Source organism: Bacillus sp. YC2 (genome assembly GCF_019891195.1).
GTDB lineage: Bacteria > Bacillota > Bacilli > Bacillales > Bacillaceae > Bacillus.
In genome coordinates this window covers 1-57671 of the sequence record NZ_JAHXDO010000001.1, presented here as the reverse complement: position 1 = coordinate 57671, position 57671 = coordinate 1, and the positions used below count along the sequence as shown (strand labels likewise).

Genomic DNA, 57671 nt, shown 5'->3' with positions numbered 1-57671 from the left:
GCACGTCTTGGGCGGCGCGCTGTTTATCAATTCTGCCGAGCTTTTTCGGTTCTTTGCCGAGAATAATATTTTCAGAGACGGTAAAGGTGTCAACAAGCATAAAATGCTGATGCACCATGCCGATGCCAAGGTCATTGGCTTTGTTCGGGCTGTTAATGTGAACGCGTTCGCCCCGTACGCGGATCTCGCCCTTTTCAGGCTGATACAGGCCGAACAGGACATTCATGAGAGTGGATTTACCCGCGCCGTTTTCGCCAAGCAGGGCGTGAATTTCGCCTTTTTTCACTTGGAGAGTAATGTTATCGTTGGCGACGATACCGGGAAATTCTTTGCGTATATTGAGCATTTCAATTATATATTCCACCGATTTGACCGCTCCTTTATAGAGATGCTTTGTGAGAAAGAGTCTGGCAAAAGAAAAGCTGCAAGAGCTGCAGCTTTTCCTTCACCGCTCTTTTAAGAAAGAGGGGGCAAGCCCCCCTGATCCTTACTCAGCTTTGAAGGTTTTTAATTCTTTATCAGTTGAAGGGATGTTAAGCCCGTCTGTAATTTTTTTCTTCCAATCATTCACTGCCTTGATGACATCGTCAGACAGATTTTCCTTGTGGTCGGAGATGCCGACAGCATCTTGATCCAAACCGTATGTTAACGTTTTTCCGCCAGGGAATTTGCCGCTGCTTGCTTTTTTCGTCAAGTCTTCAACGGCCGTGTCCACCTTTTTAACCATTGATGTCAGAGTGACGTTGTCTTTTGTTCCTTCGACTTGGCCTTCCGCGTACTGGTCTTTATCAACTCCGATGACCCACACGCTCCGTTTAGGGTCTTCTTTTTTAAGGTTTTTCGCTTCAGTGAAGACGCCTGTTCCCGTTGCGCCGGCCGCGTGATAAATCACGTCAACGCCTGATTTGTACATGCTTTCAGCCGTAGCCTTACCGACGTCTGCTTTGTCAAATCCTCCCGCGTATTTCACTTCGACTGTCGCTTTCGGCTTTGCAGCTTGTACACCCGCGCGGAAGCCGATTTCAAATTTTTTGATTAATTCAGACTCCATTCCGCCTACAAAGCCGACTTTTCCCGTTTTGCTCGATAAAGCGGCCGCCACTCCGACGAGGAATGAACCTTCCTGCTCTTTAAAGGTAAGGCTCGCTACGTTGTCTTTTTTGACAACGGCGTCAATGATCGCAAAATTCGTGTCTTTGCGCTGATCAGCAATTTCGCCGATTGAATCTTGCATTAAGTAGCCGACGCCGTAAATCAGGTCAAAGTGCTCGCGCGCTAATTTATTTAAGTTCGTTGTATAATCTGCATCTGATTTTGATTGAAGGTAGTCATAACCGCTTTTGCCTTTTTCAAGTCCGTTGTCTTTTCCGAACGCCTGAATGCCTTCCCAAGCCGACTGGTTAAATGATTTGTCATCGACGCCGCCGATGTCAGTAACCATCCCGACGGTAAATGTTTTGTCACCGCCTGAGCCGTTTGCTTTGTCGCTTGAGCCGCATGCGCTTAATATGGTTCCGGCTGCCGCAATGACCGCCATCGCCATTCCGATTTTGCGTTTTTTCAAAGATATAACCCCCCTGTAAAATATGGCTGATGCTGAGTCTGCCCGCCCTATGCCTCCGAACCGGGATGCAGAATCGAAAAAACTTTCTGATAATAATGATGAGACTTTTCTCTTTTTCCCGCTGCCGCGAGTGCTCTCATTAAGGTTCGGGACTTATGGCTTATCCGAAAAGATCAGCTAACCAATCATAATTTATCATTTTACCCGCCATAAATAAATAGAAATTTGCTTATTTTTAAAAAAATATCAATTTTATGAACCGCCTTCCTCAGCTGGATAAAAAATAGGCGATGAAGATCAGTCATTATTCTTATATAGCATATAAAAGGGGAATCTCAAGCCTTTTGTCACGCGATATGACAGTAAAAAAGCACTGTTCCTATTTGAACAGTGCTTTGGATATTAAAAATATTGCTTTATGCTGCTGACATTGCCGGTATTGATATTGTATTGAAAAACGGGTCTGCCGATCGTGCCGTAGGCCATTTCTACGTTCAGCACTTGAATATCCTCGAGAAACTTCAGGTACTTTCGGATGGACACTTGGGATATCTCTGTATGTTTGGCGAGATCCTCAGTGGTAAAGGAGCTGTCGCCGAATGATTCTATGCTTGCCCAAATGAGTTTCAGCGTGCTCTTTGTCAATCCCTTCGGAAGATGAACTTTTTCTGCCGCTTCTTTCTTTTGGAACAGCTCTGCATCCAATTCCTTCTGTGTCATGCTTCTGTGTGACTGATACACCTTTTGCTTCCGTCTGTAGTCGGAAAGAGCGGTCTGGAAGCGGTCAAATTCAAACGGCTTGATTAAATAATCGACGGCGCCGTACCGAAGGGTCTTTTTGATGACATCAAGCTCGCTTGCCGCCGAAATGACGATGACATCAACCGATTCGTTCTGCTTGCGGATTTCAGTCAAAAGCTCCAGTCCGTTTTTTCCCGGCATGTAAATGTCAAGAAGTATCAGATCGATATGATGCTCGCCTAAAACATGCAGCGCGCTTTGAAAGGATGAGGCGATGCCTTTCAGCTGGAAGCCTTCGATTTGGCTGAGATAGCGTTTATTTAATTCACCCACCATAGGGTCGTCTTCAACTATGAGTACATTAATCATCATTTTCCTCCTTCGGTTCATACGGAATGCGAAGACTGAAAGTAGTTCCTTCATTCTTTTCACTTGTCACAATCATATGGCCTTTTAAATTTTCTGCGCTTTGCTGGGTAAAATAAAGACCGAATCCCCGGTTTATTCCTTTTGTGGAATAACCTTGTTCGAAAATGCGGGTTTGATCCTCAGCAGACATTCCGGCACCCGTATCCGTAATGTCAATATCAAGCTGACGTTCTTGGAACCGCATTGAAAACGTGATGTTTTTCTTCGGCATTTGCGCCACTGCGTCAAGGGCGTTGTTTAAAAGATTTCCGATAATCGTAATGAGCTCGTGAATGACGGCGGGATCTGCCGCATTCGGTATAATACCGTTCAGCTGAATGTCCAGATCGGCGCCCTGTTCGCGTATGTAGCTTTGTTTTCCTAAGAGAAACCCTGCAAGAACCGGACTTTTGACGTCATTTATAATTTCGCTTGTTTCTGTCTTCTGCTGAATCGCGATGTCTTTAATATAAGTACCGAGATCGTCATATTCTTTTAACTGCACGAGGCCTAAAATGACATGAAGCTTATTCATGAATTCGTGTGACTGGGCCCTTAAGGCGTTTGCATACATTTTAACACCCGAAAGCTGTTCTGCTAAATGCTTGACCTCCGTTTTGTCTCTGAAGGTGGCGATCGCTCCGACAGTTTGTCCTTTAAGATGGATGGGAACCTCATTAAAGACCAGCTCAAGCCCGTTAATGCGGATATCCCTGTCCTGAAGCGGTTTTTTCGTTTCAATGACCTGCTTCAGCCGGCTTTTCGGCAAAATATCGTTCACATCTTGATCGACCGGATTAGTCGGAATACCCATTTTAATAAACAAACGTTTTGCTTCGGCATTGGCAAGCTTAATTTTTCCATGTGCGTCAACCGCCAGGATGCCTTCTTTTGTCGATTCGAGCATAGCGCTCCGTTCCTCAAGCAGGGTGGCGATTTCATAAGGCTCCAGCCCGTACATAATGTTTTTGACGGTGCGTGCGACAATAACGGCTCCCAGGATGCCGACAAAAATACTGACGCAGATAATGAAGTAGAGCGGTCTTAAACTCTGACTGACAACTTCTTGTATTTTATTCAGAGAAATACCGACGGAAACGACCCCGACCTGCTTTTTATCTTTCCCGTAAACCGGAACGAACGCTCTCATTGATTTGCCGAGAGTTCCTGCCGCTGTGCTTGTATGGACATGTCCGCGGATCGCGGGCTCTTCATCTCCGCCCGTGAATTTTTTTCCGATTTTATTCGGATTGGGGTGGGTGAGACGAATGCGATTCATATCCATCACGACAACAAATTCGGTTCCTGTCGTATGCTGGACGTCTAATGTGAAATTCTTCAGTTCTTTAAGCCCTTTTTTTGTCTCTAATGATCGTGCGACGCTGGGTGTTTCAGCAACCAATTGCGCGGTTCTTAAAGCGGTCGTTCGTTCTTCTTCCTTCACGCGGTTTGCGGTCTGGACGCTGATGGTGAAAAAAGTGATACAAAGTGCAATGAGGACGACAATGCAGACGAATATCGTTAATCTGGTTTGCAGTTTTAAAGTTTTTTTCATAACAGCCTTCCTTACGTTTATCATTCCCGCGTTCTACTTTACTCCGAAAAAGCCGGTTTGTGAAGATCGTGCGCTTATTTCGTAAAAGTGAGGAAAAATGGAATATTTTATCTTGTCAATGTGTTTTAAGTCCTCCATAATAAGTGAGGTAGATTACAGAAAGGGACTTTTTATATGAAAAATACTTATTGGACGGGGTATTTTCCTCTCGTCGCGATTCTGCTTTTTAGTTCGTCATTATCCATTTCTACTTCGCTTTATGCCATGAAGCTGCTTCAAACGCTGGGCATGTATCAGGGAATGCTTGATTATTTCTCTGAGAAAGGGATCAGACTGGCGCTTTTCGCAGCGTTCGCCCTTGTGTATTTTATGGTTTTTTCCGCTTTAAAGCTGATTGCAAACACTGTGACAGAGCTGTCTCTTTTGTTTTTCACAAATGACCCTGAAGGGGATAATTTGAAAAAAATCAGATTAGGCTCTTTAATTTATGTAGGCGGAGGAATTCTTTCCTTTGCGCTTGTACAAAATGTTTTTTGGATTGCGGCGCTTTTTGCAGCCGTCACTCTTGTGTATTTGATTTTTATGGTATATAGAATCTATGCAACACTCTCCGTCGTCTCTTTAATCGGATTTATCTTGCTGGAGATCTTGTTTTGGTTTACCTTTGTTATCGGTATTTTGTACATCTTTATCAAGCTTTATAATAGCATAATGGCTAGCTTACCTGTGTAAGCTAGCCATTTTTGCGTTAAGACAGAAATCTGTTTTTGATGTCAGGGGAGGGGAGCATGCATGCTTCCCTTTTTCCGAACCATTTGTAACGGCTGCGGGCAATGATAGAATACACCATATCCCTGAGGGGACGGGGCACTGCGAAAAAAACCGCTGACAGCCGCCAGGCCCCGCGCAAATGGCGGGAGACTTTTAATACGGCTGCTGATTTCCTGTAGATTTGCCCGTTTTCTATAAAGACCATGCTGTCAAAATGCTCTGTTGGAAGTCCGTGTGATGCCAGAAGCTCCTGAGCGGTATCTGATTGCAGTGAAGCAAATGAGATCAGACCGTCCGGATCGCGTTTAATAATGAATTGAACGGCGCCATTGCATAGGTTGCAGACGCCGTCAAACAAAAGCACGCGGTTCGGAAGATGAGCTGGTTTCAAGGCAGATCCCCTCCGTTTTTTTAATAGGCTGCTTGCAGCGTGTTTTTCCAGATGGAAAGCTGCGGGCTGGCGTCATGAAGATATTCAACGCTTGACGGCGTATCCTTGCCGACCCATACCCCCATCGTATATGAATCCGTCAGACCGACGAACCACATATCGTGATAATCATTTGATGTACCTGATTTTCCGCCGACATACGGGGCTTTAAAGTTCGCTTTTTTCCCTGTTCCGCTTTTGACGACGGCGGACATCATTTTCTTGATCTGCATGTTGGTGCGCACGCTGAAAATTTGCGTTGGCCGGTCTTTCCATTTCAAAATCGTTTTTCCTTTTAAATCGGTCACTTTAGTAATCGCGTGACTCGGCGTATAGCTGCCGTTGCTGCCGAATGTCGTGTACGCATTTGTCATTTCGAGCGGCGTCATGCCGTTCGTAAATCCGCCGAGCGCTGCCGGCAGACGGTAATCCGCGCTGACAAGCTTAGCGAAATGAAACGGTTCAAGATAGCTGAAAGCCTTATTGACGCCCACGCGGTCCATGATTCTGATGGCCGGTGTGTTATACGAGTATTTAAACGCCGTTTCTAAGCTTACCGTGCCGTACGTGCGGTTGTTGTAGTTTTGCGGGCAATAATCTTTGCTGCAGAACTTGCTCGCGTCAATCGTGCTGCCCGCCGTGGCGCCTGTTTGTTCAATGTAAGGCCCGTAATCAAGGAGCGGCTTAATCGATGAACCCGGCTGTCTGTAGGCCTGATAAGCGCGGTTGAAATCATATTTGTGATAATCTTTACCGCCGGAGAGGGCGATGATTTGGTGCGTTTGGTGATTAATCACGGCCGCTCCGCCCTGTACGCCTGCATATGGAAGATTTTGATTCATTTGCGCAACGACTTGATTTTGCATGTACGGATTAAGCGCCGTATAAATCTTCACTCCGTCTTTTAACAGCGTGCTGACTCTTGCAGAAAGCTCATTCTGTATTTTTTGTTTGGCTTTTCCGGAAGCTTTCGCCAGCCGTTTATCATAGCCTTCAGATGAAGAGACGAGCTGTGTGAATTCATCATTTACATAGGAAACATAGTCCGGATATTTATTTGTTTTTTCGTTAATATCGAGTGTAATGTGTTCATTTTTGGCTTTTTTCAGCTGTTTGCCGGAAATAACCCCTGCATGTTTTAACCCGTTAAGCAAGCGGACTTGTCGTTTTTTCGTGTAGTCAAAATGCTTGAGAGGATCATATAATGTAGGGTTATTAGGGATTGCGCAAATAAAAGCCATTTCTCCCAGAGTGAGAGATTTCAGCGGCTTGCTGAAATAAAATTGGGCCGCCGAGCCGACGCCGTATACTCCGTTATTAAAATAAATCGTATTTAAGTAGCCTTCTAAAATCTCATCTTTGCTATACTTCTTCTCCAGCTGATAGGAATAGGCAAGCTCCGTCAGTTTGCGGCTGAAGGTGCGCTCATGGCTCAAATACACATTCCTTGCCAGCTGCTGGGTGATGGTGCTGGCGCCCTGGTCAATTTTGTGATCCTTGAAATTGGACGCGGCAGCCCTGACCATTCCCATAAAGTCAAACCCTTTGTGCTCATAGAAATGGCGGTCTTCAGAGGTTAAAAACAGCTGTTTTACCTCATTTGGGATGTTTCGAAAGGGCACGATGACGCGGTTCTCGTGATCACTGACAATTTCAGAAACAAGACTTCCGTCTCTGTCATACATGTAACTGTTTTGAACCAGGCTGATATCTTTTAAATCAATATGTTTATCAAGCACCTGATCCAAAGGCTTGATTTCTTTTACCTCTTTGCCGGAAGCAATAACTGTAAATGCAAACAACGGGATAATGCCAAGCAGCAAAATCCATCCGATTATTTTACGTACCATGGTCACTCTCTTTTCTCCTAATTTCTAGCCATATCGTATCATTCTTTTGAGTGTACGAGAAGGTTAAATTTAGAAGATTCCTCAATTACGAAGAGATCAGCCTGCATTTGCCGCTGACTCCTTTTGCATTCGCTCCGTCAGCCATAAAAGGCCGGCACCCGCTAAAAAGAGAAACGCCGTGACGTAAAAGGCGGCCGATATGGAGAAACTGCTGGAAACGACGCCGCCAAGCAGAGGGCCGAGCACGTTTCCGAGAAAACGAAAGCTCACATTGTAGCCGAGAACCTCTCCTTGAATGCTGCCGGGGGCCTGAACGCGGATGGCTGCCGTAATACAAGGAAGCATGCCGCCCATCATCATGCCGAAGAGAAACCTGAACACAAGAAGCATGGAAAGGGAGGAGGCAAGCGCCTGCGGAATGAAAAACACGGCCGCGGCCGTCAAAAGCACAATTAAAATACGGCGGTGGCCGAAGCGGTCACCCAAGTCTCCCCATTTTCGCGCCAGCAATAAACTTCCAAGACCGGTGGCTGAAAACGCCATGCCGGAGTAAAAGGCTAAATTCACAGGTCCGTGCAGCTCATTTACATATAAAGCGAGCAGCGGCTGGATGCTGAAATTGCCGGTTTGCACGAGCATGGTCAGCACCATCATCACCAAAAGCGCGGGCTGGTGAAAAATGTAGGAAAGCACCTGCTTTCGTGAATATGTTTTCTGCTTATCCTTTTTCTCGCCGAGCGGCTGTTCGTTTACCTTGAATAAGACGAGAAGCACGGATGAAAAAATCACAAATGACGTAATAAAAAAAGTATACGTAAAGCCGAAGCTGTCAGCGAGCAATCCGCCCAAAAGCGGCCCGAATAAAGTTCCCGATACCTGCCCCATCTGCAGGGTGCCGAGTGTTTTCCCTGCAGTCTGTTTCGGTGTCTGCGCGGAAATCATAGCAAGCGAGGTCGGAATAAACCCGGTCACTAGGCCCATGAGCATTCGAAGGAAAAACAGCTGATAAACCGAGGTCACAAACCCCATCAGTAAAATGCTGACTGCAATTCCGGTGCCGGTAATCAGGAGGATTTTTTTGTAGCCGCGTTTATCGCCGAACCGCCCCCAAAACGGGGAAACGATAAATGCCATTAAAAACGTGACGCCGAACACATAACCGCTCCATCTCTGCACATACCCGCCGGAGTGGGGGCTGATTGTTTCAATATATAAAGAAAGAAACGGAACAATCATCGTCGTGCTGGCGGAAACAAAAAAGTTCGCGAGCCAAATGATGACGAAGTTTTTCTTACGGATAGAAATAACATCACCTTCTTTACTTTTCGTGTGTCTAATAATAAGTATATAGAAAAGAATGCGGTATTTGTATTTTCGATGTTAATATAGGAAAATTCATTATTTTTAGAAAATGAAGAAAGTTTCAGAAGAGAAATTGATATACTATCATAAAATATCATTTTTGATCGGAGGAAAGGCAGGTGTAAAAAGTGGATCAGCGCAGTTTACTTATTATTGATTTCGAATTTACAATGCCGGACGGCAAATACAGCCCGCAAAATTTCTTCCCGGAAATTATTGAGGCGGGTATTGTCAAAACGGTAAATGATGAAGTGGCTGAAACGTTTTCAAGTTATATTAAACCGAAAAAATTTCCAAAGCTGACGAAACGATGCAAAACCTTTTTAAACATCAGCCAAAAGGAAGTCGACAGCGGGATTACATTTGAGGAATTCATCCGCAAATTGAATGAGCTTGATCCTGAGAAAAATTGTACCATTGTGACCTGGGGCAATATGGATATGAAAGTACTGAAGCAAAACTGCATGTTTAACCATATTCCCTTTCCGTTTAAAGGCGAACTTCGGGATTTGTCCCTTGAATATAAAAACTTTTTCGGCGACAGGACGCTGACGGGCCTGTGGAAAGCAGCCGAGGAGTATGGCGATAAGGGAACGGGCACGCATCATAAAGCGCTGGACGACGCTCGGACCACATACAAGTTATTTAAGCTTGTCGAACGGGATAAAAAATACCTTGAAAAGCCGAAGCCTCCGACAATCGGCGATCGTGTTGATTTGACTGAGCTGTTTCGCCGGGCCACATAAAAAAACCCAATCAGGCTGACTGGGTTACGGTCTTTTGAAATATTCATTCTCCAGTGCGGCCAGATTGGCAAGCGAACGCTTCGCCCACTCCGAATCGTCTTTTGTCAGCTGATCTTTCAGCCGGGCAGCCGCTTCCTTCAATGATACGGTATAATCCGGCACCTCGCCGTCAAACGGTTTGACCATCTGATGCGGTATGTTTGTCTGCTCACCGAATGCGAGCGCTCTTCTTTCATGGAAAAAAGGAACGTCCGCCTGCTTCGGATGATGGAGATCTCCTTGAGCAGGATGCGTCAGTACAGCTTTGATTTTCACTAAATAGTGATTAGGCCTGACGTCTGTCACTTCTCCTATGTATGCTCCTGTTTTGTAAAATCCTTTTACGATTGTGCCGATTTCAAACGAATGCATAGCCCTCACCTCTCTATTATTCTATAAAAGATCAATGCAAATGGCTAGTGAGGAGAAGCTGCCGGGAGCTGAACAGAGGCCGTTGTGCCGGAACGCTTGCCGCTTGTGAATAACACGGAGCCTTCATGATGTTCAATGATGGAGAATGTCACAGTGAGCCCGAGCCCCGTTCCGTTCGTTTTCAGGGTGTAATACGGCTTGCCGATTTGTTGCAGCTCCTCATCGGACATGCCGATTCCGTTATCTGTTATCTGGATGTGGATCATCTGCTGGTGTTTTTGGGCGGAGACCTCAATTCTGCCGTTTTCAGCCGGCACGGCTTCAATGCTGTTTTTTATCAGGTTAATCAGGGCTTGTTTCAGTTTTTTTACATCTCCTTGCACATATAAGTCCGGCTCGCTGTGAACATTGACTGTCACCGATTTAAAATTCGCGTAAGACTCCATCAGTGAACCGGTCTCCTTTACCAGCAGTGACATATCAAAAATTTGTTTTTCATAATCATCCTGCTTCGCCATATCAAGATAATTTGTAATAATCGTCTGGGCGCGATCCAGTTCAGACAGAACGAGCTTTTGATAACCGGCGCTTGATTTGTCTTGAATGTGTTCGCCGCTGAAAAGAAGCTGAATAAAACCCCTGACGACCGTGAGCGGATTGCGGACTTCATGGGCCACGCTTGCGGCAAGCTCGCTGACGACGGCCATTTTTTCTGAGTGTATCAGCCTCGTCTGCATCGACGTATTCTCATTAATGCTCTCAATCAAATAAATGCACAGCAAAAGCGCACTGATTTGGAAAAACACTGATATCGCCGCCTCATAATAAACTGTATACGGATTTTGAAAATTGAGAATATTGGTTGCGGAATAAGTGAAGACAGATGCGGTTGATAAGGTGATTTCCCAGCAGCCGATGAGAAGCGCGAGAAGCAGTTTCTTCTGTTTTGAGAGAAAGGGCCATTTTGTTTGGAGCCGTATAGAGATCATCATGAGAAAAGGAAGCACTGATAAGAAAAAAAGGGCAGAAGGTTCGAAAAATATAAGCTGAAAACAAACGGATGCTGCACCTGCGGCAAGTCCTGCGGCTGTGCCGGCATAAAGCAGACAAACCACAATGGGAATGAGCTGCAGACCGTATCGGACGGCATGCAATTCCTGAATCGGATACACTATACATAATAAAGAAGAAGAGGCTGCAAATGCGGCAACCAGCAGACGGTTTGCTCTCGGCACATGTAAAGAAGGTTTACTGAGCCAGATGACTTGATAAAGAAAAATAGGGAATAAAATAAAAGAGAAATGAAGCAAGTAATCTTTTACAATTTCCATTTGTGCGAAATCCTTTCATGTAAAAATATGAATCTATTATAACATCTTTGGAATCAAAAAAAGATATAAATTCTCTAAAACGAACGCCCTTATCTCTATTGATAAGGGCGTTCTCCATCTGTATTACGCTAAAGCGGCTTTGATTCTTGAAAGGCCCTCTTTTACAGCGGCTGCCGAACAGCCGACATTCAGCCTCATAAAACCTTCGCCGCCCGGGCCGTATTTTGTTCCCGGCTCTAAAATGATTTTCCCTTTTTTCAGCATTCTTTCTTTGAGCTCCGCGTCTGACAGTTCGCATCCGCTGAAATCCATCCATATTAAATAAGAAGCATCGGGCTTCATCATACGGACCTGCGGCAATTCGTCCCGTAAAAAGGTCTGAACCATATCGATATTCCGCTCAAGATAAGGCAGCAGCGCGTCAAGCCAAGGGCCGCCCTTTGTATAAGCCGCTTCAATCGCTGCAACGGCAAACGCGTTGAGGTCGGAAATTCCGTTCCGATGCATAACGCTGGAAAATTTCGCGCGTTTATACCGGTCCGGAATGATGATCGCCGATGCCTGGATGCCGGCAATATTAAACGTCTTGCTTGGCGCGGCACAAGTGATGGAAATCCGCGCAAATTCCTCAGAAAGAGAAGCAAAAGGCGTATGCTTCCTGCCGTACAGCATCAAGTCGGAATGAATTTCATCAGAAACAACGGTGACGTCATGAGCGGCGCACAGCGTACCGAGCTGGAGAAGCTCGTCCCGGCTCCATGATCTGCCTGATGGGTTGTGTGGGTTGCAGAGAATCATCAGCTTGACCCCAGGATCGCTCAGTTTTTTCTCAAGATCCTCAAAGTCCATATGATAGATCCCGTTTTCCTCCCGTAAAGGATTATGTAAAACCTGCCGTTCATTTTCCTTTGTCATTTGATAAAAAGGCGTATAGACCGGTGATTGGATCAAAACCGGATCGCCCGGTTCAGTAAAGGCTTGAATGGCCATGCTGATCGCCGTTACAACCCCGGGGCTGAACGTAATGCTTGCGGGATCGGGCCGGAAGCCGTGCCGTGTTTCAAACCATGAAGCGACGGCTTCTTTCGTATTTATGTCAGGAGATGTGTAACCGAATATGCCGTGGTCAAGGCGTTCTTTTAAAGCCTCGGTTATCGCTTCGGGAGCGCGAAAATCCATATCGGCCACCCACATCGGCAGAGCGTCGGATACGCCGAATAACGCCTCCGCCTTGTCCCATTTCACCGATTTTGTGCCAAGGCGGTTTTCTCGAAGGTCAAAGTTCATGTATGTCACTCCTGTAGTATGATTATTTTTCAGAGCGTATCTATGATAAAATAGACTTGCAAACTTTATTATAAGCGGTGATGAATATGGAAGAAAGCCAAGCGGTCATGGAAATGATAAAAATCATTGCCAAGTGGGACCCGTTTCAATATGGAGAAGAATTTTATGAGACAGAAGCCGTCGATGTTGTGCAGGCCGTCTATGATAAAGACCGTGCCGATGAACTGGCTGAAGCCATTCAGGATATCTTCGAGGCTTCTTTTGAACAAAAGCTTCCGATTGCAAGCTGTCTTCAGACGGCTGAAAAGCTTTTGCTCGTAAAAGAAAGCAGCTCCTGCACCCCTTAAAAACCGGCATAGCGCCGGTTTTTTTAATCAATAAATTCCAAAATGCGTTCGGAGACGAACTCCGGCCGTTCTTCAGGCACAAGATGCCCGGTTTCCTTAAGAGAATACAGGATCGAATCCGGCAGATCGCGATGAAGCCGTTTCCCCACTGAGAACGGAACGACGCGGTCTTCTTCTCCCCATATTAACAATGCGGGCTTTTCTATCCTTCTCAATTCGTCAGGCTGCAAGTCGCCCTCCCTGTGCCTGATGAACCTTGTCATGGCTTTAAAAATGCGGCTGTCTGTAAATGGTTTTTCATATCCGTCAATCATTTCCTGGTCGATAAGATTCTGATCGTGCACCACATTCAGCAGGTTTTTCAGCACACCTTCTTTTGAAAGCCAATACTTAATATAAAGATGAAAGCAAGGAAGGTGCGTTCCGAAAATGATCGACGGATGCGAGCGTTTTAAATATCCGGAGCTGCATAGCAGAACGACTTTGGAAAAAAGCGCGGGCTTTAACAGAGCAGCCGATAAGCAAATCTGACCTCCCATTGAATGACCGATGAGTGCCGCTTTGCTGATGTTCAGCTTTTCCAAAAGGCCGATCAAGAGCTTAGCAAGATTCGTGTACGTATATATGAATGTACGCGATTTTTCCGATTGGCCGAAAGGAGGCAAATCGACTGCGATAATCTCGTATTGCTTCCGAAGCATTGGTATCAGCTTTCTGAAGCTGAAGGCGGAAGATAAAAAGCCGTGGACGCAGACGAGCGTTTGTTTGCCGGGATTTTCATAGTGCTCGTAATATAATTCAACTCCGTGAATTGCGAGCCGTTTGATTGGTGAAACAGCTTCCATGAGGGTTTTCGCCATCCTTTCTGTCAGTCACAGCCGTGCTTTTATGATTGTCATATTTTAGCTTAGGTTTTCTCCGTGTTTTTCTTAGCATTTGTCGAAAATCGTGATATAATGTCATGAAGATTTTTGATAATGCAAAGGTGTGAAACATATGAAGCTGACCGAAAAAGAAACAGAAATATTAGAAATTTTAGACGAAAACAGCCGCGTTGATGCGGAAACGATTTCAAAAATGGCGGACATCCCGGCCGATGAAGTAAAAAGTATTATTGATAAGCTTGAAAAGGAAAAAGTCATCATTGATTATGCGGCTATGATCGACTGGCGCAAAGTCGACGGCCTTGAGGGCGTGACGGCTATGATTGATGTAAAGGTGACGCCGAAACGAAATGTCGGTTTTGACGAGGTGGCCGAACGGATTTACCGGTTCCAGGAAGTCGAATCCGTTTACCTGATGTCAGGGGTGTACGATCTCTCTGTCGTCATTCGCGGCAACACCATGTCAGACGTGGCACGTTTCGTATCGGAAAAGCTGTCTGCGCTTGATTCCGTCGTCTCTACGACAACCCACTTTATCCTGAAAAAATACAAGCATGACGGCAAGGTCTTCGAAACAGGAGACGATGACAAAAGAATCGTGGTGTCTCCGTAAATGGAAACGAAGACTTCTTATTTATCTGATTATGTGCAGCAAATTAAACCGTCAGGCATCCGCAAGTTTTTTGATTTGGCGGCTACGAGGGAAGGCGTCATCTCTTTAGGCGTGGGAGAGCCTGATTTTGTAACGGCTTGGAACGTCAGGGAAGCGAGCATTCTTTCTTTGGAACAGGGCTACACGGCTTATACGGCCAATGCGGGACTGTATGAATTAAGGGAAGAAATCAGCCGTTATTTGGAGCAGCGGTTCGGCCTTTATTATTCTCCGGATCATGAACTGATTGTTACCGTAGGGGCCAGCCAGGCGCTTGATCTCGCCATTCGCGCCATTATGAATCCGGGAGAGGAAATATTAATTCCTGAACCGTGTTTTGTGGCTTATGAATCACTCGTAACGCTGACGGGAGGAATACCGGTACCGATTCATACAACGGCCGATAAAGGCTTTAAAGCGTCCGCTCAGGATTTCAAAGCGGCATTAACAGAAAAAACAAAGGCTGTGCTGCTTTGCTCGCCGTCTAATCCGACGGGTTCTGTCTATACGAAAGAAGAGCTTGAATCCATTGCAGCTTTTGCTAAAAAACACGACATTATTGTGATTGCCGATGAAATCTATGCCGAGTTGACGTATGATGAACAATTTACGAGTATGGGGGCTCTTGCGGATATGAAGGAACGGACGATCCTTATTTCCGGGTTCTCCAAAGCATTTGCGATGACTGGATGGAGGCTCGGTTTTACAGCGGCGCCGCCGGTTATCAGGGACGCGATGCTGAAAATTCATCAGCACGCTATGATGTGCGCGCCGTCGATGGCGCAATACGCTGCGCTTGAAGGGCTGAAAAACGGCCAAGAAGATGTCGAAAGAATGAAAAAAAGCTACCGGAGACGGCGCAATTTGATTGTGGAAACGTTAAATGAAGTCGGTCTCAGCTGCCATCATCCGGGCGGCGCATTTTATGCGTTTCCTTCAATTCAATCTACGGGAATGAGCTCAGAGCAATTCGCAGAAGAGCTTCTTATTGAGGAAAAGGTAGCCGTCGTTCCGGGAAACGTGTTTGGCCCGAGCGGTGAGGGATATATCAGATGTTCGTATGCGACTTCAATTGAACAGATCCAGGAAGCGCTTGTCAGAATCAAACGGTTTGTCGATAAAAGAGCATAAAAAAAGATACGAACTCAGTTCGCATCCAAATAAAGGGGGGGAATACTAGAAAGCCTTCGGTAAATATAGTATACCCTCTTTTTTTGCGGCTAAACCTGCATTTTTAAAAAAGTTCTCTTTGCGAAAATGAAACTTGTATGATATAATTTTAAATTGCGTATAAACTGTATTTAATTTAACTTAGGAGTTGTTATGAATGGCAGCAAAATTTGAAGTGGGCAGTGTTTACACTGGTAAGGTAACAGGATTACAAGCGTATGGTGCGTTTGTTGCATTAGATGAAGAAACTCAAGGACTTGTGCACATTTCTGAAGTCACTCACGGTTTCGTAAAAGACATTAACGAGCACCTTTCAATCGGTGACGAAGTACAAGTAAAAGTACTTGCAGTTGACGAAGAAAAAGGAAAAATCAGCCTTTCTATCCGTGCGACTCAAGCGGCGCCAGAAAGAAAAGAAAGCAAACCAAGAAAACCGAAAGCGGCTCATGTTTCTGAAGAAGCTTCTGCTCCGCAAGGTTTCAACACATTAAAAGATAAGCTTGAAGAGTGGATTGAACAGTCAAACCGCAAAGATCTTATCAAAAAATAAACACGAAAAAAGCACCGGATATGTATGTTCGGTGCTTTTTTATGTCTATCTCATTTCAGGCTTCGTTGCTTCCTCGCGTGACGTTTCCTCGTTCGGTTTAAACAGCAGGCCGAGATTGATTAATCCGGCGATGCCCACCAGACCGTAAATAATCCGCGACAGAGCTGACCCTTGGCCGCCGAAGATGGCTGCCACTAAATCAAATTGAAAAAAACCGATCAGTCCCCAGTTGATAGCGCCGATAATCGTTAAAACGAGACAGATTCTCTGAATAGCACTCATGTAAACAACCTCCTCTATGAATTCGTGAAACAGTTATAGATTGTGACAAACTGGAGAAACTATGCATGCAAAAAGCTGATTACTTTACAGTAAAAAGCGACATCCTGCATAATGTAGACCAAGGAGGAGATATCATGCAGAACTTTACATATTGGAATCCGACAAAGCTGATTTTCGGAAAGGGAGAAGTTGAAAAGCTCCCTGAAGAAATCAAGCCATACGGAAAAAACGTACTGCTCGTGTACGGCGGGGGAAGCATTAAGCGAAGCGGCCTTTACGATCAGGTGACAGAGCTTCTGAAAAAAGCAGACGTTAACGTTCATGAGCTTGCCGGGGTTGAACCGAATCCGCGCGTTGCAACAGTTAATAAAGGTGCCGCTATCTGTAAGGAACAAAATATTGATTTCCTTCTGGCTGTCGGCGGAGGAAGTGTCATTGACTGTACGAAAGCCATTGCAGCAGGCGCAAAATATGACGGCGACGCTTGGGATATCGTCACCAAAAAACATCAGCCAGCTGAAGCTCTTCCGTTTGGAACGGTCTTGACATTAGCGGCAACGGGTTCAGAGATGAATGCCGGCTCCGTTATTACAAACTGGGAAACGAATGAAAAATACGGATGGGGCAGCCCCCTTGTTTATCCGAAATTTTCTATTCTTGATCCCGTCAATACGTTTACGGTTCCGAAAGACCATACGATCTACGGCATGGTTGATATGATGAGCCACGTGTTTGAACAATATTTCCATCACACATCAAATACCCCGTATCAGGACCGGATGTGTGAATCTCTTCTGCGCACAGTCATTGAAACAGCGCCTAAGCTGATCAATGATCTGGAAAACTATGAATTGCGTGAGACCATTTTATATACAGGCACCATTGCCTTAAACGGCATGCTCTCAATGGGCGCAAGAGGCGACTGGGCGACTCATAATATCGAGCATGCGGTGTCAGCGGTTTATGATATTCCGCACGCGGGGGGTCTTGCGATTCTGTTCCCGAATTGGATGAGACACGTGCTGAAAGAAAATCCTGCCCGCTTTAAGCAGCTTGCCGTCCGTGTCTTCGATATTGACGAAGCAGGAAAAACAGACGAGGAAATCGCGCGTGAAGGAATTGACAAGCTTTCGGCGTTCTGGACGAGCCTCGGCGCTCCGAACAAACTCGCTGATTATGACATTTCTGATGAAAAGCTGGATACGATTGCTGATAAAGCGATGGCTAACGGCGTTTTCGGCCAGTTCAAATCATTGCAAAAAGAAGATGTGCTTGCGATCTTAAAAGCATCATTGTAATAAAAAAGGGGGGCGCCAAGTTGGCAGCTCCTTTTTTTCTATGTTATAGTAATCCCCTTACGTTTTTTTGGAGGTCATCAAAAATGGAGAATTTTACGTACTACAACCCGACAAAGCTGATTTTCGGCAAAGGGCAAATCGAACAATTAAAGAAAGAGCTGAAGCAATACGGAAAAAACGTCCTGCTTGTATACGGCGGCGGCAGTATTAAACGAAACGGCCTGTTTGATCAAGTAACGGGCATATTAAAAGAAGAGGGCGCTAATGTCTATGAGCTTGCAGGAGTAGAACCGAACCCTCGTCTGGCAACGGTTAACAAAGGAATTGAACTGTGCAGACAGCATGAGATCGATTTTCTTCTTGCCGTTGGCGGGGGAAGCGTTATTGATTGTACAAAAGCGATTGCAGCCGGAGCGAAATATGACGGCGATGCATGGGATATCTACAGCAAAAAAGTGACAGCGAAAGACGCACTGCCGTTCGGCACGGTGCTGACGCTCGCGGCAACCGGCTCAGAAATGAACCCGGATTCCGTGATCACCAATTGGGAAACAAACGAAAAATTCGTATGGGGCAGCGATGTCACTCATCCCCGTTTTTCTATTTTAGATCCGGAGAATACGTTCAGCGTTCCCGAAAATCAAACGGTATACGGCATGGTGGACATGATGAGCCACGTATTTGAACAGTATTTCCACAATGTTGAAAACACGCCGCTGCAAGACAGAATGTGTTTTGCTGTACTCCAGACGGTCATCGAAACAGCTCCGAAGCTGCTTGAAGACCTGGAGAACTACAAACACCGTGAAACGATTTTATACGCTGGAACAATCGCTTTAAACGGCACCCTGCAAATGGGCTACTTCGGCGACTGGGCATCTCATACGATGGAACACGCCGTGTCAGCGGTTTATGATATCCCGCACGCAGGCGGCCTGGCGATTCTCTTCCCGAACTGGATGAGATACACCATTGACCAAAATGTCGGCCGTTTCAAAGCGCTCATGCTGAACATGTTTGACATTGAAACAGAAGGCAAAACCGATAAAGAAATCGTGCTGGAGGGTATCGACAAACTGTCCGCATTCTGGACAAGCCTTGGCGCACCGTCCCGTCTTGCGGATTATGACATCGGCGAAGAAAAACTTGAACTGATTGCAGATATTGCCGCAAAAGAAATGGAACACGGCGGCTTCGGCAACTTCAGAAAGCTGAATAAAGATGACGTCCTTGCGATTTTGAAGGCGTCCCTGTAACATAAATCCCCGGCCGGAGTGAATGCGAAAGAGATCGTGTTCACCCGGCCTTCTTGATGACTTGATTTAGCGGAAAAGTTCATATAAAGTGATAGAGAAAACAATTCACCGTTATGGAGGGACAAGCAAATGACGCATGTACGCTTTGATTACTCAAGAGCGTTACCTTTTTTCAATGAACATGAACTTACATATGTACGTGATTTCGTAAAAACGGCACACCATAATATCCATGAAAAAACAGGCGCAGGAAGCGACTTTTTAGGCTGGGTGGACCTCCCTGAACATTACGATAAAGATGAATTCGCGCGCATCAAAAAAGCCGCTGAAAAAATCAAGTCAGACTCAGACGTGCTTCTCGTCGTAGGAATCGGCGGTTCATATTTGGGCGCCCGTGCTGCAATTGAAGCGCTTAACCACTCTTTTTATAATATCCTGCCGAAAGACAAACGAAAAAATCCGCAAGTCATCTTCATCGGCAACAATATCAGCTCGACTTATATGAAGGATGTTATGGATCTCTTAGAAGACGCGGATTTCTCCATTAATGTCATTTCTAAGTCAGGAACGACAACGGAACCTGCAATCGCTTTCCGTATTTTCCGCAAGCTGCTTGAAGAAAAATACGGGAAAGAAGAAGCGAAAGCGCGGATTTATGCAACAACTGATAAAGAGCGCGGCGCTTTAAAGACGCTTTCTAATGAAGAAGGCTTCGAATCATTTGTGATTCCTGATGATGTAGGCGGCCGTTTCTCCGTTCTGACTGCGGTAGGTCTTCTGCCGATTGCGGTCAGCGGAGCTGATATTGATGAGATGATGAAAGGTGCTTTTGATGCGAGCAAAGACTTCTCAAGCTCAGAATTAGAAGAAAATGCCGCTTACCAATACGCCGTCGTCCGCAACGTCCTTTACAATAAAGGCAGAACCATTGAGATGCTGATCAACTATGAACCGGCGCTGCAATATTTTGCGGAATGGTGGAAGCAGCTCTTCGGTGAAAGTGAAGGAAAAGACGAAAAAGGCATTTACCCTTCTTCCGCTAATTTCTCAACTGATCTTCACTCACTCGGCCAATACGTGCAAGAAGGCAGACGGGATCTGTTTGAAACCGTATTAAATGTTGAAAAGCCGAAGCATGAGCTGACAATTGAGGAAGCGGAAAATGATCTTGACGGCCTGAACTACTTAGCCGGAAAAACAGTCGATTTCGTCAATAAAAAAGCGTTCCAAGGCACGATGCTTGCCCACACGGACGGAAAAGTGCCTAACTTAATCGTCAACATTCCGGAGCTTAACGCATATACATTTGGATACCTCGTGTATTTCTTTGAAAAAGCTGTAGCGATGAGCGGCTATTTGCTCGGCGTCAATCCGTTTGACCAGCCGGGTGTTGAAGCGTATAAGGTGAATATGTTCGCACTTCTCGGCAAACCGGGTTTTGAAGAGAAAAAAGCAGAGCTTGAAAAACGCCTCGAGAAATAAAAATAAAAGGCTGGCCCGCTAATGTAACGGGTCAGCCTTTTTCAAACGTGAAGGGTGTGATCATGAATTGAAACGAAATGTTTGGAAGCACGCCGTCATTTCCGCCTGTTCTGCCGCCGTTTTCTATCTGGTTATAAGTCCCTCTCCCGCTATCTTCCTGCAGACCATCCTTTTGCTCGCCTTTCCCCTTGGCCTCTTTACAGATGCGGTTCGGCTGAAGCTGAAGCTGGGCCGTATGCACTCTCTTATCACGAAGTTCGGTTTGTATTCCGCCGTTTTCTTTTTCTCATCAAGCGCGCAAGCAGGCTCTTTAGCGGCTCTCTTTACGTATTTTCTAATCGAATGCGCGATTTCCTTTATGACGCGTTCTGGTGATACGGCCGTCCCGCCGGATTCTGCCCTTAAGCCGTATGAAGATGGAGCGGAGCGGGGACGATAAAGAAAAAAGGAGCATATGAACCATGATCAGCATACCATCTTCACTTGAGGGCCACTCTTTTTTACTCCGCGAACTGGAACAGGCCATGAAACCGATGGGTTATGTAATCGGCGGCGGCTGGGAGTACGAACGGGGGTTCTTCGATTACAAGATTGACGATAATCACGGCTATTTATTTTTGCGAATCCCCGTTGAAGCAAATAAGGGCCGGCTTGATGAGCGTGGCGCCGCCGTCACCATCGGCACGCCTTTTTTGCTGCGGCATGTGTATCAGAAACATACGGATGACTTCGCCGGCGGCGGTGTTTTTGAATCGTTATTCCAGCAATTTTCTGAGCCGGAAAAACGCGATGCGGAAATTGACCGTTCATATGCAGATATCGGCGTATCGCTCGTTAAAGAGCTGGAAGACGTCCTTTTGCATTAAAGCGCCAAAAATAAATCTGAACTGAGCACTTGATATGAAAGAGGAGGGGTAAGCATCGGCCCCTCCTCTTTTTGAATGCCGATAATCGTCGTATTCCGTTTGAGAAAATAGAGCACACAGTCATGATAGGACTTATCCTTTAGATCATCAGGAACGGGAATGATGCGGACCTTTTTTTCCAACGTCAAATCAGACAGCGTTTGCGGCTCAGCCAGCTGCAGCTTTACCCGATAATGCTCAAACATCACCCGGCTTAAAAGGCGTGACGTGCCGATGATTTTGTTGGCTCCGGCGCGCTCTGCATTTTTTACATACCGTTCCGTCAGAATCTCCGTGATGCAGTAAACGGACGGATTCAGCCCCTTGATGGCGAGCAGCGTTAATACGGAAAGCATATCAGCCTCCGCTTCATTTTTTTCCTGGTCGGCTGTCAGGATGACGGTATCCGCGGCGGCAATATTGGCCCTGTTCAATGTGCTGTCATCAGCCGCATGGCCGCGAATAAAATGGACATTTTCAATGAGAGGGCCCTCTCGTAATGAATCATCAATCAATACGACGGTTTTTGACGGCGCTGCCCGCTGGAGCTCCTCCAGCAGCATATTGGACTTCTCGTTCCATCCGATAATAATCACGTGCTCCCGGCCTTTAAAGGCGACCTTCCCCTCCACATAGCGGTGCTGCTTTCTGAATGCGGCTGTGGCAAGCGTGGCGAAATACGCGGTCACAAAACTCGCGCCGCTTAACACAAGCACCATACCGGCGATCTTTCCGAGAGGAGTTTTCGGGACATAATCTCCATAGCCGACCGTGGATACCGTGATGACCGCCCACCAAATCCCTTCAAAAACAGATGGAAACTGCTTCGGCTCCAATATGTAAATCAACTGTCCAAACAATAAAATCAAGGCAATAATGATCAATCCGATACGGATATACAGCGGCCATCGCAGCCAAGAAATGAGAACGCGGTTCGACTTCATTTGTCCTGCTCTTCTTCCGACAGCGAAATGGATAAAATTTGTTTAATAATGGCGTTTAATTTTTCGTTCAGCTTTTCTTGGCCGTATAAATGACGCGCCTGTTTCACGAGTTCGGCAGTTTCATCTTCAAATTGAATGAGAGGCTCGTCGATTTCAGATTCATTATAAAGCTGGATAAAGACGTCAAGCCCCTCATTCATGCGGTCTATGGCAGTGCTCAGCTGTTCTTTCTCTCCGTTTGTCACTTTCATGATGTATCACACCTGTGTCTTTTTTTATACAGTATGTCCCAGTTTGTCTTTCGGAAATCGGTGAAAACATATTCAGCCGTTTTTTTTCATATGCTAAAGAAAGCGGACCGAAAAGGGTGGGGCAGATGACAGTCATTGAAAAGGCCGCGGCAGCGCTGGCCGGAGCGCAGCTGCTCGCTTCGGCGGCCGTGCTTCTAATTTTTGAATTGAATGCATATAACCACATGTCCGGTGATTTTTCATGGCCTGTTTTTGTGAAGAGCGTGATAGGGACGCTTCCGTTTTATTTAGCGCTGGCCGGCGTCTTTTGTATACTGGCGGGAGGCTTGATTCCTGTCAGAAAAAAGAAGCGGATTTCTGTACAGGATAGGGAACATTCTTTAGAATAATGTATAAGCAGAAAGTATGATAAGAAAAAAGGAAGAGGATAATATGCTGTTTATAATTTTAACTTTTGCCGCATTGGGTTTATCGTTTTGGGCACAATTCAAAGTGAAAAGCAATTTTCAAAAATACTCAGATGTGGAAGCCTCAAGTCAGCGGACGGGGGCCGAAACGGCAAGACGGATTCTTGATATAAACGGTTTATATGATGTGCCGGTTGAACCGGTGAGAGGCACTTTAACAGACCATTACGACCCGACGGAGCGGGTGGTGCGTTTATCCGAACCAGTGTATTACGGGCGCTCCATTTCCGCCATTTCCGTCGCTTCCCATGAAGTCGGACATGCCTTGCAGCATCAGGAATCATACGGTGCGCTTGTGCTGCGGCACAAAATATTTCCGGTTGTCAATTTTGCCTCGGGTGTCGCCCCCTTGCTTTTTTTGGGCGGTATGCTCTTGGGCAGCTTGAATTTAATCGGACTCGGCATTATTTTGTTTTCAGCCGCCGTCTTTTTTCAGCTTGTCACGCTGCCTGTTGAGTTCAACGCCAGCGCGAGAGCGAAGCGGATTATCGTGTCAGAAGGATTCATTCGAAACAGTGAAGAACACGGCGTGAATAAAGTGTTGAACGCCGCCGCGCTAACGTATGTGGCTGCGGCGCTCGTTTCATTATTCGAGCTGCTTCGTTTTGTGATGATCTTCTTGAATGGTCGTGATGAGAATTAACACGAAGGAGGTGGCCCCTTACCGTTTGCGGTAGGGGTTTTTTTGCTTATTTTAAAACTGATTCTCATTATGCTGTTAATCGGATTAACGGCCATCTTTGTCGCCGCGGAATTTGCGATTGTTAAAATCCGCGGTTCGAAAATTTCAGAGCTGGTCGAAAGCGGTGACAGCCGGGCGCTTGCCGCCCATAGGGTCATCTCTAATTTGGACGAATATTTATCAGCGTGCCAGCTCGGCATTACGATTACGGCGCTCGGTCTCGGCTGGCTCGGAGAACCGACAATTCAGCGGATTCTTCATCCTGTTTTTCATCTGATCGGTATGCCGGAATCCATTACGCACGTCGTCACCTTCATTGCGGCATTTATCACCGTTACGTACCTGCATGTCGTTATTGGCGAGCTTGCGCCGAAAACGATATCGATTCAAAAAGCTGAAGCCGTCAGTTTATGGACGGCCAAACCGCTTATTCTTTTTTATAAAGTGATGTATCCGTTTATCAAGCTGTTAAACGGCTCGGCCGGTTTTTTGGTCAAGCTGTTCGGCTTTCACTCGGTCAAAGAACATGAAGTTGTTGTCAGTGAGGAGGAATTACGGTTGATTTTGTCCGAAAGCTATAAAAAAGGACAAATCAACCAGTCAGAATTCCGATACGTCAATAAAATATTTGAATTCGATAATCGGGTCGCACGGGAAATCATGGTTCCGCGTACCGAAATCGCCGCCATTTCGCTTGATCAATCTGTCGATGAAGCCATTCACTTGATTATCAATGAACGCTATACACGTTACCCGGTCATCAAGGAAGATAAAGACCATATTCTCGGCATTATTAACAATAAGGACTTATTTAAGGCGTATTTCCTCGGACGTTCCATTGAATTAAAAGAAATTATGCGCCCGGTCATCAGGGTTATTGAAAGCATTCCTGTACAAGAGCTTCTTATACGTATGCAGAAGGAGCGGATTCATATGGCCATACTCGTCGATGAATACGGCGGCACTGCTGGGCTTGTCACCGTCGAAGATATTTTGGAGGAAATCGTCGGTGAGATTCGGGATGAATATGACCAGGATGAAATGCCGCATATCGTCAAAAAAGGCGAACACCATTATGTGATGGACGGGAAGGCGCTGATAGACGAAGTGAACGACCTGCTAGATATCGCGATCGATAATGAGGATATCGACACGATTGCGGGCTGGCTGCTGACGCAAAAAATGGAGCTGGAAAACGGAGATGTATTTCACGCCGAAGGCTGCGAATTCAAGGTGCTTGAAGCAGAGGATCATCATATCCGCTTTGTCGAAATTAAAAAAACAGACTACTAAGCCGCCTTCACGCGGCTTTTTCATGCGGGAGGATATTTATAATGTAACTGGTATACGTGTATGAAATGAAAACACCGCATTCATCAAATCAATCGGAATGGAGCGTTCAAGTTAAATAACATATAGTAAGTCCTCTTGCCGGCTGCAAGAGGCTTTTTTTTCTGAAATATATGCTTCTTTCGCTTGCTTCTTCATATTGTATAAAGAAAGGAGTGGCTGTATGAAAACGGCTTGGTGGAAAACAGCGGTTGTATATCAAATCTATCCCCGCAGCTTTATGGATTCAAATGGCGACGGAATCGGCGATATAAACGGGATCATATCAAAACTTCATTACATAAAAGGCTTAGGGGCGGACGTGATTTGGCTTTGTCCCGTTTTCGACTCGCCCGGAGCAGATAACGGCTACGATATTCGCGATTACAAACAAATCTTAAGTGAATTCGGGACAATGGAGGATTTCGATCAGCTGCTCGCCGGCATCCATGACCTCGGCATGAAGCTGATCATAGACCTTGTCGTAAACCATACAAGCGATGAACACCCGTGGTTCATTGAATCACGCTCGGACAAAGATTCGCACAAACGGGACTGGTACATTTGGAAAGACGGAAAAAACGGCAAAGAGCCGAACAACTGGGAAAGCATTTTCGGCGGTTCAGCGTGGCAATATGATGAGAAAACAGACCAATATTACCTTCACCTGTTTGACAAAAAACAGCCGGATTTGAATTGGGAAAACCAAAATATGAGGCAAGCCGTTTATGAGGTTGTCCGCTGGTGGCTTGATAAAGGAATAGACGGCTTTCGGGTGGACGCCATTTCCCACATTAAGAAAAAAGCAGGACTCCCCGATCTGCCGAATCCCGGCGGACTCCCTTACGTCCCTTCCTTCCCGTATCATATGAATGCGGATGGGATTATGGAAATGTTAACAGAACTGAAGCAAGAAACATTTTCACGCTATCCGATCATGACGGTCGGAGAGGCAAACGGCGTAAGTGCCGGGGAAGCGGCTGACTGGGCAGGTGAAGAATCCGGCGTCTTTGACATGATTTTTCAATTTGAACATCTCGGCCTGTTGGATACAGATGCAGACGAAAGTATCTGTATTCCGGCATTCAAAAGCATTTTGTCCCGTTGGCAGAACAGTCTGGAAGGAAAGGGCTGGAACGCACTATTTATGGAAAATCACGATCAGCCCCGTTCCGTATCCGTTTGGGGTGATGACCAGTTATTTCTGGGAGAAAGCGCCAAGGCACTCGCCGCTGTTTACTTTCTGATGAAAGGCACGCCGTTTATCTATCAGGGGCAGGAACTCGGGATGACTAACGTCTCGTTTCCTTCCATTGACGACTATGATGACGTCGCAATAAAGCGGCTGTATGAAATCGAGACGTCCCGCGGCGTACCGCACGAAGAAGTGATGAAGGCCATCTGGAAAAAAGGGCGGGACAATTCAAGAACACCGATGCAATGGGACGGCGGGGAGCATGCCGGATTCTCAACGGCTTCCCCATGGATCGGCATTAACCCAAACCATACATGGCTGAATGCTGCATCGCAAATAAACGATCAAACATCCGTTTATCATTTCTACAAACGTTTAATCGCCCTCAGAAAAGAGCATGATGTGTTGATCAACGGGAGGTATGAATTGCTGCTGGCGGAAGATCGGCAAATCTTCGCTTATTTGCGAAAAGGCTGCGAAGAAACCGCGCTTATCATAACAAATCTGACGAAAACTCCGGCCTTTTACAGACATGTGGGATTTCCGCTTGATTCCGCTTCACTCGTTTTGGCAAACACGGAACCGGAACATCATCGGCACGTGACGTCCTTCCTTTTAAAGCCTTATGAAACACGCGTATATATATGGGAAAAACTTCAGTCCCGCGGCTGAAGTTTTTTGTGAATCAAGTTTATGACATCATTCGACAGGAAAAGAACAATACAGAACGAATAAGGGAAAGGAAGAGGAAAAGAAAGGAGCATTCTCATGCTGAAAACATTGCAGATAAAAACAAACAAGCGGGATGAAATGATAGACATCACCCATGAAGCCGAGGCGTTCCTCCGCGAAACAGGAGTAAAAAACGGCTTAGCGCTTATATACTGTCCTCATACAACCGCGGGCATCACCATTAATGAAAATGCCGATCCGGATGTGAAAAGAGATATGCTCAGAAGATTTGATGAGATCTACCCGTGGGATCATGAGCTGGACCGGCATATGGAGGGGAATACGGCAGCTCATATGAAAGCAAGCACAATCGGTGCATCCCAGCATGTCATCATTGAAGGCGGCCGCTTGATTCTCGGTACGTGGCAGGGCATTTATTTCTGCGAATTTGACGGTCCGAGAAACCGGACGTGTTATATCAAAATAACAGCTGAAACGGAGGAGAACATTGATGAGTGAGTGGATGAATGCATTATCATTAACAAAGCCCGTGATTCAGGCGCCGATGGCCGGAGGGCTTGTCACACCGCGCCTGGCTTCGGCCGTATCAAATGAGGGAGCGCTCGGCAGCCTCGCATCCGGATATGTCAGCCCGGCATCGCTTGAGCAACAGATCATTGCGATGCAGCAGAAAACAAACCGGTCCTTTCAGGTGAATCTTTTCGTTCCTGAAGAAAGAGAGGCGCCAGAGGCAGATGTGTTTGAAAAATGGAAGGCGAATATTCCGATGGCCGATGAAGCTCAGCCATTCTCCACACTAGAAGAGGATTGGAAGGATTTTGAGGAGAAAGTTGAGCTGCTTATCCGCTTCCGGGTAAAAGCGTGCTCATTCACCTTCGGCCTGCCGCCGGAAGAAACGGTTCAAAAGCTGAAGGACAGCGGCTGCTTCCTTTTCGGAACGGCCACAACACCAGAGGAAGCGGCTGCCCTTGAAAAACGGGGAATGGACGCTGTCGTATTGCAAGGGATTGAAGCGGGCGGGCATCGCGGGTCGTTTCTGCCGGCAAAAGGAGAACCCGCCCTCGGCCTTATGGCGCTGATTCCGCAGGCTGCCGATACGCTGTCTGTTCCTGTCATTGCGGCAGGCGGCATTTTTGACCATCGCGGCGTTCAGGCGGCCAGGTGTTTGGGGGCTGACGGCGTTCAAGTCGGCACGCCGTTTCTCCTTTGTGAAGAAAGCAGCGCCTCTCCGGCTTACAAACAGGCCATTGCCGGGGCGGAAGGAGCTGACACGCGGCTGACCTCACTGTTTTCCGGAAAACAGGCGAGGGGAATCGTCAATCAGTTTATGAAAACATATGAAGCGGATGAAAGGAATACGCTTCCTTACCCGCTGCATAACACGCTGACAAAACCGATGCGCGGGCACGCGTTACAATCCGAAGATGCGGATTATATGTCTTTATGGGCAGGCCAGTCGGCAGGGATGCTGAAGGGACCGACCGATGTAAAAACCGTTTTGCGCGATTTGTGCCGGTCTTAAAAAAGATTTGAGGTGATTTTTGTATGAAGATTCTTCAAATGTCCTATAAAAAAAGAGGATATATTGAATTTGTATTTGAAGATTTTCCTTATTCCAAAGTCACCATGGCGCCGATCAAGGGGTATTACTTTGTCCGAAGCATCAAGTGGAGCAGCCGGGACAGAGCCGTCACACGCCATGATTTAGAAAAGTTCGAATGGGCGGCGAACCAGGCGCTCGGCACAACCGCTTTTTACCGGAAAAGAAAAGCATTTCACATCCCATCGTCACAATGACAGACGATGGGATGGCTTTAATGCATGATGTGATACAGTGCAGGCGCATCAAGCCTTGTAGCTTGAGAAAGGAGATAAGCCGACTGCACGGCGTCTCTTTTTCTTAAAGAATTCAGCTTTTGGATAATTTGCTCAGCGGTCAAAATTCCGAGGCCATGGGCAAAATATTGATCTTTCCCCAATACAATCACGTTTTCTCCTCTCCACTGCGCCCTTTGCGGGTTAAAATCCGGGTTTTTAAAATATAAACAGTCGCCCAGTAAAAAGTAATGGCCGGTTTCCGTATAGATCGGCAGATGTTCATAGTGCCAGTCATACAGGGTGATCTTCTCGAAACGGGTATCAAATCTTTCGGCTCCGACTGTTTTTAATACAGCTAAATAATAAATCACAACAATCGCGGTAGCGCATTCAAACGCATAAAACGCTCCGTTTTCAATAATATCCCGAATGGCTTTTGAAGCGGGGATTCTATATTTCAGTTCCAAGGCTCCCTCGGGCGTCACTCTCCAAAATGCCGTATTTCCATATGTTTTAGCGAAGGTCGCGAATTTTGCGCCAGACCCGCTCAATTCTTTGGCGGCCTGCACGATATTGCGCCGCAGCTGTACTTCAAACATCAGCTCAGCGATTGACCCGTAATCAAATTGTACGGGCGAAGCGTTCAATTCGTTTAAATAAGGAAGCAGACTCTCTTCGGTCTGCCAGTTTGCGATGTCTTGGGGCCGAAGCGTTTGCCCGGATATGATGATCATAGAAACGCCCCCTCTCTTTTTTTATAAGATATGCAAGAGGCTTGGGCAATGAAAATAAGTCATAAAACAGGATAAAACGATTACAAAATGTGAGGGGCGAGCCGATATATAAGGTATCACATAAGAGGGAGCAGCATAATATGAAGAACTTCATCAATTGGTGTACAAAAGCATCAATCTCACGAAAATTAATCATTTCATTTATCGTGATCTTAATCATACCGATTCTCATTTTAGAATTCAGCTCATATCATACGGCGAGCAGCTCGCTGGATGAGCAAATTTCAAGCAACGCAAAAAATAACATCGACTCTTTTAATACAACCATCACAAATGATATAGGAGCAAAGGCGAAGGCGATTGAATTTTTCAGTGAGACCTTAAAGACTTCGTCATTCACTAAGAAAAATAAATCCGATCTTGAAGGGAAGTTCGGGCAATACACGTCAATTCATAAAGACGTAGCCCGTATTTACGGAGGAACGGAAGACGGCAGTTACACACAAGCACCGAAGGAAAACCTGCCGTCCGGTTATGATCCGAGAACCCGTGCGTGGTATAAAGACGCTGTGAAGGCAGGCGGCGGGCTTGTTGTCACCGACCCATACGTAGCGGCGAACGACGGCAGCATGGTCGTAACCGTGGCGAAGCAGCTGCAGGACGGGACCGGCGTTGTGGCCATGGACATTACGATTGACCAGCTGCTGAAACAAATGCAGGAAATTAAAATCGGCCAAAAAGGCTACGTGTTTATTGTGTCTAAAAATAAAACCTATGTCGCACATAAAGACCATAAGCCGGGCGATAAAGTCTCAACCCCATGGGTAAACGAGGTATATAGCAATAACAGCGGTATCATTTCATACAAGCTCGATAATCAGGATAAAAAAATGGCGTTTACGACAAATAAGCTGACCGGCTGGAAAATAGCGGGATCGATGGAGCTGGCCGAAATTAAAGACGCATCAAAGCCGGTGCTTACGATGGGGATGACCGTGCTTGGCGCATCCGTTATTATCGGGGGCATATTAATCTTATTGATTGTCAGATCAATTACGACACCGCTGAAACGGCTTGTCCGCTCGTCTAAACGAATCAGCGGCGGAGACCTGACAGAAACGATTGATATCCGTTCGAAAGATGAACTGGGCGAACTCGGGGCGAGTTTTAATGAGATGGGAGAATCATTGCGGGGGCTCATCAGCGCAATCCAAAGCTCAGTCGACAACGTGGCGGCGTCATCAGAACAGCTGACGGCATCTGCCGGGCAAACAAGCAAAGCAACGGAGCATATTACAATGGCGATTGAACAGTTTTCAAACGGAAACGAGGAGCAGAGCGAAAAAGTCGAATCAAGCTCAGCGAAACTGAATCACATAAATGACGGACTGGCCGCTGTGTCCCAGACATCATCGGCTATTACCGAAGCATCTAAACAATCGACGGAAATTGCCGGAACCGGGGAGACGTACGTACAGAAAACGGTCGGACAGATGAACCTCATCAACCAATCCGTCCAGCAGGCGGAAGCCGTCGTCAAGGGCCTTGAGGCAAAATCAAAAGACATCACACATATTTTAAGGGTTATTAACGGCATTGCCGATCAGACAAACCTGCTCGCTTTAAACGCCGCCATTGAGGCTGCCAGAGCGGGAGAATACGGAAGAGGTTTTTCCGTGGTCGCGGAAGAAGTGCGCAAACTGGCCGTCCAATCCGCCGGCTCTGCAAAAGAAATTGAAAAACTGATTCAAGAAATCACGTCCGAAATTGATACATCTCTTCACATGTTTACCTCGGTAAACGAAGAAGTTCAATCAGGGCTTGCCGTGACGGACCGTACGAAAGAAAGCTTCCAAAACATCTTCGGCATGACAAACGAAATCGCCGAAAAGCTTCAATCCATGAACAGTACGGTTGAGCAGCTTTCAGACAGCTCTCAGCACGTCTCAGCCGCTGTTACTGATATTGCGGATGTTTCGAGAGAAAGCGCCGCAAGCATTCAGGATATTGCGGCATCAGCCGAAGAACAGCTTGCTTCCATGGAAGAAATCAGCACCTCCGCCGACACTTTGGCTCAAATGGCCGAAGAGCTGCGGGAATTAACAAAACAATTTAAAATCAATTAGCACAAAAAGGCGCTTTCCAACCGGAAAGCGTCTTTTTTAAATGATGACGAATAAAATTGATTAAAAAGTCACAAGTTTCTCGGGAGTATATAGAACTAAATTTCATTTATTCCTATATTTTCAATGTAATAAAAAGGGAGTACACCGATATAAAGTGTAAATGTTTGAAAGAGGTTAAAAAATGAAAAAAACAGCAAGTACCGCAAAAAAATCAATAGCCAGAAGACTCATCACTTCATTTTTACTCATCTTAATTATTCCGGTGGCTGTATTGGCGGCAAGCGCCTACCGTTCGGCGGCTTCCTCGGTTGAAAGCCAAATGATGGAGAGCGCCAAAGGGAATGTGCAAATCTTAAACAATATGATTGACGACCGGATCGGAACATTTACAAAAAGCTCGGTGTATTTCAGCGAGTGGGCGACGAGTGCAAAGTTTAAAGAAAAGAACCGCACGGAAATGAAAGACCGATTCAAGCAATTCATTGAAAGCAACGATAAGGCAGCCGCTATTTTTTCAAGCGGCAAGGACGGAACGTTTACACGCTACCCCCATGCCGATATGCCGGCCGATTTCAATCCGCTTGAAAGAAGCTGGTACAAAGAAGCCATGGAGAATAGAGACAAAACCATCATAACGGACCCTTATCAGTCCATCTCAAACGGAAAGATGGTCGTCACCATGGCGCGTGCGGCACAAGACGGGTCAGGCGTCGTCGCGATTGATATTAAGATCGGCGACCTCGTGACTATGACAAAAGAAATCAATATTGGAAAAGAAGGCTATGCCTTTATCCTCAGCAAAAATAAAAAAGCCGTCGCCTACAGCGGTGAAAAAGCGGGAACAACACTGTCAGGAAAATGGGTTGATACTTTATACAGCGAGAAAAAAGGCGACTTTCAATACATGTTTAACGGCAATGCGAAAAAAATGGCTTTTGTCACCAATGAAGCGACAGGCTGGAAAATCAGCGGAACGATGTCCGCGGATGAAGTCAAAGATGCGGCAAAGCCTGTTCTGGCCATGGCCGTTATCGTATTGGTCATTGCCATTGCGGCCGGAATCATATTCGGGTATTTCGTCATCCGCTCTATCACAAAGCCGTTAAAACGCCTCGTGGCCTCTGCGGAAAAAATCAGCGCCGGCGATTTGACCGAAAGAATTGAAGTCAGCTCCAAAGATGAGCTGGGCGTGCTCAGTAAAAGCTTTAATCATATGACAGATTCACTCCGTTCAGTCATTCAAGGCATTCAGGATTCCGTTGAACACGTGGCTTCATCTTCAGAGGAGCTGACGGCTTCCGCTGAACAGACAAGTAAAGCAACGGAGCATATTACCTATTCTATAGAACAATTTTCTAACGGAACAGAAAGCCAAAGTGACAGCATTGACAGAGCGACAGAACAAGTTAATGAAATGAAAGACGGGCTCAGTGACTTAGCGGAAGCCGCTGCCGTTATTACGGAATCTTCAATTGAATCAGCGGAGATATCCGGCGCCGGCGAACAGCTTGTCCGAAAAACAGCCGGCCAAATGAGCACCATTGATCTTTCGGTAAGTGAAGCGGAACAAGTCGTAAAAGGGCTTGAATTAAAATCAAAAGACATCACCAGCATTTTACGGGTGATAAACGGCATTGCGGATCAAACGAACCTTCTTTCTTTAAATGCCGCCATTGAAGCGGCAAGAGCGGGAGAATACGGGCGCGGTTTCTCCGTCGTTGCCGAAGAGGTGCGTAAGCTCGCCGTCCAATCCGCCGAATCAGCGAAAGAAATCGAAACCTTGATTCATGAAATTGTCAAGGAAATCCATACATCCCTCGGTATGCTGGAATCTGTCAATCATGAGGTGAAAAACGGCCTTGTGTTAACAGATGAAACGGAAAAACGCTTCCGGGACATTTCGGTAAAGACAAACCAAATCGCCGGGGAGCTGCAAAATATGAATGCGACTGTGGAACAGCTTTCCGCCGGCTCTCAGGAAGTATCAAGTGCATCAGAGGACATCGCGGCCGCTTCTAAACAAAGCGCGGCAAGCATCCAGGACATCGCGGCTTCCGCCGAAGAGCAGCTTGCATCTATGCAGGAGATCAGTTCATCAGCCGTAACGCTGGAAAAAATGGCCGAAGAGCTTCGGGAATTAACAAAGCGCTTTAAAATAACCTCTTAATTAAGCCTAAAAGACTATTTTACAATAGGTAAAAAGTATCTTTCGGTATATTTCTTCTTAATGGATATGTATATTTACCCATAATTGCCGATATGAAGGGTAAACCAGCAAGAGGAGATATAGTAGATGAAAAAAATTGTACAAATCATCAAGCAGCGATCGCTTACAAGAAAACTTCTCATTTCTTTTTTAGCCGTTCTCATTCTTCCTGTTTCAGTACTTGCTTTTATTGCTTATCAATCGGCGGTGAGCACGCTTGACAGGCAGGTGATGGGCAGCGCGTTAGAGAATGTGCAGCAAATCAATAATCTGATCAATACAAGCATCAGCCAAAAAGAAGACGGTGCCGCTTATTTCAGCGAGTGGCTTACCGAAGATAAATACAAGCCGAAAAACAAAGCGCAAATAACGGATAAATTCACAGAGTATATGAAGATCAATAAAGATGTAGAATCGATCTTTACGAGTGATACGAAAGGCCATTTCACACGGTACCCCGATTTGCAGATGCCCAAAGGGTATAATCCGGTTGAAAGAGATTGGTATAAAAAAGCTGTCGAAAGCAAGGGGAAAGTTGTCGTAACAGACCCTTACCGCACCGCTTCAACCAATACGATGGTCGTCACGGTCGTTCAGCAGACGAAAGACGGCTCCGGAGTGGTAGCCATTAATATGAAAATTGACGAGATCCTGAAAACCACGAAAAAAGTGAATATCGGAAAATCAGGCTATGCGTTTATCCTGACGAAAGACAAAAAAGTTGTCGCCCATCCGAACAGAACGCCCGGCACTCTATTAGACGGTGATTGGGCCGATCAGCTTTACAGCAGCAAAAAAGGAGATTTTCAATACGTTTACGATGGTGAAAAGAAGAAAATGGCCTATGACACTAATGAGTTAACGGGCTGGAAAATCAGCGGAACGATTTATTTGGACGAGATTCATGAAGCCGCACTGCCGATCCTTCACCTGTCCTTGCTCGTTCTGGTATTAGCCATTGTCATCGGAACAATCGTCATGGTGCTGATCATCCGCTCGATTACAAAACCGCTCAAGCAGCTCGTGACGACATCCAAACGGATCAGCGAAGGCGATTTGACAGAAACGATTAAAATTCAATCAAAAGATGAATTGGGCGAGCTGGGCAAAAGCTTTAACAATATGGCCGCCTCACTCCGTTCTTTGATTCATACGATTCAGGATTCCGTGAACAACGTCGCGTCTTCCTCAGAAGAGCTGACAGCTTCAGCGGAGCAGACAAGCAAGGCAACCGAACACATTACACTGGCGATTGAACAATTTTCAAACGGAAATGAAAGCCAAAGTGAAAAAATTGAAAGCACCGCGGAACATATTTATCAAATGAATACCGGACTTGAAGATATGGCGAAAGCATCGGCTGTCATTACGGAGTCCTCCGTAAAATCTGCGGAAGTCGCCAATTCAGGCGGACAGCTTGTTCACCAAACAGTCGGCCAAATGAACGTCATTGACCAATCCGTGAAAGAAGCCGAAAACGTCGTGCGCGGTCTGGAAACAAAATCAAAAGACATCACAAACATTCTCCGCGTCATTAACGGAATCGCCGATCAGACAAACCTTCTCGCGCTGAATGCGGCAATCGAAGCGGCGCGTGCCGGAGAATACGGACGAGGTTTCTCTGTCGTCGCTGAAGAAGTCAGAAAGCTTGCCGTGCAATCAGCTGATTCGGCTAAAGAAATCGAAAGCTTAATCGTGGAAATCGTAAAAGAAATCAACACGTCTCTCGGCATGTTCCAATCCGTCAACCGGGAAGTAGAGAGCGGTCTTGATATTACGAATCAAACCGAAACAAGCTTCAAACGGATTTCTGAAATGACAAGCCAAATTGCCGGAGAAATCCAAAATATGAACGCGACTGTAGAACAGCTGACAGCCGGTTCACAGGAAATCTCAGGAGCCTCTGAACATATCGCATCCATCGCGAAAGAAAGCTCCGCCAGCATCCAAGACATCGCCGCCTCCGCTGAAGAGCAGCTGGCATCGATGGAAGAAATCAGCTCGTCATCAGAAACATTGTCACAAATGGCGGAAGAATTACGTGATATGACGAAACGCTTTAAAATAGAATAATAGATAAAAACACCCAAATTTACACGTTGGGTGTTTTTTTTAGTTTTTTTAATAAATCTTTTGTCCTATCTGACGATATTAGATTTAGCTTTTGAAAGAAGGAGACTGAAAAAATGAAACAACTGATACATTGGATCAAACAGCCATCCATCAGCAAGCCGCTTATCGCGGCATTCTTGGCCGTACTGGTGCTGCCGGTCGGCATACTCGCCTACTTCAGCTACCAAACGGCGGGAAGTTCGTTAGAAAGCGAACTGACACACAGCGCCCAAGGAAATGTCAACGAATTAAACAGCGTGCTGGAAAACATGCTGGATGGCAAGCTGAAAGCCATCGATTATTACAGTGAATCAATCACCAAGGACAAACTGAAACCAAAAAACAAATCCATACTGCTTGAAAATATGAAACAGTATGTCACCGTAAACGACGATGTTGGATCAGTGTATGCCGCGTCCGCTGACAAAGCATTCGTTAAATATCCGTCAACTGAAATGCCGGCCGATTATAATCCGGTAACACGCGACTGGTATACAAAAGCAGTTGAAAAAAACGGACAGCCTGTATTCACCGAGCCTTATAAAGACGCATCAAACGGAAAAACCGTCGTGACAATTGCCAAACAGACAAAAGACGGATCGGGCGTTGTCGCTCTGGATATCAACCTGGACGACCTGCTTACCGCTTCCGAACGCGTGCAGATCGGTCATAAAGGATTTGCTTTTATTACAACGGGAGATAAAAAATACATCGCCCATCCGACCATTAAACCGGGAACGGCAGGTTCAGGGGACTGGACAAAAGAAGTCTTTTCAAAAACAAGCGGAACGTTTGAATACATGTTTGAAGGACAGCAAAAGAAAATGGCCTTCACGACAAACAAATTGACAGGCTGGAAAATCGCCGGCACTTTCTTTGTCAGCGAAATCCATGACGCAGCCGCTCCCGTTATGAAAATGGCGCTCATCATCCTTGCCGTTTCTCTTATCGCCGGCGGCATTTTAATCGTTTATATCATTCGCTCAATCTCAAGCCCGCTCAAAAAGCTTGTCTCGACATCCGCTAAAATCAGCGATGGTGATTTAACAGAAGTAATTGACATCAAATCGAAAAACGAATTCGGCCAGCTCAGCCAAAGCTTTAATGAGATGTCGGCGTCACTGCGATCTGTCATTGGCGTCATTCAATCGTCAGTAGAGCATGTGGCTTCCTCTTCAGAAGAGCTGACGGCATCTGCCGGGCAGACGAGCAAAGCGACAGAGCATATTACATTGGCGATTGAACAATTTTCGAACGGAAACGAATCCCAGAGCGAGAAATTGGAAGAAAGCGCAGAACACCTTTCCCAAATGAATGCAGGCATTGCCGAGACGGCGAATGTATCGGCGGACATTACCGAATCCGCCATTCAAACCTCTGATACGGCCGGAAGCGGAGAAGAATTAGTGGCGAAAACCGTCGGCCAGATGAAAACAATTGATCGTTCCGTTCAGCAGGCGGAAGCGGTCGTAAAAGGATTAGAAACGAAGTCACAAGATATTACGAGCATTCTGAACGTCATTAACGGCATTGCCGATCAAACAAATCTGCTTGCCTTAAACGCCGCCATCGAAGCGGCCAGAGCCGGCGAATACGGACGGGGCTTCTCTGTCGTAGCGGAAGAAGTGAGAAAGCTTGCCGTGCAATCAGCTGATTCCGCTAAAGAAATTGAAACGCTGATTCAAGAAATCGTCAAAGAAATCGCCACATCGCTTTCTGTATTCCAAGCGGTGAACCAAGATGTGAAGGAAGGCCTCAACATTACTGATCAAACGGCCGAAAGCTTCAAAAAAATCTCGGAGATGACGACACAGATTTCAGGCGCTTTACAGCATATGAACGGAACGCTTGAGCAGCTTGCGGCCGGGTCGCAAAACGTGACAAACGCGGTGGATGACATTAACGCTGTCGCCAAAGAAGGATCCGCCAGCATTCAAGACATTGCCGCGTCCGCCGAAGAACAGCTTGCCTCCATGGAAGAAATCAGCTCATCCGCTGAAACGCTTGCTCATATGGCTGAAGAACTGCAGCAGGTCACACGGAAATTCACCATTGAATCAGAAAACGAAGCCGGGAAACAGCTGTAACGAGCTGTTTCTTTCCTCCCGCCGAAAAAAACGATACACTTGAACATAAGAAGGGAGTGTTACGATGAGACTCGAAGGAAAAAAAGTCATAGCGCTAGTCAGTGATGATTTTGAAGATTTAGAGCTTTGGTATCCCGTCTATCGGTTACGGGAAGAAGGGGCAATTGTTCATTTAATAGGAGAAGAAGCGGGCCGTTCATACAAAGGAAAATACGGCGTACCTGCAACGGCAGATTATGATTTTAAGAGCCTGATTATCCAGGAGTATGATGCCGTGCTCGTGCCGGGCGGCTGGGCTCCTGACAAATTGAGGAGATACCCGGAGGTTCTGGAAATCATTCGCACGATGAACGAGCAGAAAAAGCCGATCGGCCAAATCTGCCACGCGGGCTGGGTGCTGATATCAGCCGGAATCCTGGCAGGGAAAAAAGTGACAAGCACGCCCGGCATCAAAGACGATATGACAAACGCCGGGGCGGAGTGGCTGGATGAGGCTGTCGTAACAGACGGCCATATTGTTTCAAGCCGCCGTCCGCCTGATCTCCCGCAATATGCAAAAGCATTTGCCGATGTTTTAGCGGCCAAATAAAAGAAACATCCGCCCGTAACTCCGGGCGGATGTTTTTAGTTTCGGTCGGCGGGAAACACAATTCCCATTTGTTTTCTCGCTTCTTCCATAATGTTTGCCGTGATGAACGAGCGTTCAAATGTATTTTCGGAAGACTCAAGCTGATTGTTTTCAAGAAGTGATACGAATTCAGCCGTTTCGTAATACATGGCTGGTTTCGTATCAGGAACAGAAATGTCTTCCACGCGCCCGTCACGATATCGGATCTCCGCTCTTTCCGGTCCGTGAATGCTGTCCAGCACGATGGTGCCTTCTTCTCCCTGTATCTCTGCAGGAGCATAGGAATTCGAAATTTTTGAGTGCATGAGCACCGCTTCAAATCCGTCATATGACAGAATCACCGTGCCTTGGCCGTCAACGCCGGTAGATAATCTGTAACCGGTTGCTTTTACCTCTTTCGGTTTTCCGAACAGTACGACCGCCGGATAAATACAATACACGCCGATATCCATTAAAGAACCGTTTGATAATTCCGGCTGAAACGCGTTAAGCACCGTTCCGTTTTTAAAAGCATCATATCGTGATGAATATTGGCAATAGCTTGCCGTAAATCTGCGGATTGCTCCGATTTTATGTAAGTGGTTTTTAATCAATTTAAAGTTGGGCAGGAAGGTGGTTTTCATCGCTTCCATCAGCAAAACGCCGTTTGCCTTGGCTGCTTTAATCATTTCTTCTGTTTCCCGCGCGTTAGAAGCAAACGGTTTCTCACACAGCACATGCTTTCCGTGCTTCATAAAAAGGATTGCCTGTTCTTTATGGAATGCGTTTGGGCTGGCAAGATAAACCGCGTCATAGCTTCCGCTTTTCGCCATCTCTTCCAGGCTTGTGAAATGATGTGCTGCACCGTGGATACCGGCAAATTCCCTGGCCCGTTCCTCTGATCTTGAATAAACCGCCGCCAATTGAAAATGGTCAATAGCGGAAGCCGCTTGGAGGAAGCGGTCTGTAATCCAATTCGTTCCTACTGTTGCAAACCGAATCATTGCTATCGCTCCTTCTGTTTACTGTCTTTCATTATAGCACAAACATAAAAGCAAAATAGTTTACGGTATGAATGCATAGGAAAATTTCCCAAAGAGACCGGTTTATATTTTTCATTATAGGAACGATAGTGTACAATTTAGGTAAAATACGTATGATGGAGGAACAATAGTGGAAACATTGCAAACATGGGGCGGCAGATTTAAACAGTTTTTCTTAGACAATAAATTTGTCTTATTTTTGCTTGTATTGCTGCTCATCGGTCTCAATATTCTTGTTTTTACAAAAACATCGTTTATTTTCACACCAATTATCGTCCTGCTCAAGACGATTGCGCTCCCCGTCATTTTGACAGGAATTGTTTTTTATTTACTCAATCCGATCGTAGATATACTCGAAAAAGTAAGAGTGAAAAGGGTCTATTCCATTTTGATCCTCTATCTCATCATTATAGGATTAATTACGATCACTATCGTATCGATCATTCCGTTTTTAAAGGAACAGATCATGAGCCTGATCGACAACCTGCCGAGATATGTGGATATCGTTGAAGACCAGACGAAAAATCTGATCGGAAGCGATTTTGTGAATCAGGCGCAGAAGACGATGAATATTAACATTTCCGATTTGGCGAATAAAGTCTCGGCTCAGGCTGCGACGATAGCGAACAGCACATTTACCGGAGTCGGAAATTTTATCGGCGCCCTGACTGAGGTTATTATTTCTATCGTTACCGTTCCGTTTATTTTGTTCTACTTGCTGAAAGACGGAAAAAAACTGCCCATCTATATCTTAAAGTTTGTGCCGACCCGTTTAAAGGAACAAACGTACACGATGCTGAGCGAGATGAACCACAGATTAAGCTCCTATATCAGAGGCCAGGTTATCGTCAGCTTCTGTATCGGTTTTTTATTATTTATCGGATATCTGATTATCGGACTTGATTACGCCTCGCTGCTTGCGGTCATTGCCGCTTGTACAAGCGTTGTGCCGTATTTAGGGCCGACGATTGCCATCACCCCGGCTATCATTATCGCTTTGGTGACGTCTCCGTTTATGCTGCTGAAGCTTGCGATTGTCTGGACCATTGTCCAGCTTGTGGAAGGAAAATTAATTTCTCCGCAAATTATGGGGAAAAACCTTCACATTCACCCGATTACCATCATCTTTGTCCTGTTGACCGCCGGAAAACTGTTCGGCGTTGTCGGCATTATTTTGGCCATCCCGGGTTACGCGGTCATTAAAGTGGTCACGACCCACTTGTTTGATTGGTTTAAAATGCGGTCGCATTTATACGAAGAAGAAAAAAATGATGCGGTTCCCAAGGCATAAAAACGGGACGGGTCTGATATTTATAAGAGACAGGCTTTCCTCTAGGGGAGAGCTTCTCTTTTGTAAATGCTTAATGAAGGGAAGAATAGGATGACACTATGGGAAGTGTTCACAGCAGCCGTTTTAGGGATAGTTGAAGGGTTAACGGAATACGCACCGGTTTCTTCAACGGGACATATGATCATAGCGGATGACATCTGGCTGAAATCCGGCAATCTGATGAATCCTGAAGCCGCCAATTCCTTTAAGGTGGTCATTCAGCTGGGCTCCATATTGGCGGTGGCGATTGTATTTAAGGATCGGATTTTAAATTTACTGGGTCTCAAAAAGAATGTGACACGCGATCAGGAAAAAGGGCACAGGCTCACCATTGCGCAAATAGCGATCGGACTTGTTCCGGCGGCAATTCTCGGCTTTTTATTTGAGGATTACATTGACCGATACTTATTTTCCGTAAGAACAGTGGCCTTCGGGTTAATTGCCGGAGCCATCCTCATGCTTGCGGCAGACTGGATCAATAAAAGGAAAGAAACGACCGATACGGTTGACCGAATCTCCTGCAAACAGGCCCTCTGTGTCGGCTTATTCCAATGTCTCGCCCTATGGCCGGGCTTTTCCCGCTCAGGGTCAACGATTGCCGGCGGCGTCATCCTCGGCTTGAAACACAGAGCGGCAGCCGACTTTACGTTTATTATGGCCATTCCGATTATGGCCGGAGCCAGCCTTTTAAAGCTGGTGAAATACTGGGACAGCCTCTCGCCCGACATGATCCCGTTTTTTCTTATCGGCTTCATCAGCGCCTTTTTTGTCGCTCTCTTAGTCGTTAAATTTTTTCTTCGCCTCATTAATAAAATCAGACTCGTGCCATTCGCCATTTACCGTATCATTCTCGGCGTGATCTTACTGATGCTTGTGGTATAAAAAAGAAGACCCCGCGTAAGGGTCTTCTTTTTTATAAGTACCGGCAACTAAATTTCCTATTGAATTCCGAAGAAAACTCGTCTATAATAAAACATGACGTTACCGCACGGGGCCATAGCTCAGCTGGGAGAGCGCTACGCTGGCAGCGTAGAGGTCAGGGGTTCGAGCCCCCTTGGCTCCATACCCGAAACCCTTGATATGATCAAGGGTTTTTTTGTTTTTCAGGAACAGAGCCATTGTACTTAAAAGCAATTGGGGACGATTTGGGGACCAAAATTTCGTTACTTTTCGCATTCAATTTAGGGTTAAATTGATCGAAAAATCCAGCTGTCTCATTTTCAAGTTTTTCGGTCGTATGTCCGTAAATATCGGATGTTATTCGTCGGCTTGCATGACCGGCCCGTTTTTGAATTGCGCTCATATTTTCGCCGGCTTCTATAAGGAGAGCTGCCATAGTATGTCGCAGGTCATGGAGCCGGATATCTTTGAGCCCGGACTTGTTTTTAATTTTAGTCCACTTTGCAGTAGGGGTAGTGTAGTAATATGGTTTTCCAGTACCACTGTGAAAGATGTATTGATTGTCCCCGCCTTCCCCGAGCATAAGTTTTTCTTTCTTCCACATGAGATAATATTTTGCCAAATCATCCATATAGAAATTCGGCATTTTAACAAAGCGTAAAGAGCTTTTTGACTTTGGTCTTTTGACAAGAGATTCTCCGTTAATTGTTTTAGAAAATGATCTGTTTACGTATATTCCGCCCCAATCTGCATACAGATGCCATTCGCAGGCAAGAGCTTTACCTCTTTGAAGCCTCCCGATTAAAGCAGCAAGACAGAATACGCGCCATTTAATATCTTATTTCATACAACACTTTAATACATTCAGCTGCTTCATCAGATCCAAGAAAGTTCATTTCTTTATTCTCAGCAGACCATATGGTGTAACGAGAGCAGCTCCCATAGGAATTAAGACTGCCAAGGTTCTTTATTATGCAGTCTTTTTATGGGTGAGAAATAGACTTGGGATGAAGATTACCGCAAGGACAATGACGGATACAAAGAATCCGGCATGGTAACCTTTTAAACCGTTGGAAATTGTTGGTTCCAATCCTTGTATAACAGTTGCGGCAACAGTTGCGATAACGGCTGAACCAAAGCTCGAACCAAGATTTTCAATAATATTAATACCGACACCTGCTTCTGGAAGTTGTTTGCCGTCAATTCCTGTATAAGCGTCACTCGTGAGCGGAAGCATAATACCTCCAAAACTGGCGCCTCGGATGAACAATACGATGGAAATCCAAATCATACTTGTTTTATCGGTGATAAAGATAAGCGGAATAGATCCGATGAGCGAAAGAACAAGGCTGACCATCACCACGTATTTCGCACCGATCTTATCAATCATTTTTCCGATCAGCGGCCGAGTAACGAGCATCCCAATCCCTTGAGGAATTAATGCAAGCGCTGCTTCAATTGCTGTGAAATGACGGATGTTTTGCAAGAACAATGGAAGTATTAACATTGGTCCCATGATGGCAATATTCGCCAGAAATAATCCGATGCTTGATGCTAAGAAGCTCTTGTGTGCGAACAAATTCATCGGGAGCACTGTTTGATTCTTTCTGATCCGATTATATACGAGGTAAATTACTGCTAAAACAAGTCCAATGCCAATCCATAGGATGGTTTCGCTATTGTTAAATGATGCATAGTCCGATGCTTTCGTAATTCCGTAAATCAATGACGCGCTCATTAAAGACAAATCGATAATCCCAAAAACATCGAGTTTACGATCTTTGTTGAATGGTTCAAAGTCTGGAATAGTTTTCATCATAAGTGGTGCACCAATCAAAACGATGAACACGTTGATGAAGAAAATCCAAGGCCATGATGCACCTTGAACGATGAAACCCCCGATTACAGGTCCTAAGATTGGGCCGAAGATCATAGGGGTGCTGACGATCGCCATAACTTTCCCCAGATTCTCTGGACCTGCTGTTTTAACCAGGAGGGTTGACATAAGCGGGGTAATAATTCCAGCGCTAAATCCTTGAAGTAAACGGAAGAAGATGAAGCTGGATACGCCCCAACTAATGCCAGCAAAAACAGAAATTACACCAAAGGCGATGACTGAGCCGACGAAGATCTTCTTTCCGTTATATTTATTCATAAGCCAGCCGGATACTGGAACTGCAATCGCAAGGGCTAAAACATAACCTGTAACAGACCATTGAATGATATCCAATGTCGTGTTGAAATCCTTAGTTAGTTTGTCGATGGCGATGTTCACCATAGTTGAGTCAAGCATTGGAGCAATTGCTCCAAGTGCAATAGCCCAGGCAGCCGTGAGAATTTCTTTTGGTAATCCCGGTTCCTTTCCTTTATCTTTTGACATATGATTCTCCTCTCAAAAGCTATGTCTTTGTTTCTGTGTCAACAAAATAATAGAGTGTCTTTGTTTCTTTGTCAACAAAAACAATAAAAAGGCAGCCCGTTCTCAATAGAGTTGGGCTGCCTATGTTTTCATTTTCAAATTTATTTCGACTTAATATCTGCACCAAGTTTCTTTATTTCTGCATCCAAATGGCTGCTGTATTTTGCAACGAAGCTAAGCATAGTGTCAAATTGTTCCTCGGTTACTTGTTCAAATACGATTTTGTCTCGTTCTTGAAACTCTTTGTGCAGTTCCTCATGGATTTTAAAAATGACTTTCCCTTGCTCAGTAAGCCTAAAATAGATTTCTTTCTTGTTATCCGGTTTCTGATAGCTTTCGATAAGACTTTTTTTTATAAGCTTTTTAGTTAATTTACTTATGGCACCTCTCGTCATATAAAGGGACTCCGCAAGTTTAGTCACATTGGCATCTCTATTTTTTTCAATGAATTCGATACAGTGCACTTCAGAAGGCTTATAACCCTTAAGGCTGTCTTCCATCTTAAGCTTATTAAGCCACACCATCTTGTTAAAAAAGTCCCTGAAATTCATTAGGAGCTGTTCTTTTTTGTCCATGGCCTGTCCTCCTACTCGTTGGTGCATAAACAATATTATAAAATTTTTGTTTCTATTTCAACAATATTGAAATAATTATTTAGGAACTTATAGTACGTAAAAATTTGACGGCAGCGGAAGGCGCCGATCTGCTTGCTGTTATCCGGCAAGCGTGTAAGCCAGCTGAATAGCCTCGGCCGGATCAAAGGGGTTAGGAAGGCGGGAACAGTGGCCTTGTTCTTGCTGGAACATGTACAAGCTCTCAAAAAAGAATTAGAAGCAGAATTTATCAGAGATTACGAGAGAATTTTTATTTTTTATTATTTTGTGAAATATGGTTAGAGAGACGGATGTGAACATGGGTTTCGGCTACGTTTGTTTTGAATATAGATATATGTTCAAGCGTGTTTAACGTTTAATCCCCATTACATTGAAGGTTACGACGATCCTTTGTAAACATACAGCTAACGTTTCCGGAAAGTGAACTTCGTATTTGGAAACGTAAAGCGAAGAGATATTCAAACCCCTGCTTTTACGAGAGGAATAAAAACCCATAATTAGAAGAAGTTAAATAATATTGTGACGACTTTATTAAACATTCATTTTATATATATCTTTTATTCGAAATACCCTTTACTATAAAGGTGTATTTAAAATACATCTTTTAGAAGGGTTGAGACGAACATGTTGGATGAGAAAACAATAAACATCATAAAAAGCACTGTACCTGTATTGAAAACAAAAGGAGAAGACATTACCGGACGCTTTTATAACCTGATGTTTCAAGATCATCCTGAGCTTCTGAATATGTTTAACCAAACCAATCAAAAGAAACAAACCCAACGGGCAGCATTGGCTAATGCGGTAATTGCAGCCGCTGCCAATATTGATCAATTAGAAAATATCATTCCGGCGGTCAGACAGATCGGTTATAAGCACACAAGCATTGGGGTGAAGCCGGAACATTATCCGATCGTAGGAAAGTATTTGCTGCTGGCCATTAAAGACGTGCTGCAAGATGCCGCTGCTCCTGACATCATGCAGGCGTGGGAAAAAGCGTACGGTATTATCGCAGACGCGTTTATCAGCATTGAAAACGAGATGTACAAGCAAGCCGGCTGGCAGGGGTATAAAGGCTTCACTGTTATAAAGAAAATGAAAGAAAGCAAAGACATCACATCATTTTATGTAAAACCGACCGACGGCCTTCCGCTGCCGGAGTTTGAAGCGGGACAATATATCAGCGTCAAAGTGCGGATTGCGGATTCACCTTATACGCACATTCGCCAGTACAGCATGTCTGACGCTTCCGGAAAAGGTCATTACCGAATTTCTGTGAAAAAGGATGGAGCAGTTTCGTCTCATCTTCACGATCATGTCCATGAGGGCGATGTCCTGGACATCAGCGCTCCAGCCGGAGATTTCACGCTGACGTCTTCAGGAAAAACAGCGGTTTTAATCAGTGCCGGCGCCGGTATTACGCCGATGGTGAGCATGCTGAAAACGGCTGCCGAAAAACAGCCCAAGCGTTCCATTATCTTTATTCATGCGGCTAAAAACGGAGATTACGCGGCATTCCGTAAAGAGGCGGAGGAAGCGGCAGCAAACCATCCATACATGAAAACCATCTTTATATACAGCGACCCGACACAAGAAGACCGCTCGGGAGACAAGTCTTTTTTCGAAGGGCGAATCGATCAGGATTTTCTTGAACGTTTGAACCTGAAGCAAGATACTGAATTCTACCTGTGCGGCTCTGCTCCATTTATGACACAAATGAACGACATGATCATCGAACTCGGATTTGATCCGCAATCCGTTCGCTATGAATTATTCGGCCCGCAGCTAAGCATGGCACAGGCTAATTAAAAACCCCTCACAGAGGGGTTTTTTGGATGATATAATGGCGGATATACGCTTTTTCCGGGAGGATAACATGAACGTAAAAGGACTGAACCATTTTTTATTTTCCGTAGCCGATTTAGAAATATCCATCGCGTTTTATCAAAAGGTGTTTGGCGCAAAGCTGCTAGTGAAAGGGAAAAAAACGGCTTATTTTGACCTGAACGGAATGTGGCTTGCCCTCAACGAAGAAAGCGATATTCCCCGCTATGAAATTCATCAGTCATACACGCACATCGCCTTCTCAATCGATGAAGAGGACTTTGAGGACATCCATCGCCACCTGAAACAGCTGAACGTTCATATACTGACGGGAAGAGAAAGAGATGTAAGAGATAAAAAGTCTATCTACTTTACTGATCCGGACGGTCATAAATTTGAATTTCACACCGGTACATTGGAAGACAGACTGGACTATTATCAAAAAGAAAAAAGCCATATGGAGTTTTACTAGAAAAACAGACGGCCTTCCTCCGTCTTTTTCCCTATTTTATTGAAATTTTCATCAATGAACAGTAAAATTATAAATCTAGTCATTCGGAATTAAAGGAAGGTTGATATGAAAAAGAAAGCAAAGACAAAAAAGGTGCTGGCCGGCCTTTTTGCTGTATCTCTTATATTCGGATTATTTCTGATTTCAATGGTGTTTTCGAAATTCATCGTAACAGAGGAAAAACCGCCTGAAGAGGTGGATGAGCAGCAGGTCTTTATTGACAGCCTTTCCGGGCACGCTCAAATTTTATATGAGAAGTATCATGTCCTTCCGAGCATCACCCTGGCACAGGCGATTCTGGAATCGGATTGGGGAAACAGTGAGCTTGCGGGAAAAGCCCGCAATCTGTTCGGTGTGAAAGGTGATTATAAAGGAAAGCATGTCACGATGAATACAGATGAGTTTGAAAAGGGAAAACGAAAAACGATCCGGGCGAAATTCCGCAAGTACAGTACGTTCTTTGAATCCATGGACGACCATGCCAAATTATTTGTCAACGGCACATCGTGGAATAAAAAGAAGTACAAGCCTGTATTGGAAGCGGGCGATTACAAAACGGCGGCTGCCGCTCTTCAAAAATCAGGCTACGCCACCGATCCGGACTATGCAGAAAAAGTGAAAGACGTCATAGAAACGTATAACCTGAATGAATTTGACAAAGTCAATGCGTCTCTCAAAGCAGTTGATCTGAAAGGCGCCATTAAAGACCGCTCCATTGAAGACGTGTGGTCAAAACCATCGAAAGAACCGCATTCTATTAAACTTGCGTCGGCGCAAAAGTTTACCGGACAGCATATTAAAGTCGTTTCTGAAAAACAAAACGGGCAATCCGTCTGGTATCAATTTCAGGTGAACGACCAGCTGATAGGCTGGGTTGACAAAACTGCCGTACAATTAAATGAAGAAACGTGACCTTAGAAAAAAGCCGGCGGACTGCCGGCTTTTTTTACATCCCCTCATTTTCAAACCGTTTAATATCATGTTTATGCCCCATCAGAACAAGGCAGTCACATTCGTGAATGACAGTCTCCGGAGAAGGGGAAAGCTGAATGTCTCCGTTATGTTTGACGGCAAGAATGGTACAGCCGAATTTGGACCGGACGCCCAGCTCAAGAATTGATTTTAAATGCAGCTTTTTCGTAGCCAAAAGCTCAACGATGCTGTATTCGTCTGATAAATCTATATAATCTAAGACGTTTTCATCTGAAAGGCTCTGCGCGATCCTGACGCCCATATCCTTTTCAGGATGGATGATGCGGTCCGCGCCGATTTTTTCAAGCACCTTATGATGATAATAATTTTGCGCTTTCACCCAAATATGAGGGATGTTCAGTTCCTTCAATAACAACGTCGTTAGGGTGCTTGCCTGAATATTGGCGCCAATCGCCACGACGACATATTCAAAATTTCTGATGCCGAGCGAATGCAGCTCGCTTTCTTCCGTCGCATTTGCCCTGACAGCGTGCGTAGCGTAAGAGGAGTACGCATTAACTCTTTCCTCGCTGATATCAATGGCGAGCACCTCGTGCCCCATTTTAAAAAGCTCTTTGCAGATACTTCCTCCGAAACGGCCCAGCCCGATAACGGCAAATTGTTTATTTTTTATTCTTCCCAATACTCATAACTCCTTATGAAGCTGTTTTTTCGTTACTTCCATCACATTGAGCTGACAAACAACAACCAAGAATGTACTCCTGTTTCAAGTGTTTGTCAATGAAAGATAGAAGATGTGAAAAACAGCAAAAAAAAAGACCGGCTGACAAGCGTTGTGAGCTTGAGCCGGCCTTAACCGAGATTATTTGCAGTTGCAAGGCTGTGTAGGCGGTGTGCTGCGCTTTTGGACAACAATTGTGTCCTCAGCATAAAACTTAGAACCGATGCTTAATGATTTATTTTCTGCACGGAATTTATATGTACCCGCAGCAGGAAGCGTTTTATTATTCAGAGCCAGCTTGAATTCTGCTGCACCAAGTAAATCAATGTTTAACGGAAGTCTGACCGTTTTTCCGTTATTAAGAATCTGTCTTTCACGCAAAGCGTGTCCGTTAATTGTATCCTTTGTCGTTGCAGTGAACCCGCTCGGAAGGGTGAATTCCATTACGCCTAAGCTCAGAATCGTGTTCGGACGGTAAGTCAGTTCAATATCAGAAAATGACCATTCCTGCTGGCTGGCGCCGGTGTATTTTGCAAATAATGTAGCAGTTGCTTTTGTGGACATTTCCGGCTCATGAACGGATGAACCAGATTCCGCGGCAAAAGACGTTGCCGGAAGAGCGAGCAGCAAAACAAGGCCGAATAAACTTGCCATCAAAGATGTGAAAAGCTTGTGTTTCATGTTAACAAATCCCCCTAAAAAATATTGTAAACCCTGATCACCCGCCTTCCAAGAGGAGAATGACCAATATTTACCTATAAAAATTTACCATCAATTTTAATGGAAGTAAATGGGTTTATATTCCTATATTTTCTGAGGGGTTCTCTGGAAATACGACGTATAGTGACAAAAAAGCAAGAAAAAAACGCCTGTTTAGGATTCAGGCGTTTTTTCATTAGTTTCTATTGGGATAAATTTAAAAATTTCCCCGCTCTGCACCGAGTCGGCAAGCCGTTTCAGCCAATGGTAATAGGCTTTTGAGCTTTCGAGCTGATCGTATAAAAGGCGTGCTTCTTCTTTTAATGCCGAATCACCGTCTTCCTTCTCCAAAACGGCCTGCAAATCCGCCTGGGCTTGAACGATGGCAGACAAATTGACCTGAACTTCCCGATCCCATTTCGGCGGGAAAAAATTTGTGAAAAACGTAAAGAAGTCCTTTTCCGCTACAAACGTATGCTTTCTGATGCCGCGGTGAAAGGTTTTTTTAACCACATTTAAGTCCTGCAGTTTTTTGACGCCGGTGCTCATGCTCGGTTTGCTCATTTGCAGCTCCTCGCGCATTTCATCAAGCGTCATCTCATCTCTCATATACATTGTTCCATATAAAATCCCGACGCTCCGGGTAATTCCGTATAGATCCATCGTCTCTGCAATTGAATCAATCACAAGGTCTCTTGCTTGTTCTATAGCTGTGAATTCTGGATTTTCATCCATACTGTCCCTCTTTTCTCTTGAAGATTAAATTTGTTAAGTCATTTCTTTATGTTCTTAATCTTAACGAATCAACACAAAAAGTCAAAACCAAAAAGAGGACAAACTGGGTTTTGACACGTAAAAAAACGTATGTTAAATTAATATTGTTAAAAACATTAAATTTTTATTTAACAAACTTACTTTTCGGTAAGGAGGACTCTCATGAGCAAAACGCTATATATCGGCGGCGAATGGGTCAGCGCAGAAAAAAAACAGACCCGCCGTATCATCAACCCATTTAATCAAGAAGAAATCGCAACGGTATGCGAAGGTGACCGCGACGATGCCGTAAAAGCCATCGCCGCAGCCAGAAAAGCTTTTAATGAAGGAGACTGGCCGGCGCTTTCCGGACTTGAGCGCGGAAAATTTGTTCTGAAAATTGCGGGATTAATCAGACGCGATCTGAATGAACTGGCTGAGCTGGAATCGCTTGATACAGGAAAAACACTTGAAGAAAGCAAAGCCGATATGGACGATATCGCAAATGTATTTCAATACTATGCCGGTCTTGCGGATAAAGACGGGGGAGAGGTTATCTCATCTCCGATCCCCGATTCTGTGAGCAAAATTGTCAGAGAGCCCATCGGTGTATGCGGACAAATTACGCCGTGGAATTATCCGCTCTTACAGGCAAGCTGGAAAATCGCTCCCGCTCTGGCGGCTGGAAACACGATTGTATTAAAGCCGAGTGAAATCACTCCGCTGACGACGATTAAAGTATTTGAATTAATAGAAGAAGCCGGCATTCCGAAAGGTGTCGCAAATCTCGTGTTAGGACCGGGAGCAACAGTCGGCGACGAGCTTGCGAGAAACCTTGACGTCGACTTAGTATCCTTTACGGGCGGAATCGAAACAGGCAAAAAGATTATGCAGGCGGCAAGCGGCAATGTGAAAAAAATTGCTCTCGAGCTTGGCGGCAAAAACCCGAATATTGTGTTTAAAGATGCAGATCTTGAAGTGGCTGCCGACCAAGCGCTGAACGCCGTGTTTTTCCATGCCGGCCAGGTCTGTTCGGCGGGTTCGCGCCTATTAGTGGACGAAGCCATTCATGATGAATTTTTAGCAGAGCTGATTAAACGCACAAAACGCATCAAATTAGGCAGCGGATTTCATGAAGATACCGAAAGCGGCCCTCTGATTTCAGCAGAGCATCGGGCAAAAGTTGAAAGGTATGTAGAAATCGGAATCGAAGAAGGCGCTACACTCGAAACAGGCGGCAAACGCCCTGATGATCCCGCGCTTCAAAACGGTTTCTTCTATGAACCTACTATTTTCTCAAACTGTACGTCTGATATGCGGATTGTGCAGGAGGAGATATTCGGTCCTGTTTTAACAGTCGAGTCATTCTCTTCCGAAGAAGAAGCTGTCAGACTCGCAAACGACACCATTTACGGCCTGGCCGGAGCAGTATGGTCCAAAGATATTGAAAAATGCGAACGGATGGCCGCTAAACTGCGGATGGGAACCGTTTGGATCAATGATTTCCATCCATATTTCGCGCAAGCGCCTTGGGGCGGCTATAAACAATCCGGCTTCGGCCGCGAACTCGGCAAAATCGGCCTTGAAGAATATACAGAAGTCAAACATATTTACCGCAACACAAAACCTGCAGCTGTTAACTGGTTCCATTCATAATAAGGAGGAGATTCAATATGACATTAAATATGAAAGTAGAAAGCATGCATAAATTCCATACATTCGAAATCCCCACGGTGATCAAGCACGGTATCGGCGCGATTAAACACGTCGGACATGAAGTTGGCGCGTTAGGCGTAACAAAAGCGCTTCTCGTCACAGATCCCGGAATTTATAATGCGGGAGTGGCAAACCCTGTCATTGAATCATTACAGGAAGCGGGCATTGAAGTCGTACTGTTCAACAAAGTTGAACCGAACCCGCCTGTACGCCTCGTAAACGAAGGATCAGAACTGTACAAAAAAGAAAACTGCAACGGCCTTGTAGCTGTCGGCGGCGGAAGCTCCATGGATACAGCGAAAGCAATCGGTGTAGAAGCGACACATAAAGGAAGCGTCCTCGATTACGAAGCCGCGGAAGGCAAAAAACCGCTGGAAAACCGCATTCCTCCGCTGACAACGATCCCGACAACCGCGGGAACAGGTTCAGAGGTTACGCAATGGGCCGTCATCACAGATGAAGATAGAGAATTTAAATTCAATACGGGCGGACCGCTTATCGCCGCGCATCTAACCGTGATTGACCCTGAGCTTCACGTTTCCATGCCGCCGCATGTAACGGCAATGACAGGCATCGATGCACTGGCGCATGCCATCGAGTGCTATACGATGAAATTCGCCCAGCCGATTACCGACGCCGTGGCTCTGATGGCGATTGAATACGCAGCGCATTACATTAAGCGTGCATTTGCTGACGGAGAGGATGTAGAAGCAAGATACGGCATGGCGCAGGCCGCGATGCTCGCAGGCCTTTCATACGGCAGTGAATCAGCAGGCGCGGCGCACGCGATGAGCCAGACTCTCGGCGGCATTATTCCTGTCGCTCACGGACAGTGCGTGGCGGCCATGATGGGGCCTGTGATGGAATACAACTGGAAAGGTTATCCGGAAAAATTCGCCCGCATCGCCAAAGCTTTCGGAATTGACACAAGCAAAATGTCGACGGAAGAAGCGGCCAAAGCGTCTGTCAACTGGATGTATGACCTTGTAAAAGATTTAGAGGTTCCGAGCTTAGAAGAACAAGGCGTATCTCCGGATATGATTGAGCGCTTATCAAAAGAAGCGATGAAAGATCCGCAAACATTCGGAAACCCAAGAGATTTAAATGAGAAAGCATATAACTGGATTTACAAACGCTGCTTTGACCTGACGCCGAAAACAGTATAAAAAAATGTCCCCGCTCCTTTACAGAGCGGGGTTTTTTTCGGATAATGGCATCAACAAGGCGGTGGTTTTATGTGGAAACGGATAAAAGCAAAGGCTGAAGGGCTATATAAAGCCGATACGAAACACTTTGTCACAAAAAGAATGGACAAGCTTCATGCGGATTACGGAGGGATTCCCGGCGACCTCCATTTTGGCCTGACCAAAAAAGCGGGAGCGCGGGAGCCGATGTATGAGAGAGGAACCGAAATTTTTAACCGCAGGCAGATATCAATCGTGTCAATTGAGGAATGCGATGAGATTGCTGATGCGATGGGGATTCCGAACATCTTCCCGGAATGGCTCGGCGCCAATATTGCCATCAGCGGTTTCCCTTCATTAACATTACTTAAAGAAGGCAGCAGGATCATTTTTCCAAGCGGTGCCTCCTTCCTGTGTGAGGGAGAAAATGATCCGTGCATTCAGCCGGGAGAGATCATTCAATCCTATTACCCGGATCATCCGAAACTGGCGGCGGCGTTTGTGCGGCATGCCCTGGGCAAAAGGGGCATTGTCTGTATCGTCGAACGGCCGGGTGACATTTGTGCGGGCGACACGATAGACATTCATTCTTATGAACCGAAGCGCGCCAAGAAAAAAATCGAAAGGGTCTGAGTCAGACCCTTTCGATTTTTTGTTTGATTTCTTCTATTTGATTAATGTGCCGTTTTTCATGATGGCCGATAAAATCAATCCATTGGCGGATCGTTAATTCTTGAAAAACAGGATGCGGAAGCACTCGTTCAAAGTCCTCCTCTTTTAATGAAGCAATGACGGCGGTTAAGTGCTGTCTCGCCACATCTAATTCCTCTTTCAATTCAACGATTGATTTGTGGCCTTGATCAGGGGCAAGGTGAGGCGGCGCAGTGCGTTTGTTCGTTCTGTCCTCTGCCATCACAAGCGGTTTTTCTTCCGTTTCTTTTATCGGTGCATCCTTTGCGCGTTCTGATAAAAGGGTATGCGCTGTTTCGTCAATTTTCTTTAAATGGTCAAGCACTTCCCGCACGCTCCACTCATCAGCCGACGGCTTCCAGTTGAATTGCTCTTCCGAGAGTCCCTTCACTGCATCCCAAGTCTGCTGTCTGGCGTCATTAAAAATACTCATCATATCTCCTCCTTAAGAAAACATTACCATATCCAGCTTTTATATTCATGTATTCCTTTTCGTTTTTCTGAAAATTGAAACCTTTCGTCGGGCAGCCCGTATATAAAGTAGCACTCCATCATCTCATCCGAAAGGAGGGTTGAATGTGGACATATTTCATATTCCGTTACAAACGATTTATCTTTACACACTCATCATTGCGGGAAGCCTGACGCTTTTGTTTCTCTTTTTCAATGATGTTTTTCACGGCCTCGCAGAAGCCATTCCAGTCTCTTTTCTGAATCCTGCGTTGATATTGTCGTTTCTGACGATCTTCTCAGCCACAGGCTATATCGGCGAAATCGCCGCTCCGCTATCAAGTCCTGTTATCGCATTACTATCATTTGCTGTTTCAGTTCTCATGGTCAGCTTGCTGCACTTCTTTGTCCTTGTGCCGCTTTCATCAGCGGAGGAATCGCTTGTTTATCGGGAAGCGGATTTAAGAGGGAGAGTCGGCAAAATCATTACCTCCGTTCCGAAAGACGGTTATGGGGAGGTCTTAATAGAGGGGATCAGCGGTGCTGTCTCTAAGTCCGCGGTCAGTTTTGATAACGAGCAGATCAATTACGGAACGGCAGTATTAATTATAGACGTGAAAGACGGAGTGCTCTCAGTGACACCGCATGAACCAATTTAAATAAGGGGGAACTTGATATGACAATGCCGATTATAATCGTCATCGGAGTGGTATTCTTTTTACTCATTGCACTCATTGCTGTATTTATTACAAAATACCGGACGGCGGGGCCGGATGAAGCCCTGATCGTGACCGGAAGCTACCTGGGCAATAAAAATGTCCATATTGATGAAGGAGGCAATCGGCTGAAAATCGTCCGCGGCGGGGGAACATTCGTACTGCCGGTTTTCCAGCAGGCTGAACCGCTCAGTCTCTTGTCAAGCAAGCTTGACGTCTCAACACCCGAAGTATACACCGAACAGGGCGTTCCCGTCATGGCGGACGGAACGGCCATTATTAAAATCGGCGGCTCCATCGGCGAAATCGCGACTGCCGCTGAACAATTTTTAGGGAAATCCAAGGAAGACCGCGAGCAAGAGGCGCGAGAAGTGTTAGAAGGCCACCTGCGTTCAATCCTCGGTTCCATGACGGTAGAAGAAATTTATAAAAACAGAGAAAAGTTTTCTCAAGAAGTTCAGCGGGTCGCGTCCCAGGATCTTGCCAAAATGGGGCTGATGATCGTCTCCTTTACCATTAAGGATGTCCGCGACAAAAACGGCTATCTCGAATCATTAGGTAAGCCGAGAATCGCCCAAGTAAAACGAGATGCGGATATTGCCACGGCTGAAGCTGATAAAGAGACAAGAATTAAACGGGCTGAAGCCGATAAAGACGCCAAAAAATCAGAATTGGAACGCGCCACGGAAATTGCCGAAGCTGAAAAAATCAACCAGCTAAAAATGGCGGAATATCGGAGAGACCAGGATACCGCGAAAGCAAATGCCGATCAGGCATACGACCTCGAAACCGCAAAAGCCCGCCAGCAGGTGACTGAGCAGGAAATGCAGGTCAAAATTATCGAGCGGCAAAAACAAATTGAATTAGAAGAAAAAGAAATTCTGCGCCGTGAGCGCCAATATGACTCTGAAGTGAAGAAAAAAGCCGATGCAGACCGCTATTCTGTAGAACAAGCGGCCGCTGCCGCAAAAGCGAAGCAGCTCGCAGAAGCAGACGCCGAGCAGTACAGCATCGAGGCTATGGCGAAGGCGGAAGCCGAGCGTGTAAGAATAGACGGTCTTGCTAAAGCGGAGGCTGACAAGGCAAGAGGGGAAACCGAAGCTGAAGTCATTCGTCTGAAAGGACTCGCGGAAGCCGAGGCGAAAGAAAAAATCGCCGAAGCGTTCGAAAAATACGGGCAGGCGGCGATCCTTGATATGATTGTGAAGATGCTTCCTGAATATGCGAAGCAAGTATCGGCCCCGCTTTCAAACATTGATAAAATTACCGTCGTCGATACAGGCGGAAACGGTGAAAACAGCGGAGCCAATAGAGTTACAGGCTACGCAACCAATTTAATGGCAGGATTGCAAGAAAGCCTGAAGGCCTCTTCAGGAATAGATGTAAAAGAAATCATTGAGAATTTTTCAGGTAAAGGAAACATAAAACAAAGCATTAATGAGCTGGCAAACGAACTGAAAGATTCAAGCGTCGAAGAGAATCACGCATAAAAAACAGCAGGCGTTTACGCCTGCTGTTTTTTATTCTGTCCGCTTTGTCTCAAGGAGCCGCGGTGCAGTTATAAATAATAAACAAAGTACAATTGTGCAAATAATAAAAGAAGGAATCATATAAGTGGCATTATAACCGAGAGAATAAATCCAAACCGGCGTCCCTTTTGGAGCATAGCTGCCGAAAAAGACAGCGCCCGAGATGACATGAGCAGCATATCGCAGCACACTGCCTATAAACACCGCGATAACGACATATACGGTTAATGCACTTCTTTTTTTGGCAAAAGCCGCTTTACGGACGGCAGAAGCAAAAAAACCGCTAAAACCGATTACAGCAAAAGCCGCTATGTAGTCGAGTAAAAGCTGAACCGGGTGCTGCAAAAAGAGATTGCCGATGGCGATTTGGACAAGTCCGGTAAGAAATCCCGTCGTCAGTCCGGCCTTCACCCCCCAGCGAAATGAAATTAAAAAAATCGGAATCATCATAATAGAGACTGAACCGCCTTGGGGCATACGGAGAAACATACCGGACACGATATCCAGAATGACGGCTGCCCCGGTCATAATCGCTATTTCAATTAAGCGCACAAGCTGTGTTGATTGATTCATAGTTTTCCCCCTGACTAGACAACCCTTTTAAGGACAAACAAAAAAGCAGCGCGGGAAAGGATGGGGAAAGTTCCACGCACTGCTTACAAACTGCAATTCATTTGGCTTTGCCACATCCCTACGCCAGCGTTAACTAACAGGTTCAAAGGGTCAGAACGAAACGTTCACTCTCAGCTTTATTGCTCCCCTTGTGGTCATCAAGTATTTAGTTCAATCCTACTATACAAGAAAACGGTACAAACGACAAGACAGCTTGTTTATTCTATAGAAGAGAAATGAAAACTGTATTGCACAAATTAATCGCGGAGTTTTTTTTGAAAAAACTATTGTAATATGTTTTAAAGGGTGTTATATTATTAAACGTCGCTGATGAACAGCTGACAACAACAAAATGCTTCAAAAACAACATGAAAAAAGTTGTTGACATAAAAGAAGCAAAATGTTACTATAATAAAGCTGCTTCAATAAGCGGTAATGATCTTTGAAAACTAAACAAGACAAAACGTACCTGTTAATTCAAAGTTTTAAATAAA

Annotated in this window: 57 protein-coding genes, 1 tRNA gene, 2 pseudogenes and 1 riboswitch (1 of these 61 running past the window's edge); of the genes and pseudogenes, 36 read left to right on the top strand and 24 right to left on the bottom strand. The window is 45.5% G+C overall.

What is annotated here, in order from left to right:
* The 4 genes from KY305_RS00290 to malK all read right to left on the bottom strand — a co-directional run.
* Nucleotides 1-364: the 5' end (the start) of an ABC transporter ATP-binding protein gene (locus KY305_RS00290; RefSeq protein WP_223060862.1), read on the bottom strand. 1166 nt of this gene lie to the left of the window's left edge; 364 of the gene's 1530 nt are visible here — the first part of the coding sequence; it begins with the start codon at nt 362-364; the stop codon falls past the left edge of the window.
* Between the two features lie 123 nt (nt 365-487).
* Entirely contained in the window at nt 488-1564 is a 1077-nt protein-coding gene (locus KY305_RS00285; RefSeq protein ID WP_223060861.1) for a BMP family lipoprotein, read from the bottom strand.
* A gap of 402 nt (nt 1565-1966) precedes the next feature.
* A complete protein-coding gene (locus KY305_RS00280) occupies nt 1967-2674 on the bottom strand; it encodes a response regulator (protein ID WP_223061591.1) in 708 nt (235 codons plus the stop codon).
* Complete coding sequence (gene malK, locus KY305_RS00275; protein WP_223060860.1) at nt 2667-4268, bottom strand: malate sensor histidine kinase MalK; 1602 nt, start codon at nt 4266-4268, stop codon at nt 2667-2669. Before malK ends, KY305_RS00280 begins: the two co-directional genes overlap by 8 nt.
* Before the next feature lie 174 nt (nt 4269-4442).
* Between malK and KY305_RS00270 the strand changes: the two genes are divergently transcribed.
* Nucleotides 4443-5000: a YufK family protein gene (locus KY305_RS00270; protein ID WP_223060859.1), complete on the top strand. Its 558-nt coding sequence runs from the start codon at nt 4443-4445 to the stop codon at nt 4998-5000.
* A gap of 16 nt (nt 5001-5016) precedes the next feature.
* Here KY305_RS00270 and KY305_RS00265 read toward each other — a convergent pair whose 3' ends face one another.
* The 3 genes from KY305_RS00265 to KY305_RS00255 all read right to left on the bottom strand — a co-directional run bounded on the left by KY305_RS00265 (nt 5017) and on the right by KY305_RS00255 (nt 8660).
* Nucleotides 5017-5430 carry a thiol-disulfide oxidoreductase DCC family protein gene (locus KY305_RS00265; RefSeq protein WP_223060858.1) on the bottom strand — a complete coding sequence of 138 codons (414 nt, stop codon included), beginning with the start codon at nt 5428-5430 and terminating at the stop codon, nt 5017-5019.
* A gap of 20 nt (nt 5431-5450) precedes the next feature.
* Nucleotides 5451-7325: a transglycosylase domain-containing protein gene (locus KY305_RS00260; protein ID WP_223060857.1), complete on the bottom strand. Its 1875-nt coding sequence runs from the start codon at nt 7323-7325 to the stop codon at nt 5451-5453.
* Nucleotides 7326-7415: 90 nt separating this feature from the next.
* On the bottom strand, nt 7416-8660 hold the full coding sequence (locus KY305_RS00255; RefSeq protein ID WP_223061590.1) for an MFS transporter: 1245 nt from the start codon (nt 8658-8660) through the stop codon (nt 7416-7418).
* A gap of 149 nt (nt 8661-8809) precedes the next feature.
* On the opposite strand from KY305_RS00255, the gene kapD reads away from it, so the two are divergent.
* Nucleotides 8810-9427 carry a 3'-5' exonuclease KapD gene (kapD, locus tag KY305_RS00250; protein WP_223060856.1) on the top strand — a complete coding sequence of 206 codons (618 nt, stop codon included), beginning with the start codon at nt 8810-8812 and terminating at the stop codon, nt 9425-9427.
* A gap of 24 nt (nt 9428-9451) precedes the next feature.
* On the opposite strand, the gene kapB is transcribed toward kapD, so the two are convergent.
* From kapB to KY305_RS00235, 3 genes are all read right to left on the bottom strand, one after another.
* Nucleotides 9452-9838 carry a kinase-associated lipoprotein KapB gene (gene kapB, locus KY305_RS00245; protein ID WP_223060855.1) on the bottom strand — a complete coding sequence of 129 codons (387 nt, stop codon included), beginning with the start codon at nt 9836-9838 and terminating at the stop codon, nt 9452-9454.
* A 44-nt stretch (nt 9839-9882) separates the two neighbouring features.
* A complete protein-coding gene (locus KY305_RS00240) occupies nt 9883-11169 on the bottom strand; it encodes a sensor histidine kinase (protein ID WP_223060854.1) in 1287 nt (428 codons plus the stop codon).
* Between the two features lie 123 nt (nt 11170-11292).
* Nucleotides 11293-12456 (bottom strand): MalY/PatB family protein, encoded by a 1164-nt coding sequence (locus KY305_RS00235; protein WP_223060853.1) that lies wholly within the window; start codon nt 12454-12456, stop codon nt 11293-11295.
* Between the two features lie 86 nt (nt 12457-12542).
* Between KY305_RS00235 and KY305_RS00230 the strand changes: the two genes are divergently transcribed.
* Nucleotides 12543-12803, top strand: a complete 261-nt coding sequence (locus KY305_RS00230) for a DUF1871 family protein (protein WP_214803542.1) — start codon at nt 12543-12545, stop codon at nt 12801-12803.
* 23 nt (nt 12804-12826) lie between these two features.
* On the opposite strand, the gene KY305_RS00225 is transcribed toward KY305_RS00230, so the two are convergent.
* Nucleotides 12827-13648, bottom strand: coding sequence for an alpha/beta fold hydrolase (locus KY305_RS00225; RefSeq protein ID WP_223060852.1), 822 nt, complete (start codon nt 13646-13648; stop codon nt 12827-12829).
* Nucleotides 13649-13799: 151 nt separating this feature from the next.
* On the opposite strand from KY305_RS00225, the gene KY305_RS00220 reads away from it, so the two are divergent.
* From KY305_RS00220 to yugI, 3 genes are all read left to right on the top strand, one after another.
* Nucleotides 13800-14300 carry an Lrp/AsnC family transcriptional regulator gene (locus tag KY305_RS00220; protein ID WP_223060851.1) on the top strand — a complete coding sequence of 167 codons (501 nt, stop codon included), beginning with the start codon at nt 13800-13802 and terminating at the stop codon, nt 14298-14300.
* Nucleotides 14301-15470: an aminotransferase gene (locus KY305_RS00215; RefSeq protein WP_223060850.1), complete on the top strand. Its 1170-nt coding sequence runs from the start codon at nt 14301-14303 to the stop codon at nt 15468-15470. It abuts the gene before it with no gap.
* A gap of 196 nt (nt 15471-15666) precedes the next feature.
* Nucleotides 15667-16059: a S1 domain-containing post-transcriptional regulator GSP13 gene (gene yugI / locus KY305_RS00210; protein ID WP_214803551.1), complete on the top strand. Its 393-nt coding sequence runs from the start codon at nt 15667-15669 to the stop codon at nt 16057-16059.
* A gap of 45 nt (nt 16060-16104) precedes the next feature.
* Here yugI and KY305_RS00205 read toward each other — a convergent pair whose 3' ends face one another.
* On the bottom strand, nt 16105-16341 hold the full coding sequence (locus KY305_RS00205; RefSeq protein ID WP_214803554.1) for a DUF378 domain-containing protein: 237 nt from the start codon (nt 16339-16341) through the stop codon (nt 16105-16107).
* 134 nt (nt 16342-16475) lie between these two features.
* Between KY305_RS00205 and KY305_RS00200 the strand changes: the two genes are divergently transcribed.
* The 5 genes from KY305_RS00200 (at nt 16476) to KY305_RS00180 (ending at nt 21243) form a co-directional block, all read left to right on the top strand.
* Entirely contained in the window at nt 16476-17639 is a 1164-nt protein-coding gene (locus KY305_RS00200) for an iron-containing alcohol dehydrogenase (RefSeq protein ID WP_223060849.1), read from the top strand.
* An 83-nt stretch (nt 17640-17722) separates the two neighbouring features.
* Nucleotides 17723-18895 (top strand): iron-containing alcohol dehydrogenase, encoded by a 1173-nt coding sequence (locus KY305_RS00195; RefSeq protein ID WP_223060848.1) that lies wholly within the window; start codon nt 17723-17725, stop codon nt 18893-18895.
* Nucleotides 18896-19024: 129 nt separating this feature from the next.
* Nucleotides 19025-20377: a glucose-6-phosphate isomerase gene (locus KY305_RS00190; RefSeq protein ID WP_223060847.1), complete on the top strand. Its 1353-nt coding sequence runs from the start codon at nt 19025-19027 to the stop codon at nt 20375-20377.
* 67 nt (nt 20378-20444) lie between these two features.
* Entirely contained in the window at nt 20445-20816 is a 372-nt protein-coding gene (locus tag KY305_RS00185) for a transporter (protein ID WP_223060846.1), read from the top strand.
* 22 nt (nt 20817-20838) lie between these two features.
* The gene (locus KY305_RS00180; RefSeq protein ID WP_223060845.1) at nt 20839-21243 is read left to right on the top strand and encodes a YugN-like family protein; all 405 of its coding nucleotides are present in this window, start codon (nt 20839-20841) and stop codon (nt 21241-21243) included.
* On the opposite strand, the gene KY305_RS00175 is transcribed toward KY305_RS00180, so the two are convergent.
* Together KY305_RS00175 and KY305_RS00170 are read right to left on the bottom strand one after the other, a co-directional pair.
* Nucleotides 21240-22226, bottom strand: a complete 987-nt coding sequence (locus tag KY305_RS00175) for a potassium channel family protein (protein ID WP_223060844.1) — start codon at nt 22224-22226, stop codon at nt 21240-21242. The genes KY305_RS00180 and KY305_RS00175 overlap by 4 nt on opposite strands.
* Complete coding sequence (locus KY305_RS00170; protein ID WP_223060843.1) at nt 22223-22477, bottom strand: protein mistic; 255 nt, start codon at nt 22475-22477, stop codon at nt 22223-22225. The genes KY305_RS00175 and KY305_RS00170 overlap by 4 nt, the downstream gene beginning before the upstream one ends.
* Before the next feature lie 125 nt (nt 22478-22602).
* Between KY305_RS00170 and KY305_RS00165 the strand changes: the two genes are divergently transcribed.
* From KY305_RS00165 to KY305_RS00135, 7 genes are all read left to right on the top strand, one after another.
* On the top strand, nt 22603-22866 hold the full coding sequence (locus KY305_RS00165; RefSeq protein ID WP_223060842.1) for a YuzI family membrane protein: 264 nt from the start codon (nt 22603-22605) through the stop codon (nt 22864-22866).
* Nucleotides 22867-22909: 43 nt separating this feature from the next.
* Nucleotides 22910-23587 (top strand): zinc metallopeptidase, encoded by a 678-nt coding sequence (locus KY305_RS00160; RefSeq protein ID WP_214803578.1) that lies wholly within the window; start codon nt 22910-22912, stop codon nt 23585-23587.
* Nucleotides 23588-23629: 42 nt separating this feature from the next.
* The gene (locus tag KY305_RS00155) at nt 23630-24919 is read left to right on the top strand and encodes a hemolysin family protein (RefSeq protein ID WP_223060841.1); all 1290 of its coding nucleotides are present in this window, start codon (nt 23630-23632) and stop codon (nt 24917-24919) included.
* A 220-nt stretch (nt 24920-25139) separates the two neighbouring features.
* Nucleotides 25140-26822, top strand: coding sequence for a glycoside hydrolase family 13 protein (locus KY305_RS00150; protein ID WP_223060840.1), 1683 nt, complete (start codon nt 25140-25142; stop codon nt 26820-26822).
* Nucleotides 26823-26918: 96 nt separating this feature from the next.
* Nucleotides 26919-27341, top strand: a complete 423-nt coding sequence (locus tag KY305_RS00145; protein WP_223060839.1) for a secondary thiamine-phosphate synthase enzyme YjbQ — start codon at nt 26919-26921, stop codon at nt 27339-27341.
* Nucleotides 27334-28365, top strand: coding sequence for a nitronate monooxygenase (locus KY305_RS00140; protein ID WP_223060838.1), 1032 nt, complete (start codon nt 27334-27336; stop codon nt 28363-28365). The genes KY305_RS00145 and KY305_RS00140 overlap by 8 nt, the downstream gene beginning before the upstream one ends.
* Before the next feature lie 23 nt (nt 28366-28388).
* Nucleotides 28389-28640 (top strand): hypothetical protein, encoded by a 252-nt coding sequence (locus KY305_RS00135; protein WP_223060837.1) that lies wholly within the window; start codon nt 28389-28391, stop codon nt 28638-28640.
* A gap of 17 nt (nt 28641-28657) precedes the next feature.
* On the opposite strand, the gene KY305_RS00130 is transcribed toward KY305_RS00135, so the two are convergent.
* Nucleotides 28658-29395 carry a protein-glutamine gamma-glutamyltransferase gene (locus KY305_RS00130; RefSeq protein ID WP_223060836.1) on the bottom strand — a complete coding sequence of 246 codons (738 nt, stop codon included), beginning with the start codon at nt 29393-29395 and terminating at the stop codon, nt 28658-28660.
* A gap of 140 nt (nt 29396-29535) precedes the next feature.
* Here KY305_RS00130 and KY305_RS00125 point away from each other — a divergent pair, with 140 nt between their 5' ends.
* The 7 genes and pseudogenes from KY305_RS00125 to KY305_RS00105 all read left to right on the top strand — a co-directional run bounded on the left by KY305_RS00125 (nt 29536) and on the right by KY305_RS00105 (nt 38515).
* Nucleotides 29536-31521 carry a methyl-accepting chemotaxis protein gene (locus KY305_RS00125; RefSeq protein ID WP_223060835.1) on the top strand — a complete coding sequence of 662 codons (1986 nt, stop codon included), beginning with the start codon at nt 29536-29538 and terminating at the stop codon, nt 31519-31521.
* A gap of 181 nt (nt 31522-31702) precedes the next feature.
* Nucleotides 31703-32740 (top strand): annotated as a pseudogene (locus KY305_RS20290) (cache domain-containing protein); the annotation flags it as partial.
* Nucleotides 32735-33688, top strand: coding sequence for a methyl-accepting chemotaxis protein (locus KY305_RS20285; protein ID WP_396021504.1), 954 nt, complete (start codon nt 32735-32737; stop codon nt 33686-33688). The pseudogene KY305_RS20290 and the gene KY305_RS20285, both read left to right, overlap by 6 nt.
* Before the next feature lie 126 nt (nt 33689-33814).
* Nucleotides 33815-34855: pseudogene (locus KY305_RS20455) on the top strand (cache domain-containing protein); the annotation flags it as partial.
* Complete coding sequence (locus KY305_RS20450) at nt 34850-35800, top strand: methyl-accepting chemotaxis protein (protein ID WP_483862203.1); 951 nt, start codon at nt 34850-34852, stop codon at nt 35798-35800. The pseudogene KY305_RS20455 and the gene KY305_RS20450, both read left to right, overlap by 6 nt.
* A gap of 113 nt (nt 35801-35913) precedes the next feature.
* The gene (locus KY305_RS00110; RefSeq protein WP_223060832.1) at nt 35914-37926 is read left to right on the top strand and encodes a methyl-accepting chemotaxis protein; all 2013 of its coding nucleotides are present in this window, start codon (nt 35914-35916) and stop codon (nt 37924-37926) included.
* A gap of 64 nt (nt 37927-37990) precedes the next feature.
* Nucleotides 37991-38515: a type 1 glutamine amidotransferase domain-containing protein gene (locus KY305_RS00105; RefSeq protein WP_223060831.1), complete on the top strand. Its 525-nt coding sequence runs from the start codon at nt 37991-37993 to the stop codon at nt 38513-38515.
* A 35-nt stretch (nt 38516-38550) separates the two neighbouring features.
* On the opposite strand, the gene KY305_RS00100 is transcribed toward KY305_RS00105, so the two are convergent.
* Nucleotides 38551-39537 (bottom strand): Gfo/Idh/MocA family protein, encoded by a 987-nt coding sequence (locus tag KY305_RS00100; RefSeq protein WP_223060830.1) that lies wholly within the window; start codon nt 39535-39537, stop codon nt 38551-38553.
* 169 nt (nt 39538-39706) lie between these two features.
* Between KY305_RS00100 and KY305_RS00095 the strand changes: the two genes are divergently transcribed.
* From KY305_RS00095 to KY305_RS00085, 3 genes are all read left to right on the top strand, one after another.
* Nucleotides 39707-40867 carry an AI-2E family transporter gene (locus tag KY305_RS00095; protein WP_223060829.1) on the top strand — a complete coding sequence of 387 codons (1161 nt, stop codon included), beginning with the start codon at nt 39707-39709 and terminating at the stop codon, nt 40865-40867.
* A 90-nt stretch (nt 40868-40957) separates the two neighbouring features.
* A complete protein-coding gene (locus KY305_RS00090; protein ID WP_223060828.1) occupies nt 40958-41788 on the top strand; it encodes an undecaprenyl-diphosphate phosphatase in 831 nt (276 codons plus the stop codon).
* Between the two features lie 108 nt (nt 41789-41896).
* Nucleotides 41897-41969, top strand: a tRNA-Ala gene (locus KY305_RS00085).
* A 21-nt stretch (nt 41970-41990) separates the two neighbouring features.
* On the opposite strand, the gene KY305_RS19825 is transcribed toward KY305_RS00085, so the two are convergent.
* The 3 genes from KY305_RS19825 to KY305_RS00070 form a co-directional block, all read right to left on the bottom strand.
* Nucleotides 41991-42437, bottom strand: a complete 447-nt coding sequence (locus KY305_RS19825; protein WP_396021497.1) for a tyrosine-type recombinase/integrase — start codon at nt 42435-42437, stop codon at nt 41991-41993.
* A gap of 339 nt (nt 42438-42776) precedes the next feature.
* The gene (locus KY305_RS00075; RefSeq protein WP_223060827.1) at nt 42777-44186 is read right to left on the bottom strand and encodes an MDR family MFS transporter; all 1410 of its coding nucleotides are present in this window, start codon (nt 44184-44186) and stop codon (nt 42777-42779) included.
* A 140-nt stretch (nt 44187-44326) separates the two neighbouring features.
* Nucleotides 44327-44800 (bottom strand): MarR family transcriptional regulator, encoded by a 474-nt coding sequence (locus tag KY305_RS00070; protein WP_223060826.1) that lies wholly within the window; start codon nt 44798-44800, stop codon nt 44327-44329.
* Between the two features lie 663 nt (nt 44801-45463).
* Between KY305_RS00070 and hmpA the strand changes: the two genes are divergently transcribed.
* The 3 genes from hmpA to KY305_RS00055 all read left to right on the top strand — a co-directional run bounded on the left by hmpA (nt 45464) and on the right by KY305_RS00055 (nt 48086).
* Nucleotides 45464-46648, top strand: coding sequence for an NO-inducible flavohemoprotein (gene hmpA / locus KY305_RS00065; RefSeq protein WP_223060825.1), 1185 nt, complete (start codon nt 45464-45466; stop codon nt 46646-46648).
* A 67-nt stretch (nt 46649-46715) separates the two neighbouring features.
* Nucleotides 46716-47135 carry a FosM family fosfomycin resistance protein gene (gene fosM / locus KY305_RS00060; RefSeq protein ID WP_223060824.1) on the top strand — a complete coding sequence of 140 codons (420 nt, stop codon included), beginning with the start codon at nt 46716-46718 and terminating at the stop codon, nt 47133-47135.
* A 105-nt stretch (nt 47136-47240) separates the two neighbouring features.
* Nucleotides 47241-48086 (top strand): glucosaminidase domain-containing protein, encoded by an 846-nt coding sequence (locus KY305_RS00055; protein WP_223060823.1) that lies wholly within the window; start codon nt 47241-47243, stop codon nt 48084-48086.
* Between the two features lie 34 nt (nt 48087-48120).
* Here the strand turns inward: KY305_RS00055 and ktrA are convergent, their stop codons facing one another.
* From ktrA to cudC, 3 genes are all read right to left on the bottom strand, one after another.
* Nucleotides 48121-48789 carry a potassium uptake protein KtrA gene (gene ktrA / locus KY305_RS00050; protein WP_223060822.1) on the bottom strand — a complete coding sequence of 223 codons (669 nt, stop codon included), beginning with the start codon at nt 48787-48789 and terminating at the stop codon, nt 48121-48123.
* A 180-nt stretch (nt 48790-48969) separates the two neighbouring features.
* Complete coding sequence (gene bslA / locus KY305_RS00045) at nt 48970-49509, bottom strand: biofilm surface layer hydrophobin BslA (RefSeq protein ID WP_061522371.1); 540 nt, start codon at nt 49507-49509, stop codon at nt 48970-48972.
* Between the two features lie 192 nt (nt 49510-49701).
* On the bottom strand, nt 49702-50262 hold the full coding sequence (gene cudC, locus KY305_RS00040) for a transcriptional regulator GbsR (protein ID WP_223060821.1): 561 nt from the start codon (nt 50260-50262) through the stop codon (nt 49702-49704).
* A 201-nt stretch (nt 50263-50463) separates the two neighbouring features.
* Here cudC and betB point away from each other — a divergent pair, with 201 nt between their 5' ends.
* The 3 genes from betB (at nt 50464) to KY305_RS00025 (ending at nt 53813) form a co-directional block, all read left to right on the top strand.
* Nucleotides 50464-51936: a betaine-aldehyde dehydrogenase gene (gene betB / locus KY305_RS00035; protein ID WP_223060820.1), complete on the top strand. Its 1473-nt coding sequence runs from the start codon at nt 50464-50466 to the stop codon at nt 51934-51936.
* Between the two features lie 17 nt (nt 51937-51953).
* The gene (gene gbsB, locus KY305_RS00030; RefSeq protein WP_223060819.1) at nt 51954-53162 is read left to right on the top strand and encodes a choline dehydrogenase; all 1209 of its coding nucleotides are present in this window, start codon (nt 51954-51956) and stop codon (nt 53160-53162) included.
* Nucleotides 53163-53231: 69 nt separating this feature from the next.
* Entirely contained in the window at nt 53232-53813 is a 582-nt protein-coding gene (locus tag KY305_RS00025) for an MOSC domain-containing protein (RefSeq protein WP_223060818.1), read from the top strand.
* Between the two features lies 1 nt (nt 53814).
* Here the strand turns inward: KY305_RS00025 and KY305_RS00020 are convergent, their stop codons facing one another.
* Nucleotides 53815-54303: a DinB family protein gene (locus tag KY305_RS00020; RefSeq protein WP_223060817.1), complete on the bottom strand. Its 489-nt coding sequence runs from the start codon at nt 54301-54303 to the stop codon at nt 53815-53817.
* Between the two features lie 145 nt (nt 54304-54448).
* On the opposite strand from KY305_RS00020, the gene KY305_RS00015 reads away from it, so the two are divergent.
* Nucleotides 54449-54979, top strand: a complete 531-nt coding sequence (locus tag KY305_RS00015; protein ID WP_223060816.1) for an NfeD family membrane protein — start codon at nt 54449-54451, stop codon at nt 54977-54979.
* 17 nt (nt 54980-54996) lie between these two features.
* Entirely contained in the window at nt 54997-56526 is a 1530-nt protein-coding gene (locus KY305_RS00010; RefSeq protein ID WP_223060815.1) for a flotillin lipid rafts scaffold protein FloT, read from the top strand.
* A 30-nt stretch (nt 56527-56556) separates the two neighbouring features.
* On the opposite strand, the gene thiT is transcribed toward KY305_RS00010, so the two are convergent.
* Nucleotides 56557-57138: an energy-coupled thiamine transporter ThiT gene (gene thiT, locus KY305_RS00005; RefSeq protein ID WP_223060814.1), complete on the bottom strand. Its 582-nt coding sequence runs from the start codon at nt 57136-57138 to the stop codon at nt 56557-56559.
* 98 nt (nt 57139-57236) lie between these two features.
* Nucleotides 57237-57337, bottom strand: a riboswitch (TPP riboswitch).
* Between the last annotated feature and the right edge of the window lie 334 nt (nt 57338-57671).

Coding starts and splice junctions, on each gene's coding strand:
- KY305_RS00130 (WP_223060836.1), bottom strand. CDS start 29,395: ATGATCATCATATCCGGGCAAACGCTTCGGCCCCAAGACATCGCAAAC.
- KY305_RS00145 (WP_223060839.1), top strand. CDS start 26,919: ATGCTGAAAACATTGCAGATAAAAACAAACAAGCGGGATGAAATGATA.
- KY305_RS00270 (WP_223060859.1), top strand. CDS start 4,443: ATGAAAAATACTTATTGGACGGGGTATTTTCCTCTCGTCGCGATTCTG.
- bslA (WP_061522371.1), bottom strand. CDS start 49,509: ATGAAACACAAGCTTTTCACATCTTTGATGGCAAGTTTATTCGGCCTT.
- thiT (WP_223060814.1), bottom strand. CDS start 57,138: ATGAATCAATCAACACAGCTTGTGCGCTTAATTGAAATAGCGATTATG.
- KY305_RS00240 (WP_223060854.1), bottom strand. CDS start 11,169: ATGGAAATTGTAAAAGATTACTTGCTTCATTTCTCTTTTATTTTATTC.
- fosM (WP_223060824.1), top strand. CDS start 46,716: ATGAACGTAAAAGGACTGAACCATTTTTTATTTTCCGTAGCCGATTTA.
- KY305_RS00200 (WP_223060849.1), top strand. CDS start 16,476: ATGCAGAACTTTACATATTGGAATCCGACAAAGCTGATTTTCGGAAAG.
- KY305_RS00020 (WP_223060817.1), bottom strand. CDS start 54,303: ATGAGTATTTTTAATGACGCCAGACAGCAGACTTGGGATGCAGTGAAG.
- KY305_RS00125 (WP_223060835.1), top strand. CDS start 29,536: ATGAAGAACTTCATCAATTGGTGTACAAAAGCATCAATCTCACGAAAA.
- hmpA (WP_223060825.1), top strand. CDS start 45,464: ATGTTGGATGAGAAAACAATAAACATCATAAAAAGCACTGTACCTGTA.
- KY305_RS00180 (WP_223060845.1), top strand. CDS start 20,839: ATGATCAGCATACCATCTTCACTTGAGGGCCACTCTTTTTTACTCCGC.
- KY305_RS00160 (WP_214803578.1), top strand. CDS start 22,910: ATGCTGTTTATAATTTTAACTTTTGCCGCATTGGGTTTATCGTTTTGG.
- KY305_RS00235 (WP_223060853.1), bottom strand. CDS start 12,456: ATGAACTTTGACCTTCGAGAAAACCGCCTTGGCACAAAATCGGTGAAA.
- KY305_RS00090 (WP_223060828.1), top strand. CDS start 40,958: ATGACACTATGGGAAGTGTTCACAGCAGCCGTTTTAGGGATAGTTGAA.
- KY305_RS00170 (WP_223060843.1), bottom strand. CDS start 22,477: ATGAAAGTGACAAACGGAGAGAAAGAACAGCTGAGCACTGCCATAGAC.
- KY305_RS00220 (WP_223060851.1), top strand. CDS start 13,800: ATGAAGCTGACCGAAAAAGAAACAGAAATATTAGAAATTTTAGACGAA.
- KY305_RS00055 (WP_223060823.1), top strand. CDS start 47,241: ATGAAAAAGAAAGCAAAGACAAAAAAGGTGCTGGCCGGCCTTTTTGCT.
- KY305_RS20450 (WP_483862203.1), top strand. CDS start 34,850: ATGGCCGCCTCACTCCGTTCTTTGATTCATACGATTCAGGATTCCGTG.
- malK (WP_223060860.1), bottom strand. CDS start 4,268: ATGAAAAAAACTTTAAAACTGCAAACCAGATTAACGATATTCGTCTGC.
- KY305_RS00025 (WP_223060818.1), top strand. CDS start 53,232: ATGTGGAAACGGATAAAAGCAAAGGCTGAAGGGCTATATAAAGCCGAT.
- KY305_RS00280 (WP_223061591.1), bottom strand. CDS start 2,674: ATGATTAATGTACTCATAGTTGAAGACGACCCTATGGTGGGTGAATTA.
- KY305_RS00190 (WP_223060847.1), top strand. CDS start 19,025: ATGACGCATGTACGCTTTGATTACTCAAGAGCGTTACCTTTTTTCAAT.
- KY305_RS00215 (WP_223060850.1), top strand. CDS start 14,301: ATGGAAACGAAGACTTCTTATTTATCTGATTATGTGCAGCAAATTAAA.
- KY305_RS00140 (WP_223060838.1), top strand. CDS start 27,334: ATGAGTGAGTGGATGAATGCATTATCATTAACAAAGCCCGTGATTCAG.
- KY305_RS00150 (WP_223060840.1), top strand. CDS start 25,140: ATGAAAACGGCTTGGTGGAAAACAGCGGTTGTATATCAAATCTATCCC.
- KY305_RS00165 (WP_223060842.1), top strand. CDS start 22,603: ATGACAGTCATTGAAAAGGCCGCGGCAGCGCTGGCCGGAGCGCAGCTG.
- KY305_RS00135 (WP_223060837.1), top strand. CDS start 28,389: ATGAAGATTCTTCAAATGTCCTATAAAAAAAGAGGATATATTGAATTT.
- KY305_RS00205 (WP_214803554.1), bottom strand. CDS start 16,341: ATGAGTGCTATTCAGAGAATCTGTCTCGTTTTAACGATTATCGGCGCT.
- kapB (WP_223060855.1), bottom strand. CDS start 9,838: ATGCATTCGTTTGAAATCGGCACAATCGTAAAAGGATTTTACAAAACA.
- betB (WP_223060820.1), top strand. CDS start 50,464: ATGAGCAAAACGCTATATATCGGCGGCGAATGGGTCAGCGCAGAAAAA.
- KY305_RS00010 (WP_223060815.1), top strand. CDS start 54,997: ATGACAATGCCGATTATAATCGTCATCGGAGTGGTATTCTTTTTACTC.
- KY305_RS20285 (WP_396021504.1), top strand. CDS start 32,735: ATGACAGATTCACTCCGTTCAGTCATTCAAGGCATTCAGGATTCCGTT.
- KY305_RS00195 (WP_223060848.1), top strand. CDS start 17,723: ATGGAGAATTTTACGTACTACAACCCGACAAAGCTGATTTTCGGCAAA.
- cudC (WP_223060821.1), bottom strand. CDS start 50,262: ATGGATGAAAATCCAGAATTCACAGCTATAGAACAAGCAAGAGACCTT.
- KY305_RS00110 (WP_223060832.1), top strand. CDS start 35,914: ATGAAACAACTGATACATTGGATCAAACAGCCATCCATCAGCAAGCCG.
- KY305_RS00070 (WP_223060826.1), bottom strand. CDS start 44,800: ATGGACAAAAAAGAACAGCTCCTAATGAATTTCAGGGACTTTTTTAAC.
- KY305_RS00230 (WP_214803542.1), top strand. CDS start 12,543: ATGGAAGAAAGCCAAGCGGTCATGGAAATGATAAAAATCATTGCCAAG.
- KY305_RS00100 (WP_223060830.1), bottom strand. CDS start 39,537: ATGATTCGGTTTGCAACAGTAGGAACGAATTGGATTACAGACCGCTTC.
- KY305_RS00075 (WP_223060827.1), bottom strand. CDS start 44,186: ATGTCAAAAGATAAAGGAAAGGAACCGGGATTACCAAAAGAAATTCTC.
- gbsB (WP_223060819.1), top strand. CDS start 51,954: ATGACATTAAATATGAAAGTAGAAAGCATGCATAAATTCCATACATTC.
- KY305_RS00105 (WP_223060831.1), top strand. CDS start 37,991: ATGAGACTCGAAGGAAAAAAAGTCATAGCGCTAGTCAGTGATGATTTT.
- KY305_RS19825 (WP_396021497.1), bottom strand. CDS start 42,437: ATGGATGATTTGGCAAAATATTATCTCATGTGGAAGAAAGAAAAACTT.
- yugI (WP_214803551.1), top strand. CDS start 15,667: ATGGCAGCAAAATTTGAAGTGGGCAGTGTTTACACTGGTAAGGTAACA.
- KY305_RS00175 (WP_223060844.1), bottom strand. CDS start 22,226: ATGAAGTCGAACCGCGTTCTCATTTCTTGGCTGCGATGGCCGCTGTAT.
- KY305_RS00225 (WP_223060852.1), bottom strand. CDS start 13,648: ATGGAAGCTGTTTCACCAATCAAACGGCTCGCAATTCACGGAGTTGAA.